Origin of the sequence: Kitasatospora sp. CM 4170 (assembly GCF_032110285.1) — a bacterium.
Classification (GTDB): domain Bacteria; phylum Actinomycetota; class Actinomycetes; order Streptomycetales; family Streptomycetaceae; genus Kitasatospora; species Kitasatospora aburaviensis.
Genome location: NZ_CP134877.1, coordinates 2,681,871 through 2,738,165, shown reverse-complemented (window position 1 = coordinate 2,738,165; position 56,295 = coordinate 2,681,871). Strand labels below are relative to the sequence as shown.

Below are 56,295 nucleotides of genomic sequence, written 5' to 3'. Positions count from 1 at the left end.
GGCGGTGTCCGCCCCGGCGGCCGGGGACGTCTTCGGGGCGGGGGCGGTGTCAGTGCTGGCCATGGCGGCGGATCTCCCCACGCAGTTCTTCGGTGATCTCGATGGACAGGTCGGCGACGCCGGCGGACTCGATCCGGCGCGGCTGCGGCAGGTCGATCCGCCACTCCTTGGCGACCCGGCCGGGGCGGGAGGAGAGCAGCACCACGCGCTGGGCGAGCCGGACGGCCTCCCGCACGTTGTGGGTGACGAACAGGACGGAGAGCTTGCGCTCGGCCCAGATCCGGGTGATCTCGTCGTGCAGGACGTCCCGGGTGATGGCGTCGAGGGCCGCGAACGGCTCGTCCATCAGCAGCACCGAGCCGCCCTGGGCGAGGGCGCGGGCCATCGCGACGCGCTGGCGCATGCCGCCGGAGAGCTCGTGCACGCGCTTGCCGTAGGAGCCGGCGAGGCGGACCAGTTCGAGCAGGCGCTCGGCCTCGGCCCGGCGCTCCGCGCGCGGGACGCCGGCGAGCTTGAGGGCGAGCTCGATGTTCTTGCCGGCCGTGAGCCACGGGAACAGCGCGTGCTCCTGGAACATCAGCGCGGGGCGCCCCGCGGGCACCTCGATCGTGCCCGCGGTGGGCCGGTCGAGGCCGGCGACCAGGTTGAGCAGGGTGGACTTGCCGCAGCCCGAGGCGCCGAGCAGCGTGACGAACTCGCCGGGCGCCACGTCCAGGGTGATGTCGTCCAGCACGTGGGTCTGCGCGCCGGCGCGCCCGAAGGACTTGTGCACGTGCGAGATCCGGACGGCGGGCGAGCCGGCCGGCACCTCGGTGCGCGGGGCGTCTTCCGTGGTGGTCAGTGCCGGGGTCATGGGCACCTCCTGAATCTGGGGGCACCTCCCAGCCGGAGGCTGGGGGGCGGTCAGGGCCCCTCCGGCCGGTCGGCGGGTCGGAGGGAGGGTGGCGAAGTCGGGTACCGGGGTCCGGCCCCCGCCCGTCCCGTAGTTGGGGCATCGATCGGGCATCGACCGGGCGGGCGGGGGTTCCGGACCGCGGGGCTTGGCCGCGGCGGCGCGGGGCCGCCGCGGGCTGGGCTACTTGCTGCCGAGTCCGGCGTCCGCCACAGGGCTCTGGCCCTTGGCCGCGAGCACCTTGTTGAGCAGGGTCAGGTCGTAGATCCCGTTCAGGTTGGGCTTCTTGAGCAGGCCGGCGGTGACGGCGTGGTCGGCCTCGGCCTGCAGCGTGCCGGCCAGCGGGTCGTCCAGGAAGTCGATGTCGGCCCAGGCCGGGTCGAGGACGGCCGGCTCCAGGGCGTTGCCGGCCTCCTTCTTGATGGCCTCGTTGGCGTCGGCCTTGGCCTTCTCCGGGTTGGCCTTGATGAAGGCGTTGGCGGCCACCGAGCCGCGCAGCACGGCCTCCACCACGTCCGGGTGCTCGCCGAGGAACTTCTGCGAGACGATCAGGTTGGTGATCACGAACTTCTTGTCCGGCCAGACGTCCTTCTCGTTGAGCAGGACCTTCGCGCCGAGGGTGACCAGCTTGGAGGCGGTCGGCTCGGGCACCCAGGCGCCGTCGATCGAGCCCTGCTTGTAGGCGTCCGGGGTGACCTTGTTGTCCGAGCGGACCACGGAGACGTCACCGGCGCCGGACTGGGCGTCGACCTTGTAGCCCTTGCCGGCCAGGTAGTTGAGCAGCGCCACGTCCTGGGTGTTGCCCAGCTGCGGGGTGGCGATCTTCTTGCCCTTGAGGTCGTCCAGGGAGGCGATCTTGTCCGGGTTGACCACCAGCTTGACCCCGCCGGAGGCCGAACCGCTGATGATCTTCAGCGACTTGCCCTCGGACTTGGTGAAGCCGTTGATCGCCGGGGAGGGGCCGATCCAGCCGATGTCGATGGAGCCGGCGTTCAGCGCCTCGATCTCGGCCGGGCCCGCGTTGAAGACCTGGGTCTTGATCTGGGTGCCGCCGAGCTCCTTCTGGAAGAGGCCCTCCTGGAGGCCGACCAGCGGGGTGCCGTGGGTCAGGTTGGCGAAGTAGCCGATCTTCACGGTGTCGGCGGAGAGCTTCGCGCCGGCCGCACCCGCGGACGAAGCCCCGGCGGCGGCGCCGGAGTCGGACGTCTTGTCCGCGCTCTTCGAGCCGTAGCCGCAGGCGGAGAGCAGCGTCACGGCGGTGAGGCCGGCCACGGCGGCCGCGGCGGTGCGTCTGATCCGGCCGGCGGCCGGGCGTGCGGGGGTATCCGGGGCGGAGGCGTGCGGGAGGGCCTGGTTCGGTGCCATGGCAGGGTCCTGTTCGCGGACGGACCGTCAGGAGACGGTCTCGGGAAGGAAGTCGGTCGAGGTGGTGCTTGCGGCATCGGGGGATGCCGGGCAAGCCGGGGCGGCGCTGCTGTTCCGGTGGTGGGGAGGACAGCGGCCGGCCCGGTGACAGGGCGTTCTCAGCCGTGTCGGCCCACACATCGGGTCAGACCGCCCTGGCCGCTGCCGAGGACGCCGCTGCCGATGCGGCCGCCTTCCTTGTCCATGCCCGAGAACGCCTCGATGGGCATCAGACCCAGTCCTCCTCGTCGGGAGCGTCGGTGGTGCGTACGGTGTCGAACGCCTCGCCCGCCATGCCGGCGGTGAGCGTGGTGCCGTCGGCCGGGTCGATCAGCAGGAACGAGCCGGTCCGGCGGTTGTCGGAGTAGCCGTCGAGCGCCAGCGGCTCGGCGGTGCGCAGCACCACGTGGCCGATGTCGTTGACGCTCAACCCCTCGGGGGCGGGGCGCTGTTCGAGGCCCCCCTCGCTGATCGGCGCAGTGATGTCGATCCGGTAGGAGATCTCCTTGACCAGTGCGCGCACGGTGCGGGTGGTGTGCTTGAGCAGCACCTTGTCGCCGGCGCGCAGCGGGCGCTCGTTGAGGTGGCTGACGGTGGCCTCGATGTCCTTGGTGGGGACGGGGGCGGGGCCGGCCGCGATCAGGTCGCCGCGGGAGATGTCGATGTCGTCGGCGAGGCGGACGGTGACGGACTGGGGGGCCCAGGCGATGTCCGTCTCCCTGCCGAGTGCGTCGATGCCGGCGACGGTGGTGGTGTGGCCGGAGGGCAGCACCGTGACGGTGTCGCCGACGCGCAGCACGCCGGAGGCCAACTGGCCGGCGTAGCCGCGGTAGTCGGGGTGCTCCTCGGTCTGCGGGCGGATCACGTACTGGACCGGGAAGCGGGCCGGCTCGATGCTCGGGTCGCTGCCGACCGGCACGGTCTCCAGGTGTTCCAGCAGGGTCGGGCCGCCGTACCAGTCCATGTGGGCGGACGGCTCGACCACGTTGTCGCCGGCGAGCGCGGAGATCGGTACGGCCACCACGTCCTTGACGCCGAGCGAGGCGGCGTAGGCGGTGAACTCGGCGGCGATGGCGGCGAAGGCGGGCTCGGCGTAGTCGACCAGGTCCATCTTGTTGACGGCCAGCACCACGTGCGGCACCCGCAGCAGTGCGGCGACGGCCGCGTGCCGGCGGGTCTGCTCGACGACGCCGTTGCGGGCGTCGACCAGCACGACGGCGAGTTCGGCGGTGGAGGCGCCGGTGACCATGTTCCGGGTGTACTGCACGTGCCCGGGGGTGTCGGCGAGGATGAACCGCCGCCGCGGGGTGGCGAAGTAGCGGTAGGCGACGTCGATGGTGATGCCCTGCTCGCGCTCGGCGCGCAGGCCGTCGGTGAGCAGCGCGAGGTCGGGCGCCTCCTGGCCGCGGCCCAGGGAGACGCGCTCGACGGCCTCCAGCTGGTCGGCGAGCACCGACTTGGAGTCGTGCAGCAGGCGGCCGACCAGGGTGGACTTGCCGTCGTCGACGGAGCCGGCGGTGGCGAAGCGCAGCAGGGACGTGGCGCTGGTCTCGGTGGCGGTGCTCATTTAGAAGTATCCCTCGCGCTTGCGGTCTTCCATCGCGGCCTCGGAGAGCTTGTCGTCGGCGCGGGTGGCGCCGCGCTCGGTGAGACGGCTGGCGGCGATCTCGGCGATGACGGCCTGGATGTCGGTGGCGTCGGAGTCGACGGCGCCGGTGCAGGACATGTCGCCGACGGTGCGGTAGCGGATCAGGCGGCGCTGGACCGGCTCGTTCTCCTTGGGGCCGCCCCACTCGCCGGCGGTCAGCCACATGCCGTTGCGGGAGAAGACGTCGCGCTCGTGCGCGTAGTAGATCTCCGGCAGCTCGATGCCCTCGCGCTCGATGTACTGCCAGACGTCCAGCTCGGTCCAGTTGGAGAGCGGGAAGACCCGGACGTGCTCGCCGACGGCGTGCCGGCCGTTGTAGAGGGACCAGAGCTCGGGGCGCTGGCGGCGCGGGTCCCAGGCGCCGAACTCGTCGCGCAGGGAGAAGACGCGCTCCTTGGCGCGGGCCTTCTCCTCGTCGCGGCGGCCGCCGCCGAAGACGGCGTCGAAGCGGTTGCTCTCGATGGCGTCGAGCAGCGGGACGGTCTGCAGCGGGTTGCGGGTGCCGTCGGGGCGCTCGCGCAGCCGGCCGTCGTCGATGAAGTCCTGGACGTGGGCGACGTGCAGGCGCAGGCCGTGCTCGGCCACGACGCGGTCGCGGTAGGCGATCACCTCGGGGAAGTTGTGGCCGGTGTCGACGTGCAGCAGGGAGAACGGGACCGGCGCGGGGGCGAACGCCTTGAGCGCCAGGTGCAGCATGACGATGGAGTCCTTGCCGCCGGAGAAGAGGATCACCGGGCGCTCGAACTCCCCCGCGACCTCGCGGAAGATGTGCACCGACTCGGCCTCCAGCGCGTCCAGGTGGGACAGCGCGAAGGGGGTGTCTTCGGTGTGGACGGGACTGTCGGTCGCGGTGGTCATGCGAGGCCCCTCTCGGTCAGGAAGGCGTGCAGCTCGGCGGCGGACTCGGCGACCGCGCGGCCCTGCGTCTGCAGGCGCAGCTCCGGGTCGGCCGGGGCCTCGTACGGGTCGTCCACGCCGGTGAGGCCGGAGATCTCGCCGGCCGCCTGCTTCGCGTACAGGCCCTTGACGTCGCGTTCGGCGCAGAGCTCGACGGGGGTGGCGACGTGGATCTCCAGGAACGCGGTGCCGTTGGCGGCGTGCCGGGTGCGGACCGCGGCGCGGGAGTCGGCGTAGGGGGCGATCACCGGGGCGAGGACCTTGACGCCGTTGGCGGCCAGCTTCTCGGCGACGAACCCGATCCGGGTGACGTTGGTGTGCCGGTCCTCGCGGGTGAAGCCGAGGCCCTTGGAGAGGAACTCGCGGATCTCGTCGCCGTCGAGGACCTCGACCTTGTGGCCCTCGGCGCGCAGCCGCTCGGCCAGCGCGAAGGCGAGCGTGGTCTTGCCGGCGCTCGGCAGCCCGGTCAGCCACACGGTGGCGCCGCGCTCGCAGGGGGCGGCCGCGGGGGCCGCCTCTGCGGCTCCGTCGGCGGCCAGGGTGTGGACTGTCGTCACGGTGGGGTCTCCAGGAGGGGTGTGGTGGGGGATCGGCGGTGGATCAGAGGTGGATGCCGCACTCGGTCTTGCCGGAGCCGGACCAGCGGCCGGCCCGGGCGTCCTCGCCCTCGGCCGGCTTGCGGGTGCAGGACAGCGGCGAGCAGCCGATCGAGGTGTAGCCCTCCCACAGCAGCGGGTTGAGCAGCACCCCGTGGGCGGCGACGTAGGCGTCGACGTCCTCCTGCGTCCACCGGGCGATCGGGGCGATCTTGACCTTGCGGCGCTTCGGGTCCCAGGACACCACCGGGGTGTTCGCCCGGGTGGGGGACTCGTCGCGGCGCAGGCCGGTGGCCCAGGCGTCGTAGCCGCCGAGTCCGCGGTTCAGCGGCTCGACCTTCCGCAGCGAGCAGCAGAGGTCCGGGTCGCGGTCGTGCAGGTTCGGCCCGTACTCGGCGTCCTGCTCGGCCACGGTCAGCCGCGGCGTGAGGGTGATGACGTTGACCGGCATGGTCGCCGCCACCGCGTCCCGGGTGCCGATGGTCTCCGCGAAGTGGTAGCCGGTGTCCAGGAACACCACGTCCACGCCGGGCAGCACCGAGGAGGCGAGGTGGGCGACGACGGCGTCCTCCATGGAGGAGGTGACGCAGAACCGCTTGCCGAAGGTGTCGGCGGCCCACTGCAGGATCTCCTGCGGGGTCGCCTCCTCCAGCTCGCGGCCGGCCTTCTCCGCCGCCGCCCGGTGGTCAGTCGTCGTGCCGGTCACGTGGCGTACCCCCGTTGGTCGGTGACAGCAGGCCGAGGAACTTCAGCTGGAAGGCGCGGCGGCAGCCGTGGCACTCCCAGGCGCCGTGCCCGGCCTCGGACGGGCGCAGGTCCTCGTCCCCGCAGTACGGGCAGAAGAACGGTGCGGCTCGCTCACTCACGACAGCTGCTCCTCGTCGGCCCGGGCCGCCCACTGGGCGAAGCGCTCGCCCTCGGTGCGGCCGGCCCGGTAGCGGGTCAGCACGCGCTCGACGTAGTCGGGCAGGCCGTCCTTGGTGACCTTGAGGCCGCGGACCTTGCGGCCGAAGCCGGCCTCCAGCCCGAGCGCGCCGCCCAGGTGGACCTGGTAGCCCTCGACCTGGTCGCCGTTCTCGTCGGTGACCAGCTGGCCCTTGAGACCGATGTCGGCGACCTGGATCCGGGCGCAGGCGTTCGGGCAGCCGTTGATGTTGATGGTGAGCGGCTCGTCGAAGTCCGGGAGGCGCTCCTCCAGCTCGTCGATGAGCGTGCGGCCGCGCTCCTTGGTCTCGACGATGGCGAGCTTGCAGTACTCGATGCCGGTGCAGGCCATGGTGCCGCGGCGGAACGGCGACGGGTTGACCCGCAGGTCCAGCGCCTCCAGACCGGCCACCAGCGACTCGACCCGGTCCTCGGCGATGTCGAGGACGAGCATCTTCTGCTCGGCGGTGGTGCGCAGGCGGTCGCTGCCGTGCTCGGCGGCGAGGTCGGCGATCTGCCCGAGCAGCTTGCCGTTGACCCGGCCCACCCGGGGCGCGAAGCCGACGTAGTACCGGCCGTCCTTCTGCCGGTGCACGCCGACGTGGTCGCGCCAGCGGCCGCCGGGCTCCTCCGGCGCGGGGCCGTCCACCAGCCGGTACTTGAGGTACTCGTCCTCCAGGACCTGGCGGAACTTCTCCGGGCCCCAGTCGGCGACCAGGAACTTCAGCCGGGCGCGGTTGCGCAGGCGGCGGTAGCCGTAGTCGCGGAAGATGCCGATCACGCCGCCGTAGACGTCCGCGACCTCGTCCAGCGGGACCCAGGCGCCCAGGCGCACCCCGAGCTTCGGGTTGGTCGAGAGACCGCCGCCGACCCAGAGGTCGAAGCCGGGGCCGTGCTCCGGGTGGTCGACGCCGACGAAGGCGACGTCGTTGATCTCGTGCGCGACGTCCAGCAGCGGGGAGCCGGAGACGGCGGACTTGAACTTGCGCGGCAGGTTGGAGAACTCGGGGTTGCCGATGAAGCGGCGGTAGATCTCCTCGATGGCGGGGGTGCCGTCGATGATCTCGTCCTCGGCGATGCCGGCCACCGGGGAGCCCAGGATGACGCGCGGGGTGTCGCCGCAGGCCTCGGTGGTGGAGAGGCCGACGGCCTCCAGCTTCTGCCAGATCGCCGGGACGTCCTCGATCCGGATCCAGTGGTACTGGACGTTCTGGCGGTCGGTCAGGTCCGCGGTGCCGCGGCCGTACAGCTCGGAGACCTCGGCGATCGCCCTGAGCTGGGCGACGGTCAGCCGGCCGCCGTCGACGCGGACGCGGAGCATGAAGTACTCGGCGTCCAGCTCGTGCGGGTCCAGGATCGCGGTCTTGCCGCCGTCGATGCCCTCCTTGCGCTGGGTGTAGAGACCCCACCAGCGCATCCGGCCGCGCAGGTCGGCCGGGTCGATCGAGTCGAAGCCGCGGTGCGCGTAGATCGTCTCAATACGTGTCCGCACATTGAGACCGTCGTCGTCCTTCTTGAACTGCTCGTTGGCGTTCAGAGGAGTGAAGTGGCCCATGCCCCACTGGCCCTCACCGCGGTGGCGGGTCGCCTTGCGGGCCGCGGCGGGGCGGCGCGCGGCGGCGCTGTCGGCCGTGGGCTCGGCAGTCTCGGGGGTGGTGGCCATGGTGAAGTCCTTCGGGGCAGGTGGCTCTGACGCCGGGTTGGTCGCGGTGCGTGCTCGGCGGTGCGGTGCTGCTGTGACCTGCTGGTTTCTCAGGGCCGGGAGAGCAGTGACCGGGGCCGGGCGGGCGCCTGCGCATTCGCTTCGGCGGCTGCGGCGAGGGGGGTGGGCGCCGGGTGCGGTGGTGTCGCGGGGTGGGCTCAGGTCACCGGACAGATGGCGCTGGACACGCGAAGGAGATCGACGTGGAGTCGACCTACCAGGGTGGTTCCGGCGCTTGGCATGGCAAGAGATTCGCACGGCGCATGACTCGCGGTCCACTAACGTCCGTATTGTGGACGCACGGGTTTCGCATCCCGAGACGGTTGAGCGTTCCCGCCGCTCGCCGCTTTCCGCCCCACTGTCGCCGCTCCGCGGTCCGGAGATCAAGGGACCGGCCCCGGCCCGATAACGTTGGGCCTGTGCAAGCAGCAGGCGAAACGACGAGACCGAACCCCGAGCGGCCCTCCCGTCGTCGGGGCAAGGGCTCCCGGCGGGCGGCCAAGCAGGTCACCTGGCGCAGTACCGCCTGGGCCCTGGTGAAGGACACCACCAACACCTGCGTCGAGTACCGGGTCACCGGGCTCGCCGCCGAGGCGGCGTTCTTCACCCTCCTCTCCATCCCGCCGCTGCTGCTCTGCCTGGCCGGAACGCTCGGCTACCTGGACGACTTCCTCGGCGCCGGCACCATCGAGTCGCTGCGGCAGGACATCCTCAAGGCCTCCGGGACGGTCCTCACCGACTCGTCGGTCAAGGCGGTGGTGGTCCCGCTGCTGGACGACGTCTTCAACCACCGGCGGCCCGACCTCGTCTCGCTCGGCTTCCTGCTCTCGCTCTGGTCGGGCTCGCGCGCGCTCTACATCTTCATCGACACCATCACCGTGATGTACGGGCTGGACGGCAAGCGCGGCATCGTCAAGACCCGGACGATGTCGCTCGGCCTCTACCTCGGCGCCCTGGTGATCGGCTCGCTGGTGCTGCCGCTGCTGCTGGCCGGCCCCGGCCTGGTCCAGAACGCGGTGGGGGTCGGCCTCGCGTCCGTGGTCAACGCCTTCTACTGGCCGGTCGCGATCCTGCTGCTGATCGTCTCCCTCACCACGCTGTACCACCTGGCCGTGCCGGTCTCCACGCCGTGGCGCGAGGACATCCCCGGTGCGCTGGTGGCCCTGGTCGTCCTGGTCTTCTGCAGCGTCGGGCTCCGGTTCTACCTGGTGAGCTCGGTCGAGGGCCGCTCCGCGTACGGCTCGCTGGCCGCGCCGGTGGCCGTACTGCTGTGGATCTTCGTGGTCGCGCTCGCGGTGCTGATCGGCGCCGCGATGAACGCCGCCATAGACCGCCGCTGGCCCACCCTGGAGACCGCCGACGCGCGCGCCGAGAACGAGCGCGCCCACGAGGAGGCGGCCGCCGCCGTGGTCCGCGAGGTGGCTGCCCGGCGCGCCGTCGAGCGGGCCCGCCGGGCGCGCGAGCTGGGTCTCGCGGAGGGCGCCGAGGAGGAGTACTGGGAGGACGAGGGCGAGGACGTCGACGTGCCCTCGGAGTACCCCGAGCGCTGGGCCGACGTGCTGGCCGCCGACAACGTGCGGGCCCGGCTCACCACGCGCGGCGGCCCGCACCACCGGCCGGCCCCGCCGCCGCCGGACAGCGACCGGCCGACCGCGCCGCCGCCGGAGCGACCGCTGCCCGGGCACCCGCCCCGGCCGCCGTGGGACCAGCAGCGCTGAGACGGGGGTCCGCGTCCGCGGGGGTGTCCGGTCCGTGGACGGCCGGTGGACGGCCGGCGGCCGGGGCCGGGGGCCGGGCCGACAGCAGTGCCGGGGCCGGGCGGCGGTGACGGCTCCGGTGGCCCCGGGGCGGGCCGCGGCCCGGCGAGAACCGCCGGTGGAGAAGCGCAGGTGAAAAACCGGTTGGCGGTGCCGGAGCGGCTCGCTACGGTGTGATCAGTCCGGTTCGAAGGGCCGCCGTTCTCGCGGCCCGTGGAGAGAAGCAGGAGGTGAGCCCGGTGACTGTCACGGTCGTCACGGCTGCCCTGGGCAGCGCTCGCACCCCCCTCTCCCTCCCGGCCGCCGGCTGACGCCGCTCCACTCGCGCGCGCAGCCGCAGCCCGGCGGGATCACATTCCTCCCGAAGGGCCCCCTGCGTTGTTCAACGCTGCTTCTGTTCCGTCTTCCTCTTTCTCTTCTTCTTCCTCCCTGCCCGGCACTCCGGGCTCCCCGCTGGCCGCCTACGGCTGGACGGACGAGCTCGCGGAGCAGTTCGCCCCGCTCGCCGGGGCCGGGCTGACGCCGGCCCGCATCGTCCGGGTGGACCGCGGCCAGTGCGACGCCGTCCTGGTCGACCCGGAGACCGGCGAGCTGTGCACCGTCCGGGCCGACACCCGCCCGGTCGGCGACGCCGACATGATCAACTGTGCGTGCACCGGCGACTGGGCGGGCGTGGACCTCGCGGCCCGGCCGATGACGGCCGTCGCCGCGCTGCTGCCGCGCTCCACCGCGATCATCCGCAAGGTGGCCGGCAAGCGGTCCGACGGCCAGGTCCTGGCCGCCAACGTCGACACCGTGCTGATCGCCGCCTCGCTCGCCGCCGAGCCGGACCTCGGCCGGATCGAGCGCTTCCTGGCCCTGGCCTGGGAGTCCGGCGCCGAGCCGGTGGTCGTCCTCACCAAGGCCGACCTGGTCCACGACGCGGAGTTCATCCGCGCCGACGTCGAGGCCGCCGCCCCCGGCGTCACCGTGCTGGTGGTCAGCGCGGAGACCGGCGAGGGGGTGGACGTGCTGCGCGCCTGCATCCCCGGCACCACCGCGTTCATCGGCCAGTCCGGCGTCGGGAAGTCCACCCTCACCAACGTCCTCGCCGGTGCCGACGTGATGGCCGTCCAGCAGGCCCGCGCAGTGGACCAGAAGGGCCGTCACACCACGACCACCCGCGAGCTGATCGCGCTGCCCGGCGGCGGCGTGCTGATCGACACGCCCGGGCTGCGCGAGGTCGGCCTCTACGGTGGCGAGGGGGTGGCCCTGGCCTTCGCCGACATCGCGGAGCTGGCCGAGTCCTGCCGCTTCCACGACTGCGGGCACGAGAGCGAGCCCGGCTGCGCGGTGCGGGAGGCGCTGGCCGACGGCACGCTGCCGGAGCGCCGGTGGGAGAGCTACCGCAAGCTCCAGCGCGAGAACGACTGGATCGCCTCCCGCTCGGACGCCCGGCTCGCTACGGCCCGGGTGAAGAAGTGGAAGGCCATCACCAAGTCGATGCGCGCCGCGGGCGGCACCGTGAAGTGGTGACGCCCGCCCGGCCGGCCTGCCGACGCCCACACCGCGCCGCCCCCGACGCCTTCCGGGGCAGCGCGGTGCGGGCAGGCCGGCCGACGGCGCGGCTCGGCTCAGCGCGGCTCGGTTCGGCGTCAGTCAGCGGGCGTCGCCGGCCGGCTCCCGGCGCAGGTCGGCGACCAGCCGGAACCGCTCCAGGACGACCGGCGTGCCGTCGTGCACCGTGAAGTCCGGGTCGCCCAGCGCGTCCCGCATCTCCGGGCCGTGCCAGAACCCCTCGTGGACCCTTCGCCACTCGGCCACCGTCGTGTAGCCCTCGCCCTCGTCTAGCGCGTGCTGCAGGTCGACCTCGGCCAGCGCGACGACCCGGACCTCCGTCGTCTCGGTCACGGCCACCACCCTGCCGTCCGAGTCGATCACCGCCGAGCGCACCCCGGCCCGGGGCAACGGCTCGTCCTCGTGCTCGTAGTCGGCGACCAGGCCGGTGGTGCTGGTCTTGGCGCCGCTCAGCACGGCCGCGACCAGCTGGTCGCGCAGCGGGCCGGGGAAGGCGAACTCCTCGATCCGCATCGCGGACACCCGGGGGTCGTCCGGACCGGTGTACGGCTGCTCGTTCGGCTGCTCGCTCATGGGGCTCCTGTCCGGACGGCGGCCGGTCTGCCGCGCAGGGGGGCGCCGCAGGCGGGTGGGGCGGCACCGGAGAGTGGGCGTCGGCCAGCGTAGCCGCCGACCGGTGCCGACGGCGCGCGGTTTTCCGCCCAGCCCCGGCGGCCGCAGGACTTCCGGGCGCCCGCTCCGGCCGCTCACGCCCACGTCCGATTTCCGCCAGTCGGCCGGCCGCGGGTGCCGCAGACTGGACAGCGTGATCGACGACGACATCCGGTACCGAGCAGTGGACAGCCGCGACGCCCGCTTCGACGGCGTCTTCTTCACGGCCGTCACCTCGACCGGCATCTACTGCCGACCGAGCTGCCCCGCCGTGACCCCCAAACGTGCCAACTGCACCTTCTACCCCAGCGCGGCCGCCGCCCAGGGCGCCGGATTCCGCGCCTGCCGCCGCTGCCGCCCCGACTCGGTGCCCGGCTCGCCGGAGTGGAACCACCGCGCCGACCTGGTCGGCCGCGCCATGCGACTGATCGGCGACGGCCTGGTCGACCGCGAGGGCGTCGCAGGCCTCGCCCAGCGCCTCGGCTACAGCGCCCGGCAGCTGCAGCGCCAGCTCACCGCCGAACTCGGCGCCGGGCCGATCGCACTGGCCCGCGCCCGCCGGGCCCAGACCGCCCGGCTGCTGCTCCAGACCACCGAGCTGCCGATCACCGAGATCGCCTTCGCGGCCGGCTTCGCCTCCGTGCGGCAGTTCAACGACACCGTCCGCGAGGTCTACGACCGCACCCCCAGCGGGCTGCGCGCCGAGGTCTCCGCCGGCCGGCGCGGCGCCACCCCGGCCGGCGGGCTCACCCTGCGCCTCGCCTACCGGGGCGCCCTGGACAGCGACCACCTGATCGACTTCCTGGCCCTGCGTGCCGTCCCCGGCGTCGAGGAGGTCGTCCCCGGAGCCCGCCCCGGCGTCCGCACCTACCGGCGGACCCTCGCCCTCCCGTACGGGCACGGCATCGCCGAGGTCGACGGACTCGCGCCCGGGGACCCGCGCACCCGCGGCTGGCTGGACTGCCGCCTGTTCCTCGCCGACCTGCGCGACCTCCCGACCGCTGTCCAGCGGCTGCGCATCCTGTTCGACCTGGACGCCGACCCGGACGCGGTGGACGAGCAACTCGGCGCCGATCCGCTCCTCGGCCCGCTGGTCGGCGGCCGGCCGGGCCTGCGCTCGCCCGGCCACGTCGACCCGCACGAGCTGGCCGTCCGCGCCGTACTCGGCCAGCAGATCAGCGTCGGCGCCGCCCGCACCCTGGCCGGCCGGCTCGCCGAGAAGTACGGCGCCGCGCTGCCCGAGCCCAACGGCGGGCTGCGCCTGCTCTTCCCGACCGCCGCCGTCCTGGCGGTGGCCGACCCCGAGGACTTCGCCATGCCGGCCGCCCGCCGGAAGGCGCTCACCGGCCTCTGCGCCGCCCTCGCCGAGGGCGTCGTCCGACTGGACGGCGGCGTCGACCGGGAGGAGGCGGCGGCCCAGCTGCTCGCCCTGCCCGGCATCGGCCCGTGGACCGTCGGCTACCTGCGGATGCGGGCCCTCGCCGACCCGGACGTCTTCCTGCCGAGCGACGTCGGCATCCGCCACGGCCTCACGGCACTCGGCGCCCCCGGCGACCCGAAGTCCGCCGCCCGCGCCGCCGAGGCCTGGGCACCCTGGCGCTCCTACGCCGTGCACCGGCTCTGGGCCGGCGCCACCAGTGACATCAGCACCGGAACGGAGAACACCCGAGCATGAGCACCACCGTCTTCACCTTCATGGAGAGCCCCTTCGGCCGGCTGCTGCTGAGCGGCGTCCGGCCGGCGGAGGGCGGACCGGCCGCCCTGGCCACGGTCACCGCCCCGGGCCAGAAGTACGCGCTGGCCGAGCCCGCGGACGACTGGGTCCACGACCCGGACGCGCTCGCCGAGCCGGTCGCGCAGCTCACCGCGTACTTCGCCGGCGAGCGCACCACCTTCGACCTCCCGCTCGCCCCGGCCGGCACCGACTTCCGGCAGAAGATCTGGGCCGCCCTGGACGACATCCCGTACGGCGAGACGGTCACCTACGGCCAGCTGGCCGCGCTCGCCGGTGCCATGCCGCAGGCCGTCCGTGCCGTGGGCGGCGCCGTGGGCGCCAACCCGCTGCTCATCGTCCGGCCCTGCCACCGCGTGGTCGGTGCCAACGGCGCGCTCACCGGCTTCGCGGCCGGGGTCGACCGCAAGCGCTGGCTGCTGGACCTGGAGAGCGGCGCGCTGTTCTGAGGCGCCGCCGCCCCGGGCCGCCGGCCGGGCACCCGAGACCGACCGGGGGCCTACTGAGCGCTCGCCGTGAGATCGACGCGCCAGTCGTGGCTGCGCATCCACCGGCCGGCGGGGAACTCGAAGTCGGTCTCGCCGACCAGGGTGAAGCCGGCCTTGCGGCAGACGGTGTTGGAGGCCGGGTTGTCCACGGACGGGAAGGCGTGCAGGTACCGGAGCCGGGCCGCCGTACGTGCCTCGGCCACCGCGGCGCGGGCGGCGGCGACGGCGATGCCGCGGCCCTGGTACGCGGGGAGGACGTTCCACCCCATCTCGTGGACGAGCTCGCCCTGCCAGGTGCGGGTGCCGTAGCCGACCGTGCCGACCGGTTCGGCCTCCCCGGCGAGGACGATGCGGAACATGCAGCCCAGGCCGGACGGCACGAAGCCCAGGTAGCGGTGGTGACGGACGAGCAGCTGCTCCTCGGTCTCCGGGCCGCCGACGTGCTTCTTCATTCCCGGGGTGTTCACCCGGCGCAGCAGTGCGAGGTCGGCGTCGGTCCAGGGCTCGATGTGGATCGGTGCGGCGGTCATGGACGGACGCTAGCCGGAGCCGGGTCCCGGCGGACACCGAATTCGCCGCCCGGTGGCGCACCGGACTGGGCAGGCCCGCCCCGGGCGGACTACTCGGGGCCGGTCGGGCGGGCCAGGGCGCGGGCCAGGCTGTCCAGCGCGGGCAGCGCCTGCATGACGGCCTCGCGGTCGGCGGGGGAGAGGGTGCCGAGCGCGGTCGCGATGCGGCGCTCGTGGGCGCGCTGCCAGTCGTCCAGCTGGCGCCGTCCGGCCGGGGTGAGGGCGATCCGGGCGGTGCGGCGGTCGCCGGGGTCGGCCTGGCGGTCGACGAAGCCGGCCTCCAGCAGCTTGCCGACCAGGCCGCTGACGGTGTTCGGGGCGAGCCGCTGGCGGTCCGCGAGCTCGCCGACCCGCAGCGGGGCGGCGGCGAGGGTCTGCAGGAGTTCGACCTGCGCCATCGGCAGGGACTCCCACGGGTAGTCGGTGCGGATGCTGCTGCGCAGGGCGCGGCGCAGCCGGGTCACCACGTCGGTCAGCCGCCGGGCCCGCTCCAGCGCCGGGGCTGCGAGGTCCGCCGGGGACTCCGCGTCCGCCAGGCCTTCGGCGGGTTCGGTGGCGGGGTCGGGTACGGACGGCGACGGCGACATGGCGGACAGCGTATCGCCTGGTGGCGGCCGCCCCCGCGAGCCGGTCGGACACCGATCAGCTCGTAGAGAGAACATCTCTGTATCCGATATATTCTCGGTATGGACACCGCCGCCCTCGCCTCCCGGCTGCTCACCGAGCATCCCCGGCCGCGCAGCGTGGCCCGGTGGCGGTACGCCCACTGGCTGGCGGTCGGCACGGTCTGCCTCGGAGCGTTCCTCGGGCAGCTGACGGCGAGCATCACGGCGCTCGTCTTCCCCGCCCTCGGACGGCACTTCGGCGCCGGCTTCGCCTCCGTCGAGTGGGTCGCGCTCGCCTACCTGCTGGTGCTGGTGGCCCTGCTCGCCCCGATCGGCCGGCTCTCCGACCTGGTCGGGCGCAAGACCGTGTACCTCGGTGGCTTCGCCGTCTTCGCGCTGGCCTCGCTCGGCGCCGGACTGGCCGGGGGCCTCTGGGTGCTGGTGGCCTGCCGCGCGGTCCAGGCCGTCGGCGGCGCGATGATGCAGGCCAACAGCGTAGCGCTGGTGGCGCGCGGCGTTCCCGAGCACGCGATGCGCAGGGCGCTGGGCGTGCAGGCGGCCGCGCAGGGCCTCGGCCTGGCGCTCGGGCCGAGCCTGGGCGGTCTGCTGGTGGAGCACGCCTCCTGGCGCTGGGTGTTCTGGATCAACGTGCCGATCGGCGTGCTGGGCATCCTGGCCGGCTGGTTCCTGCTGCCCCGCACCCGCCCCGATGACGTGCCGGGGGAGCCACCGCGGCCGCGGGGAGCGCTGCGGCCCCGGATCCGGGCGGAGGAGCGGGGCGGCGGCCGCTTCGACCTGGCCGGACTGCTGCTGCTCACCGGGGCGACAAGCGCGCTGCTGCTGGCCCTCTCCACCGCCTCCGGCCTGCCGCTGCCCGGTTGGGCGGTGGCCGTGCTGCTGCTCGCCGCGGCGGTGTGCGCGCTCGGGCTGGTCCGGCAGGAGCGGCGCGCGGCCCGGCCGATCCTGGCACCGGGTCTGGTGAACACCCCGGGGGTGCGGTCGGGCCTGGTGGTCTCGCTGATCGGCTACCTGCTGCTGTTCTGCCCGCTGGTGCTGGCCCCCGTCCTGCTCGCCGGGGCCGGTGTGCCGGCGTCCCGGGTGGGCCTGGTGGTGACGCTGCTGCCCGCCGCGTTCGCGGTCGCCGCGACCGGCGGCGGCGCCCTGCTGCCCCGCGGCTGGTCGGACCTGGCCCGCTGCCGGCTCGGCGCGGCGGTCGCGGGCGCGGGGCTGCTGCTCTTCGCGCTGCTGCCGACCGGCGGTGTGGGGGTGGGTGCCACGGGGGTGGGCGGTCCGCTGCCGGTCGCCGTCGTGCTGGCGATCGCCGGCTGGGGGCTGGGCCTGCTGCTGCCCGCCAACAACGCGCTGGTGATGCGGGCGATCCCGGCGGAGTGCTCGGCGGTCGGCGGCGGCATGGTCAACATGGCGCGGAGCCTCGGCACGGCCCTCGGCACCGCGCTGCCCGTGCTCGGCGTCCACCTGGCGGGCGCGGCGACCGGAGGGCGGGCGGTTCTGCTCGTGCTCGCCGCGGTCGCGGGCCTCGCGGTGGCGGTGGCCCGCCCGGCCCGGCGCCGCTGAGCCCGCGGGGCCCGCTCGGCCCGGTGCCGCTGAGCCCGCGCCGCTGCGGGCCCTCGGAGCGGGGACGGGCGGGACGGGGAACGGCGCCGGGGTGCGGCGGACGGTCGAGCCGTCCGCCGCACCCCGGCCGGGCGTTGCGTGCGCAGGGTGGAGCGTGTCAGGAGGCGGGGACGCCCGGGGCGGCGCCGCGCTCCTTGAGCATGTCGGTGATCAGCTGGATCTCCGCGGTCTGCCCGTTCACCATCGACTGCGCGAGCCGCTTCTCGGTCTCGTTCTTCGCCATGTCGACGTAGCCCTGGGCCATCTCGACCCCGCCCTTGTGGTGCTCCAGCATCAGCTGCAGGTAGTACACCTCGGCCTCGCGCCCGCTGAGCGTGCGCAGCTTGCCGAGCTGGGCGTTGGTGGCCATGCCGGGCATCAGCGAGCCGTCGTGCGCCTCGTAGGTGTGGTGCATGTTCATCCACGCCATCGGCTTGGCCGCGGAGTGCTGCGAGAGCCCCCACTGGTCGAGCCAGCCCATCATCATCCCGCGCTGGTTGGCCTGGGTGTTGATGATGTCGAACGCGAGGGTGCGGACCGGCTCGTCGGCCGTCCGGTCCCGCACGATGAACGACAGGTCGACGGCCTGCTGGTGGTGGGTCGCCATGTCGCGGGCGAACCCGGCCTCGGGGGAGTCGTCCGCCGGCACGCTGAGCGCCGACGAGCCCGAGGCGGACGTCCCGCTCGCCACCAGGGCGGGTATGCCGAGGGCGAGGGCGAGCGAGGCGGCCAGCACGGCCGGCCACCACAGCCGCCGGCGGGAGGACGCCCGGGGCGCCCCGTCGTCCTCCTCCGCGGGGGTCACCGCGTCCGCGGTCACATCGACCCCATGGTGCAGGACGCGCCCGGCTCCTGCGTCTGCTGGCCCTGCACGTACTTGGTGAAGAAGGCGTTCACCCGGGGGTCGCCGGCGCTGTCCACGACCAGCTGGGTGCTCCAGGCGTTGAGGGTGATGGTGCCCTTCTCGTCCGGGTACGGGCTCATCAGCGAGTACGGGGTGGCCTTCACCTTGTCGGAGAGGGTCTTGATGTCGTCGGGGGTGGCCTTGCCGTTGTAGGTCACCCAGACCGCGCCGTGCTCCAGCGAGTGGACGGCGCGCTCGTTCTCGACCGGCTGGTCGTAGACGTGGCCCATGCAGTCCAGCCAGACCGCGTTGTGGTCGCCGCCGACCGGCGGGGTCTGCGGGTAGGTGACCTTCTCCTTGACGTGGTTGCGGCTCAGGTCGCCGAAGGTCTGCACGCCGTCGATCGGCGCGCTGGCGGCGGCCTCCTTGGCCTTCTTGTCCTCGTTGGCGTCCATCACGATCCAGGTGCCGGTGGCGATCGCACCGATCACCAGGACGCCGACGACCACCGAGGCGATGATCTTGTTGCGGCGGTCACGGCGCTGCTCGGCGGCGCGGAGCTCGGCGATCCTGGCGCGGCGGTCGAGGCCGGCCTTGCCGCCGGGCTTGTTCGACTGCTTGGAGGCGGAACCCATGTGGTGTCCTTGTCCCCGCCGCGCGCTCGTGGCGCGGCGGTCTGAAGAGGGGGGCGGAGGGGCGGATCCGTCGGTGCCGCCCGTCGTGCCGGCCGCTCGGGCGGGCAGGGCGGGAGGGCCGGCGGTGGGTTCCGCTCAGGACCGGTGTACTTGGAGTTCGTGCAGGTCCGGCGCCGGGTGCGGACCGTCCAGCAGCCCGGTCGGCACCACCCGGGGCAGGGCCTCGGGCAGCTCGGTGCCGGGTGTCACGGCCGGCTGGGGCTGCGGCGGCGGGTTGGGGAGCTGGGCGTCCTGCCCGCAGTACGGGTGGCCGGAGCAACCGTTGTCGCGGTGCGGCGGCTCGCCGTCGGCGGAGCACAGCGTCCGGTGCCGCGGACCCTCGGCGGTCCGGCCGTCGGCGCGGGGTCGGTCGGTGCGCGGGGCCGCGTGGTGCGGCGGTGCGCCGTCCGGGCCTTCCGCGGCGGGACCGGCCACGGTGGTCGCGGGGGCGGCCGGGAACGGTGCGGAACGGTCGGCCGCGACGGCCGAGGCCTGGCCCGCGCACGGCAGCGCCGTCAGCAGTCCGACCAGCAGCAGGACCAACAGCGCACCCACCGGGCGGCCCGCGATTGCGGCCCTCCCCGGTCGGGGCGAGCTGGGGGCCGACGCGGTCATGCGCACATTTAATCAGCCGAACGAGTGAAGCGATGCCCCTCCTCGGACCCCATTTTCGGCACCCGACGGGGGCGAACACCCCGTAAACACCCTGGCCGGGGCAGTTCCGGCAAGCGCGGACGGAACGGAATCGGAACGCGGGGCGAATCCGGTGACCCAGATCATCCGATCAGTGCACGGTTTGTCGCCGAAAGCCGGACAGGGTCGTTTGCACTTGGAGAGAATGACGCGAGTCCGGCCCCGCCGGGGGCGGCGCGACCACGGACCGACCAGGAGCCGCCAGATGACCACGACGGGTGCACCCGCACAGCCCCACCGGCCGGACGACAGCTGGTGGGACACGGTCTACGAAGGGCCGGCGGGCACCCTCCCGGACACCCCGGGCGCGGCGGCGGGGGAAGGCAGCGTCGACGACTGGTTCGAGACCGCCGCCGGGCTGATCGGACCGCAGCGCGCCGGCGAGCCGGCGGAGGCGGCGGCGGACACGGCGGCGGAGGCGTCGGTGGCGGTGCCGCCGGAGGCGCCGGTGGTGGCGGAGGCGTCGGCGGAGGCGCCGGTGGACGTTCCGGTGGAGGCGGTGGCCTCCTCGGGTGGGGACGGGCCGGCCGGTGACGCGCTGCTGGAGCGGGACAGCATCGACGACTGGTTCGACACCGCGGTCGGCGTGATCGGACCGGAGTACACCGGCGAGCCGGCGGGGACGCACAAGTTCCCGGCGCCCGCCTGGGCCGACGCCGCCCCGGAGTCGGAGCCGGAGCCGGTGATGGTGGCGGTCGAGCCGGAGCCGGAGCCGGAGCCGGAGCCGGAACCGGAGCCGGAACCGGAGCCGGAGCCGGTTGCCGAGGCCGTACCCGAGCCCGGGGCCGTACCCGAGAGCGTGCCCGAGCCCGAGGCTGCTCCGGCGCCCGTCCTGCAGAAGGCGCCGGAGCCCGCGCCCGTCCCGGAGCAGGAACAGGACCCGGAGCCCGAGGCGCCGGCGGAGCCCGCCCCCGAGCCGGTGGCCGAGGCCGCGCCGGCACCCGAAACCGCCCCCGCCGCCCCCGCGGCGACGCCGGCGACCCGCCCCGCCGCCGCCCGCTCGTCGCTCGCCGCGGGCGGGCCCGCGATGCCGCACGTCGGCGAACGCCCGCCCACGTACGGGCCCGAGCCGACCGCCGTGCCGGAGGCGGACCCCGGCGCGCTGGGCGCCGTCGTGCCGGACACCGTGCTGGAGGGCGCCCAGTACGGCAGCGCGATCCTGCGCGCCGCCTCCGTCCGCGGCGACTCCGCCCGCTACCGGGGGGAAACCCGCCGGGACACGCTGCTGGTGACCAGGTTCGGCGAGGCTCCCGACGGACTGCTGCTGGCCGCGATCGGGGGCCTCGACCGGGCCGGCGGCGACGAGGCGGACCCCGAGGCCGTCGCCACCGCCACGGCCGAGGCCTGCCGCCAACTCGCCGGCGCGATCGGGCGCAGCCGGGCCGGGCTGGCCGCCGACCTGCGGTCCGGCGCGCGCGACCGGCTCCGGTACGGCCTGCAGCGCCTCGCCACCAGCGCCGCCGCCCCGCTGCGGGCGCTCGCGCCCCGGCCGGAGGAGGAGGGTGCGCCGTCCCCGGCCGCACTGCACTGCCTGCTGGTCTCGCTCGATCCGGAGGCCTCCTACCGGGTGGCCTTCGGGGTCGGCCCGGGCGGGCTCTACCTGCTGCGCTCCGGCCACTGGATCGACGCGTACGCGGCGCGGCTGCTGCACCACCCGGACGGCCAGCCGCCGGTCCCGGACGGCCCGGTGGCGGAGCCGCGGCCGTTCCGGTTCCGGATGGTCCCGGCGACGCCGGGCGACATCCTGCTGCTCTGCACCCCCGGCCTGGCCCGGCCGATCGCCGAGGAGCCGGCCGTCGCCCACTTCCTGTCCACCCACTGGGCGCACCCGCACCCGCCGGGCACCGTGGACTTCCTCCGCCAGGTGCAGGTCCGCGCCAAGGGCTACGCCGACGACCGCACGGCGGCCGGCGTCTGGACCGAGTGAGGGCCGGGCCGCGGGCGTGGCCGGTGCGCGGGCCGGCGGTGCGCGGCGATCGTCAGACCTCGGCGCCGAGGAGCGTGCCGCAGGCCGACTCTGCCAGGGCCAGGGCCCGGGTGCGCCGGGCGCCGGGGAGGCCGAGGGCCAGCGGGACGGCGAGGCCGTCGAGCAGGGCGCGGATCTGGGCGGCGCGCTCGTGGGCGGCGCCGGGGGTGAAGCGGCCGGAGCCGGCGCCCTCGTCGAGCAGGGCGACGAGGTCGGCCTCCCACGGGGCCTCGATCTCCAGCTGCCCCTGCCGGAGCTCCTCGCTGGCGGGGGAGCGGCCCCACACCTCGACCCAGAGGATCCAGCGCGGGTCGCCGGGGCCCTCGGGCAGGTAGAGCCGGGTGTACTCGGCGAGCCGGTCCCAGACGTCGCGGGCGCCGTCGGCCAGGGCGGCGTGCCGGCGGCTGCCGAGCTGGTCCTCGCTCCAGCGCAGTGTCTCCAGCAGCAGCTGGTCCTTGCTGCCGAAGTAGTAGAGCAGGTGCCCGGCGCTCATCTGGAGCTGCTTGCCGAGGCCGGCCATGGTGAGCTTCGCGAGCCCGTGTTCGGCGATCGCGGCACGCGCGGTGGCGAAGACCTCCTCGCGGGGGCGCGCCGGGCGGCGCGGGCGGGGGTCCGCCATCTGCTGTTCTCCTCTTGTGCCACTGGGGCCACTACCGTACTGGCCGGGCCCGGCCGGCCACCGGGGTGGTGGCCGGCCGGGCCCGGCCAGTCAGGCCGGTACGGGTCAGGCCTGCGGCTGCTGCTGGGTGATGCAGTGGATGCCGCCGCCGTTGGCGAAGATCTCGCGGGCGTCGAGCAGCTCGACGGTCCGGCCCGGGTAGGCCTTCTCCAGGATGGCCTTGGCCTCCTGGTCGCGCGGGTCGGCGAAGGCGCAGAGGATCACGGCGCCGTTGGCCACGTAGTGGTTGATGTAGGAGTAGTCGACCGGCTCACCCTCCTCGTCCAGCAGGACGGTGGGGGCGGGCAGTTCGATCACCTCCAGGGCGCGGCCCCGGGCGTCGGTGGAGGCGCGCAGGATCGCCACCAGCTCCTTGCACACCTCGTGGTCCGGGTGGGCCGGGTCCGGCTGGACGTGGGCGACCACGACGCCCGGGCGGACGAAGGAGGCGACGATGTCGATGTGGCCGCGGGTGCCGAACTCGTCGTAGTCGCGGGTGAGTCCGCGCGGCAGCCAGATCGCCTTGGTGGTGCCGAGGAAGGCGTGCAGCTCGGCCTCGACCTCCTCGCGGGTCCAGTCGGAGTTCCGGCCCTCGCCGAGCTGGACGGTGTCGGTGACGAGCACGGTGCCCTCGCCGTCGACGTGGATGCCGCCGCCCTCGTTGATCAGCCGGGACGCGAAGCGCCGGACGCCGGTCAGCTCGCTGATGTGCTCGGCGATGTGCTGGTCGTTGTCCCAGCGGGCCCAGCCCTGGGCGCCCCAGCCGTTGAAGATCCAGTCGGCGGCGGCCAGGCCGCCCTTGCCGTCGATCAGGAACGACGGGCCGATGTCACGCATCCACGCGTCGTCCAGCGGGCGCTCGACGATCTCGACCTGCTCGGCGACGTACTTGCGGGCCTCCTCGGTCTCGCCGGTGTTGACCACCAGGGTGACCGGCTCGTACCGGACGATCGTGTTGGCGACCGCGGCCCAGGCCTCGCGGCCGGCGTGCAGGTGCTCGGCGCTGTCGAAGGTCGGGTTGGTGGTGGGGAAGGCCATCCAGGTGCGGTCGTGCGGGTGCCACTCGGCGGGCATCCGGTAGCCGAGCGAGGCGGGGGCGGGGGTGGTCATCGTGGTGTCCTAGCGGGGAGGTGAGGGTGGATCAGAGGAAGTAGAGGCGGCTGAGCGAGACGCTCTCGGCCGGTTCGGAGCGCAGCGGTTCGCCGTCCAGCGAGACCAGGCCGGTCTCGGTGACCTCGACGCGGCCGATCCGGGCGTTGCGCACCAGGTCGCGCGGGCCGATGCCGCGGGTGTTGCGGACACCGACGCGGCGGCGCCGGGTCGGCATGCCGTCGGCCGGCCGGTCCAGGTAGGCGCCGTCGGCGGCGGCCTGGGCGACGAAGGCCACCGAGAGGTCGGCGGCGGTGGCACCGTGGGCGCCGAACTGGGGGCCGAGGACGAGGGGTTCGCAGCGGTCGGTGGAGGCGTTGGGGTCGCCGACGACGCCGTAGGCGGGGAAACCGGCCTTCAGCACCAGCTGCGGCTTGGCGCCGAAGTGGTCGGGGCGCCAGAGCACGATGTCGGCGAGCTTGCCGATCTCGATCGAGCCGACCTCGTGGGCCAGACCGTGGGCGATGGCGGGGTTGATGGTGAGTTTGGCGACGTAGCGCAGGACGCGTTCGTTGTCGTCGCCGCTCTCGGTGGTGCCGTAGGAGCCGGTGCCGTCCAGGGGGCCGAGCTCGGTCTTCATCTTGCCGGCCATGGCGAAGGTGCGGCGCACGGTCTCGCCGGCACGGCCCATGCCCTGGGCGTCGGAGGAGGTGATGCCGATGGCGCCGAGGTCGTGCAGGACGTCTTCGGCGCCCATGGTGCCGGCGCGGATGCGGTCGCGGGCCATGGCGGCGTCGCCGGGCAGGTCGACCTTGAGGTCGTGCGCGGAGACGATCATGCCGAAGTGCTCGCCGAGGGCGTCACGGCCGAACGGCAGGGTGGGGTTGGTGGAGGAGCCGATCACGTTGGGGACGCCGGCCATCTTGAGGACGTTGGGGACGTGCCCGCCGCCGCAGCCCTCGATGTGGAAGGCGTGGATGGTGCGGCCGTCGAGGACCGTGAGGGTGTCCTCGACGGAGAGGCACTCGTTCAGGCCGTCGGTGTGCAGGGCGACCTGGACGTCGTACTCCTCGGCGACGCGCAGGGCGGTGTCCAGGGCGCGGGTGTGGGCGCCCATGTCCTCGTGGACCTTGAAGCCGGAGGCGCCGCCCTCGGCGAGCGCCTCGACCAGCGGGGCCGGGTCGGAGGAGGAGCCGCGGCCGAGGAAGCCGATGTTGACCGGCCAGGCGTCGAAGGCGTTGAAGGCGTGCCGCAGGGCCCACGGCGAATTGACGCCGACCCCCCAGACCGGGCCGAACTCCTGGCCGATGATCGTGGTGACGCCGGAGGCGAGCGAGGCCTCCATGATCCGCGGGGAGAGCAGGTGGACGTGGGTGTCGATGGCACCCGCGGTCGCGATCAGGCCCTCACCGGAGACGATCGTGGTGCCGGTGCCGACGACCACGTCGACGCCGTCGAGGGTGTCGGGGTTGCCGGCCCGGCCGATGGCGGCGATCCGGCCGTCGACCAGGCCGATCGAGGTCTTCCGGATGCCCTGGACCGCGTCGATCACCAGCACGTTGCTGATCACCACGTCGCAGGTGTCGCGGACGGCGGCGGGCTTGAGGTGGAGGCCGTCGCGGGCGGTCTTGCCGAAGCCGGCCAGGAACTCGTCCCCGGGGGCCTGTGAGTCCGATTCCACCCGGACGATCAGCCCGGAGTCGCCCAGCCGGATCCGGTCCCCGGCCCGAGGCCCGTGCACGGAGATGTAGTCATGGGGGGTGATCGCGGTCACGACGGCACCTCCGCGTCGTCGAAGCCGGTCAGGTAGCCCGTCGCACGGGCCTTCGCCAGCGCGGCCTCCTTGGCGCCGGGTGCGTCCAGCGGGCCGTCCACCAAGCCCGCGAAGCCGATCGCGACCCGCTCGCCGCCGATCGGCACCAGACCGACCTCGACGGTGGCGCCCGGGTCGAAGCGCACCGAGGAGCCGGCCGGCACCGCGAGGTGGGTGCCGTAGGCGGCGGCGCGGTCGAAGGCCAGGCGCGGGTTGGCCTCGAAGAAGTGGAAGTGCGAGGTGACCGAGATCGGCACCCCGGAGGTGTTGTGGACGGGCAGGACGACCGTCTCCTCCACCGGGTCGTAGCCGGTGCCCTCGCCGATCAGCGCGCCGCCGGGGGCCTCGTCGCCGAGCGAGCCGGCGCCCTTGAACGGGTCGTTGACCACGGCCAGCCGGGTGCCGTCCTCGAAGACCGCCTCGACCTGGACGACGGTCACCACGTCGGGGACACCGGGCAGGACGTCGTCGGCGGTCAGGACGGAGCGGCCGGCCTCGATGGCCTCGGCGAGGCGCCGGCCGTCGCGGGCGGCCTCGCAGACGGTGTCCGCGATCAGGGCGTGTGCCTCGGGGATGTTGAGGCGGACGCCTCGGGCGCGGCGGGCGCGGGCCAGCTCGGCTGCTGTGAAGATCAGCAGCCGGTCCCGCTCGGTGGGGGTCAGTCGCACGGTTCCTCGCTCGCGGTCGCCGGGGAGGTGGCAGGTGGATGGAGTTAGAACGGCGTTCAAACGTCTCGGGTCATTGAACCCGGACCCGGCCGCCCTGTCCAGCGTTGCCCGTCCCGGAGTGTTCGGCTCGCCGGGCGCCGCCATCGGGTCCCCGGCGCCGGTTGCGGTCCGGCGCGCGCCTGGCGTGCCTGGTGGCGCGGGGTCCGCGGGGGTTGCGCGGGCGCCCGGAACGGCGGTCGGAAATCCGCGGGGGAGCGGGCCGGCCGGGCGCTTTCGGGTGGCCGGAAGGTCTCGAAAATCGGCCGGTACGCTTCGCAAACCTGTCCGGCATTGCCAGTTGGATCACGGGAGCCGTCCCGTGCCCCCTTCACCTCGGGTGATCGCACGCACACTGTTGCAAACGCCGAAAGCTGGGCATGAGGATGATGGTCAGAACGAGGGGGCCACCCGGTCGGCGGGGGGACCGGCATCGAAGGTCCCGGATTGAGGGCGGGGGCATGTGTTGATGGACGGTCAGTCGCGATTCCCGCGGCAGCGGACGGGCTCGGGGGACGTTTTCCGTCCGAGGGCCCAGGGGGGTACGCCGGGCGTCCCCGGCGCGGCCGGCACCGCCGGTCCGACCGGCGCACCCGGCCAGGCCGGCACGGCCGGCACGGCCGGCGCGGGGGGTCGGGCACAGGCCGGCGCCCCGGCACCGGGCTGCGCCCTGCACCGCCGGCTCCACCTGGCTCTCGACCCGGCCGATCTGGTCGCGGTCGGCGCGGTCCGCCACCGGCTGCGCTCCGCGCTCAGCCGCTGGGGGGTGCCGGAGCTGGCCGACACGGCCGAGCTGCTCTCCTCCGAGCTGGTCACCAACGCCCTGCTGCACACCGGCCAGGGCGCGATCTTCGAGGCGGTGCTCGGGGCCGACCTGCGACTGCGGATCGAGGTGCAGGACAACGCCGCCCGGCTGCCGGGCCGGCGCCGCGACCCGGACGCGGAGTACGCCACCTCGGGGCGCGGGCTGATGCTGGTCGAGGCGCTGGCCGACGACTGGGGCGTCCAGCTGCGCGGCGACGGCAAGGTCACCTGGTTCGAGCTGGCCACGCCGTAGGCCCGGGCCCGGGCCCAGGGCCAGGCCCCGGCCCGGGCCCCGCGTCCCGAATCCCGGCCCGGCCGCCAGCCCTCGGGTCTGAGCCCCGAGGCCCGGGTCGGAGTGCCCGGAAGGCCCGGAATTTCGGCTCGTTCGCCGACGAACCTGGCGTCGAAGGGCGGCCCGGGCGGAAGATTTCCGGCCCGTTGCCATTGCCGCTCGGCCGAACATTGGCCAGGATGGTGGGAATGTGTGCCCACGTGCGCGAAGCAGCGGGGAAAGCTCACCTCGACTGACCACCGCAGGTCGGCACCGTCCGATCCAGCACACCCATCACACCGCCACGCGGTCCGGCCGGACGATCGGCGCGGACCCGCCACGGCAGCGGCAGGAGCAGTATGCCCACAGAGCCCGAGTCCCCGGGGCCGGCGCTTCCTCCCGGCTCGTCCACGGCCGGGTCGGGGCGGGTGAGACCCCCTGCCCAGGCGGTGCGCCGGCACGCGCTGCGGTCGGCGCCGGGTCTGGCGGCCGGGCGGCTGGCGCCGATGCTCTCAGGCGGTCTGCCGGTCGCCTCCGGCGACTCCACGCCGGACTGGCTGGAGCCGGCGATGGCCGCCAACGGCATCGGCTCCTTCGACTGGGACATCCGCCGCGACGTCCTGGAGGGCGACCAGCGGGCCTGCACGATCGTCGGCCTGGACGGTGCGGACAAGACGGACTTCGACCGGACCTCGGCCTCCTTCCTGGCCCTGCTGCACCCCGAGGACGCGCCCGTGGTGCGCCGAAGGGTCGAGCGCGCGGTGGCCGAGCTCGGCCAGTGCGGCGCCTACTACCGCACGGTCGGCCCGAACGGGACGATGCGCGCGGTCCGCTTCCGCGGCCGGGTCCTCGCGGACGCCTTCGGCCGCGCCTCCCGGATGGTCGGCTTCGTCTGGGACGCCACCGTCGAGCTGCACAAGCGTGACCGCGCCGACCGGATGGCCCTGCTGCGCGAGGAGCGCTCGCGGTTCATCAAGGAGGCCGCCCGCGCCCTCTCCGAGGCGGTCACCGTGCGCGACGTCGCCCGGGTCTTCACCGAGCTGCCGCTGCCCGGACTGCCCCCGGACGGCCTGGTGCTGGCCTCCTTCGAGGCCGGCCGGGTGCAGATCCTCGGCGCCACCGGCTACCGGCCGGAGGAGCTCGCCTTCTGGGACCGCTCGGTGCTGCCCCCCGCGCACCCCGCGGCCGAGGCGCTGCGCAACCGCGCCCCCGTCTTCATCGCCAGCCGCGAGGAGTACCACGAGCGCCTCCCCGAGGTGTGGACGCCGAACAGCCGGACCGGCCGCTCCTCCTGGGCCTTCCTGCCCCTGGTGGCCAGCGGGCGGGCGATCGGCGTCTGCCTGGTCAGCTTCGACGACGACCGCGAGCTCGACGCCGACGAGCGCACGCTGCTCTCCACCCTGGGCGGTCTGGTCGCGCAGTCGCTGGCCCGGGCCCGCCTGCACGACGCCGAGCACGAGCTGGCGGCCGGTCTGCAGCGGGTGATGCTGCCGCGCACCGTACCGTCGGTGCCGGGCGTCACCACCGCCGTCCGCTACCTCGCGGCCGGCTCCGGCCTGCAGATCGGCGGCGACTGGTACGACGTGGTGCCGCTGCCCGGCGGGCACGTCGGGCTGGTGATCGGCGACGTCCAGGGGCACGACGTGCACGCCGCCGGGATCATGGGCCAGCTGCGGATCGCGCTGCGCGCCTACGCCGCCGAGGGCCACCCGCCGGCCGCCGTGATGGCCCGGGCCTCGCGCTTCCTCGCCGACCTGGACACCGACCACTTCGCCACCTGCACCTACGCCGAGGTGAACGTCGACTACGGCGTGGTCTACGCCGTCCGGGCCGGCCACCTGGACCCGGTGGTCCGCCGCGCCGACGGCTCCACCACCGTGGTGCCGGTCGCCGGCGGGCTGCCGCTGGGCATCGCCCCGGACGAGGAGTACCGCGTCACCCGGTTCAGCCTGGACCCGGGGGAGACGGTGGTGCTCTGCACCGACGGCCTGGTCGAGGCCCGCGGCATGGACCTCGACGAGGGCGTCGCCCGGCTCACCGCGGTGCTCTCCCACCCGCTCGCCGCCCGTGACGAGGGCGGCCGCGACCCGCTGGAGGACCTCGCCGACCGGATCGCCTCCCAGGCGGCCGACTCCAGCGAGCGCGAGGACGACATAGCGCTGCTGCTGCTCCGCTGGGACGGCCCGGAGGGCGGCCTGGCCGCCCAGCAGCTGCGCCGCCGGATCGGCCAGGCCGACCTCGCCCGGATCGCCGAGGTGCGGGCCGAGCTGCGCGACGCACTGCGCCGCTGGGGCGTGGCCGAGCTGATCGACACCGCCGAACTGCTCTCCTCCGAGCTGGTCACCAACGCGATCCGGCACACCGACCGGGACGCGATGTTCACCGCCCGGCTCTACCGGGAGGCCGACGGCGACGCCGGCCGCGCCCGGCTTCGGGTCGAGGTGGAGGACGAGTCCGACCTCTGGCCGACCCGCCGGACGCCGGGGGAGCAGGCCTCCTCCGGCCGCGGGCTGATGCTGGTCGAGGCGCTGGCGGACGGCTGGGGCGTGGAGCCGCGCGGCTCGGGCAAGCGGATGTGGTTCGAGCTCACGGCCACACCCGCCGCCTGACCGGCCCCGGGGCCCCGGCTCAGCCGAACTGCTGCTCCAGGTCCTTCAGCTTGCGCTCCAGCGAGTCGAGCCGGGGCAGCGCCACGGTGTCCTCCTCCAGGGTGAGGTCGATGGTGCGCCGCTCCGGACGGGCCGGCAGTCCGGGCTGCGCCACGGTGCCCCCGGCGGGCGCCGGCGGCTCGACGGCGGGCCGCTCCGCCGCCGCGCCGCCGGCTATGGCGGGCTCCTGGCCGGACTCCAGCTGCCGGGCCGCGCCGCGCTGGCGCCAGACGCTGTTCGTGCGGTTGATGGCGCGGATCTCGGCCCGCTCGCGGCGCCCGGCCAGCCTGCGGCGCTCCCGCTCCAGGGCGCGCTCCCGTTTGTCCTCGCGGACCTCGTCGACCGCCTCGTCCAGGCTGCGGACGCCCTCCAGGAGCATCAGCGACCACGCCGCGTAGGTCTCGCGCGGGGCGCGCAGCCAGCGGACGATCCGGATCTGCGGCAGCGGGCGGGGGACCAGTCCCTGCTCCCGCAGCGCGGCCCGGCGGGTCTGCTTGAGCGCGCGGTCGAACAGCACGGCCGCCGAGAGCGACATCCCCGCGAAGAACTGCGGGGCGCCGGCGTGGCCGAAGCCGCGCGGCGCGTGCACCCAGTTGAACCAGGCCGAGGCGCCGGCGAACAGCCAGACCAGCAGGCGCGAGCCGAGTGCGGCGTCGCCGTGGCTGGCCTCCCGGACGGCGAGCACGGAGCAGAACATCGCCGCGCCGTCGAGGCCGAACGGGACGAGGTACTCCCAGCCCCCGGAGAGGCTGAGGTTCTGCACCCCGAAGCCGACCAGGCCGTGGAACGAGAGCGCGGCCGCGACGGCGGCGCAGCAGAACAGCAGCGTGTACGAGGCCGCGCCGTACAGGGACTCCTTGTGGCGGCGGCGCTCCTCGGAGCGCTCCCAGGAATCCGCGCCGCCCGATCCGGCGGTGCCTCCCCGGCCCCGGGCCAGGGCGACCAGGAGGGCGGTGACCAGCAGCACCGCAACGCCGGTGACGGCCCAACCGAGCGGTATGTCGGACAATTTCATCGCCTGCACCAGCCTCGCTTTCCTGCGTCGTGATGGCGGGGACCATCATGGCGGATGCTCGGCTCTCGAATGGCTGATTCGCCGTCAATGCGCTGAGGAGGGGGATTTCTGATGTGGGAGAAGTCGCATTGTCTGACAATTTAGGGACGGGAATTCGCCGGAATTCCGGGCCCGACGGGTCCGCCCGGCAGCGGAATCCGGTCAACCTCGCGTGACGCGGGGGCAGCCGCCGCACATCGCCTCGGGTCGGACGGTGTAAACGAGGCAGCAGCTGGCCCGGGCGCGCGCGGGCACCGCGGTGTCCGGGCAGGCCGGGGCGTCCGGACGGGTGGGGGCGCCCGGATGCGCGGGTGCGTCCGGCCGCACCGGGGCGAAGCCCGCGCCGGGCGTGAACGGCGCGACCGACGGGCGCGGCGCGGACGGCGCGCCCGTCGGGCACGCCACAGGCTCCGGCGCGAGCAGCGCGGTGAGCTCGCTGCGGGCGCGCTCCTCCTCCCCGAGCAGTCCACCGACGTACCAGAGCCCCTCCACCGCCGCGTCCGTCGCCATCGCCCAGAGGGTGCGCGGGCCGCGCCGCACCTCGGGGCGGAACGCGGCCAGCACCGGGGTCAGGAAGTCGGCCAGCGCCACGCGCAGCCCGGCGGCCAGCGCGGGCTCGTCGGCCGCCGGGCGGGCGCCGGGCCGGCCGGCCGCGGGATCGTCGGGCAGGCAGTGGAAGGCGCCCGGGCGGGCCGTCAGCTCACCGGTGCGGCGGCGGACCGAGACGTCCCCGGGCGTCAGCAGCGGCACCCGCCGCTCCAGGAACCAGGGCAGGGTGAACAGCAGCGAGACCGCCCAGGTGAGCCGGTGCAGGCCGAAGCCGGCCGCCACGTCGGGGCGCAGCGGCTGCCCGTACTGGGCCAGGGCCTGGCGGGCGTCGTGGGCGATCAGCTCGCGCAGCGCCTCCGGGCGGGCGACCAGGTCGGTGCCGGTCAGCCAGCCGTTGCCGGTGCGCGGGGGCGCGCAGTGCACCCGGAGGGCGGGGAACAGTTCGCCGAGCCGGCGGTAGCTCGCGGCGCAGGGCTGGGGGAGGCCGGGCGCGGGGGCCACGACAAGTGCGGGGGGCGCGGCGGGTGCAGGTGTGGTGGCCGGTGCAGGCGCCGCGGCGGGTGCGTCGGGTGCGGGGTCCCGCGGTGTGCGGCCGGGCCGGGTGCTGCTCACGGTCATGGTGCGGGCCCCATCGGGTCGACCGGAGCCCGTACCGGTCCGTCCGGCCCGTCCCGGGCGCGGGTGGCGGGCACCCGTGGCCGGGCCCGGCCGGCCGGGGCCTGGCGGAGCCCGGGAACGGCAAGGCGAACCCGGCCGAGGCACTGCTCTCCCCGGCCAGGTTAGCCTCACCTTAGCTGATGGTTCCCCGTGCCTCCCGTCCGATGCGCCCGTCCGGGGGGGCGCCCGGCGTGCGCGCCGCGCCCAGCTGGCGCGCGAGCCAGACCGGAACGCCTCCGAGCGCCTGCACCAGCCTGGCCGCCTCGGCCCGCATCCGGGCGGCCTCGTCCGGTGCGGAGACCTCGGCCAGGGCCGCCAGCGCGGGCGCGACCCCGACCGTGAAGCCGAGCTGTTCACGCAGCCGCAGCGAGGCGTCGAACCCCTCGCGGGCCCGGTCGTGGTCCCCGGCCGCCTGCGCCAGCGCGGCCAGGTGCCGCCAGGTGTAGGAGCGCAGCAGTTCGTCCCCGCGTTCGCCGGCGCCCTCGTGGGCCCGGCGGTAGGCGATCCAGGCCGCCGTCCGGTCGCGCAGCAGGTTCTCCGCGACCAGGCCGCGGCGGAAGTCCAGCAGCGGCCGGCCGGGTGCGTCCGGCGGCAGCAGCGCGGAGGTCCGGCCGAGCGCCGCCTGGGCCTCGTCGAGCCGGTCGCGCGCGCCGAGCACGCTGGCGACGTACGCCAGGAACCCGCGGGCGCAGGCGGCCGCCGCACGCTCCTCCGGCCCGGTGGCCAGGGCCTCGGCGAGCCGCAGCGCCTGCTCCGCGGCGGTCCAGTGGGCGGCGGTGAACAGGCACTGCTCGATGAGGAGTTCGGCCCGGGCCAGGGCGGCGGTCGGATCGCGCTCGGCCGCCGGCCGTAACAGTTCGGCGGCCTCCTGCCAGCACGCCCGGGACCGCAGCCGCCACACGGTGTCCCCCGGGCCGGGCGCCGCCCGGCCGCGCCCGCCCGGTCCGAACCGGTCCTGCCCGAATCCGTCCTGCCCGCGCCCGTCCTGTCCGGTCCGGCCGTCCGGGTCCCATCCGTGCTCCGACAACGCCACCTCCTTGTGCGCGCCATCCGGCAGGACGCGGGCCCAAGGACCGCGCCGTGGCGGCAATTCAACACGGGGGTGAGCTTGTGCACCAGATCACGAGCGCGAGTTGTTGCGCTCGGCGGCGGGATGATCTATTGGGCGACGGGTGGCGGACCCGCGGGGATCAGGACGTCCAGCCGGTCTCCATCAGGGCCTCGGCGGCGCCGTTGGCGGGCTGCGGCACACCGGCCAGATCCAGGCTGAACAGGGCCACCAGCAGCTGCTCACCGCGCACGGTGGCCTGGTGGGAGTAGCCGGCCAGGGTGAACATCGCGGCCGCCATCTCCTCGGCGTGCAGGGTCTGCAGCCAGAGGCACTCCACCGACTTCACGTCGGCCGGCTCGGTCCAGGTGTCCACCTGGGCGACCATACGACTACCCAACAGGGTGACGCCGTCGCGCTCCTGGGCCTCCGTCAGTTCCAGGTCGTCGAAGCCGAGCCACTCCAGGTAGCGGGCGGCGGTGAACACCGCGTCCTGCGAGGTCCGCACCGGGTGCGGACGGAACGGCGCCCGCCGCCGCCACGGCGTGGCCGCGGCGCCGGACCCGCCGGGCGGGGCCGGGACCGGGGCGTTCAACGGGTGGGCGGGGTTCGGGCGGGAGGGCTGCGGACCGGCGGTGCCGAGCGGGGCGGTGGCGCCGAGCTGCCCGGTGGTGCCGCCGCCGAGGCGGGTGGTGCGGTCCACCGGCAGCCGGACGGTGGCGCCGCAGTTGCAGGTGAACTCGGGCTGCGGCCACTGGTCGGAACGGCCGCAGTGCGGGCAGCGCATGTTCAGCCAGGAGTCCTCCCAGGAGCGGAACCGCACCTGCACCGGCACACCGCCGCGCAGCAGCGGCACCTTGAGCGAGGCGCCGCACGGGCACGGCAGCGACGGCGGCTCGTACAGGTGCTCGCGGCGGCAGGCGGGACAGCGGATCGCCCGGGCGCCGGCGGCCGGCCCCGGCCCGTACGGTGCGGAGTCGCGGCCGGTGAAGTCGTCGGGCAGTCCGGACATCGCGAGCACCGTCCGTTCGAGTCGGGGTGGAAGGACGTGACCCATGCTCCCCGAAACCGGGGAGTAGCGGCGCGGAATGGGGCAATCCTCAGGGACAGATCAGGGGTGTGCGGCCGATTCGTCGGCGGGGAGGAGGAGACCGGGGCACATCGAACGGGGGATCGGGCGCCGGTCGGCCCGCCGTCCGGTTCAGCCCGCCGACCAGCGCGCCAGGTCGGCGGGGGTGTCGAGGTCGTCCGGGACGGCGACATCGGCGCACTCGACCAGCGTGATCCGGTCGGCGTGCGCCGTCAGGAGCGCCCGCGCGCCGGAGTCACCGGCGGCGCCCGCCGCCGCCTCGGCGAAGTGCCGGGCGCCGATCAGCACGGGGTGCCCCCGCCGCCCGCCGTACGCCGCCGCGGCCAGCTCGGCGCCCGCCCGGTGGGCGGCCAGCAGCCGGGCCACCGCGGCCGGGGTGACGCCGGGCGTGTCCACCAGCATCACCAGCACGGCCGAGGCCTCCGGCGGCAGGGCGGCCAGCCCGGCCCGCAGCGAGGAGCCCATGCCGCCGGCCCAGTCCGGATTGGCGACCAGCCGGCAGCCCGGCAGGTGCGCGGTGGAGCGGACCTGCTCGCGGGCGGCGCCCAGCACCACCGTCACGGACGCGCAGCCGCCGGCCCGGACCACCGCCACGGCGTGCTCCACCAGCGGCCGGCCGCCGTACCGCACCAGTGCCTTGGGGCGGCCGCCGAGCCGCCGACCGCCGCCGGCGGCGAGCACGAGGGCGGCCACCGGGGCGGTGCCCGCGGGGGCTTCGGGGGAGGGGGCGGGGGTGTCGGAGGCGGTGTCGGAGGCGGTGTCGGTGTCGGGGGTGGGCCGGTCGGGGGTGGGCCGGTCACTGCTCTGCATGGGCCCAGCCTGCCCGGCCGGTCCGCCCGGCGCAGCCGTACGAAGCCACAGTTGGACGAATGCACAAGGCAAAGCCGCAGGTGGCGGTGGTCCCCCGGTGGTTCGGCCGCTGGATCTCCGGGCCGACTGCCCCTGTACTGAGTCGATGAACACCGCACCGCGCCCGCTGCTGGACCGCTTCGGCAGGGTCCACACCGACCTGCGGGTCTCGCTGACCGACCGCTGCAACCTGCGTTGCACCTACTGCATGCCGGCGGAGGGCCTCGACTGGCTCCCCAAGGCCGAGGTGCTCGGCGACGACGAAGTGGTCCGGCTGGTGCGGATCGCCGTTCAGCGGCTGGGCATCGCCGCCGTCCGGCTGACCGGCGGCGAACCGCTGCTGCGGCGCGGCCTGCCGGACCTGGTCGGCCGGATCACCGCGCTCGGCCCCGAGGTCTCGCTGACCACCAACGGCATCGGGCTGGCCCGGACGGCCACGGCGCTCAAGGCGGCCGGGCTGCACCGGGTGAACGTCAGCCTCGACACCCTGCGCCCCGAGCGGTACGCGGAGATCACCCGCCGGGACCGGATCGCCGACGTCTTCGCCGGTCTGGCCGCCGCACAGGCCGCCGGCCTCGCGCCGGTGAAGGTGAACGCGGTGCCGGTGCGCGGGGTCAACGACGACGAGCTCGTCCCGCTGGTCGAGTTCGCCGCCGAGCACGGCTACCGGATGCGGTTCATCGAGTCCATGCCGCTGGACGCCCAGGGCGCCTGGGACCGGAGCCGGATGATCACCGCCGACGAGATCCTCGACGTGCTCGGCGCCCGGTGGGACCTCGTCCCGGTCGGCCGGCACGGGAACGCCCCCGCCGAGGAGTGGCGGATCGCCGGGACCGACACCGTGATCGGCGTGATCGCCTCCGTCACCCGCCCGTTCTGCGGCGGCTGCGACCGCGTCCGGCTCACCGCCGACGGCCAGCTGCGCAACTGCCTGTTCGCGACGGAGGAGTCCGACCTGCGCGCGCTGCTGCGCGGTGGTGCCGACGACGACCGGATCGAACAGGCCTGGCGCGCCACCATCGCCCGCAAGGGCCCCGGCCACGACATCAACTCGGCCGGCTTCGTCCAGCCGGACCGGCCGATGTCGGCGATCGGCGGCTAGGTCCGGTCTCGGTGGGGCGGCTCGCGACCCCGCGAGGTGGTGCGTGGCGGGGCGCCGGGTGTGAGCTTCGGCATGCTCGAACGCACCGCGCTGCGCCGCCTTGACGCGGTGTGGGGCTGCTGGTCTGCTGGTTCGCCGTCAGCCGCCCCCCACCCCGGGAGTCCTCCGTGCCCGCCCGTCGCACCGCCGTGTCCGCTGCCGCCGTCTTCCTGATATCCACCGTGGCGCTGGCCGGTTGCTCCGGCGGCGGCGCCGAGAAGTCCGCCGCGGACGCCGCGGCGCCCGCCGGGGCCGCCGGCACCAGCCCGCTGCAGAACCCGGACGGCACCAAGCCCGGTCTGGCACCACTGACGTCGCCGGACGACCGGAAGGCCGGCCGGGACCTCATCGCCAGGGTCGCCACCGCCGCCTCCGGCCCCAAGGACGGCTACGACCGCAACGAGTTCGGCCCGGCCTGGACCGACAACGTGGACGGCGTGCCGGGCGGCCACAACAACTGCGACACCCGCAACGACCTGTTGGCCCGGGACGGCCGGGCGGTCGAGCACAAGGACGGCTCGGCCTGCGTGGTGACCGCGATGACCATCAGCGACCCGTACACCGGCAAGACCGTCCGGTGGACCAAGCAGCAGGCGTCGAAGATCCAGATCGACCACGTGATGCCGCTCTCCTACGACTGGCAGATGGGCGCCTCCCGGTGGGACAAGGCCAAGCGCGTCCAGATCGCCAACGACCCGCTCAACCTCATCCCGGCCGACGGATCGCAGAACGCCGCCAAGGGCGACTCCGGGCCGGCCGCCTGGCTGCCGGCCGACCCCGCCATCCGCTGCGCCTACGCGGTCCGCTTCGCCCAGGTCTCCCTGAAGTACCAACTCCCGGTCACCGAGGCCGACAAGAAGGCGATGCTGCAGCAGTGCGGCGGTTGATGAAACGTTTCACCCTTGCCTGCCGCCTTCGCCGCCGTCGCGTCCGTCCTCGCCGCGTTCGCCCCCCGTCGTGCTCGCCCTGCCCGGCCGCCCTGCCTGGCCGGCTCGCCTGGCCGGCTCGGCGATAAGGATGTGACTGATGTGATTAACAGGTGATATTCGTGTGCGGTGCACTCGATGATCACCAGGTTCTCACGGGGAGCCCTGCCCGCCGCCGTCGCCGCCGCCTTGCTGGCCGGCTGCACCAGTTCGGCCGGAACCACCGGAGCGGCCACCGGCACCGCGTCGCCCGCCGCCACCACCGGCACGCCGAGCGCGGCGCCGACTCCGACCGCCACGCCCACCCCGACGCCCAAGCCCACCGGCGAGGCCGACCCGGCGCTCAAGCCGTTCTACGGCCAGCAGATCGCCTGGGCGCCCTGCGCGGACGACCCGGCGACCGACAAGGTGGACGAGTCGACGGTGCAGTGCGGCAGGCTCAAGGTCCCGCTGGACTACGCCCACCCGGCCGGCGACACCCTGGAGGTCGCCGTCGTCCGCAACCCCGCGGTCAAGCAGGACCAGCGGGTCGGCTCCCTGCTGCTCAACCCCGGCGGGCCCGGCGGCTCCGGCGTCGCCATGGTCAAGCGCAACCCCACGCGGTTCGAGGGTCCGCTCCACGACCGCTTCGACACCGTCGGCTTCGACCCGCGCGGCGTCGGCGAGACCACCCCGCTGAGCTGCCTCGACGACCGCACCCGGGACGAGTGGAGCACCACCGACGCTCCCGGCGCCGATCACGGCAAGGTCCTGGCCGACGCCTGCCAGGCCAAGTACGGCAAGGTGCTGCCCTTCGTCGGCACCCGCAACACCGCCCGCGACATGGACGTGCTGCGAGCCGCGCTCGGCGACAAGAAGCTCAACTACCTCGGCATGTCCTACGGCACCTACCTCGGCAGCCTCTACGCCGAGGAGTTCCCGGACCGGGTCGGCCGGGTGGTGCTCGACGGCGCGGTCGACCCGTCCGTGCCGCTGGTCCAGCACAACATCGCGCAGTACGCGGCGTTCGAGCGCTCGCTCAAGGCCTTCGCCGCCGACTGCACCGGCAAGAACCCCTGCCCGCTCGGCAAGGACCCGGACAAGGCCGCCGACAAGCTCGCCGACTTCCTCGACGGGCTCAAGGAGAAGCCGCTGACCACCGCGAGCGGGCGCAAGCTCACCGCCAATGCGGCCTGGACCGCCGTGATCGACGGCCTCTACGGCGACGAACAGGGCTGGGAGTCGCTGCGCAACGACATCGGCTGGGCCATGCTCCGGGACAAGGGCGACTACCTGCTCGCCCGCGCCGACAGCGCCAACAACCGCGACAAGGACGGCCGTTACGCCGTCTCCGCGGACGCCTACACCGCCATCCACTGCGCCGACGGCGCCACCGACGTCCCGACCGGCGAGGCGCTGCAGGCCGCCTACGCCGAGATGGCCGCCAAGGCCCCGCTGCTCACCCGGCACGAGCCCAGCCTCGCGGTGTTCGACCCCGACTGCCGGGCCTGGCCGTTCCGCTCCACCGAGAAGGCGCACCCGATCGTCTCGAAGAGCGACGCCACCATCGTCGTGGTCGGCTCGACCGGTGACGCCGCGACGCCGTACGCCTCGGCCGAGAAGCTCACCGCCCAGCTCGGCAAGGCCGTCCTGCTCACCCGCGAGGGCGAGGGCCACACCGGCTACGGCTGGAGCGCCTGCATCCGCACGGCGGTGGACACCTACCTGGTGGACGGCACCGTGCCGGCCGCCGGGACGCGCTGCGCCAGCGACCCGGCGCAGTGACGGCGCGCGCCCGGGCCCGTCTTCGAAGCACAGGCGTCCGGGCGCCATGACGCACGAGGGGCGCACCGCGGCCGGTGGCCGGGGTGCGCCCCTTCGGTGTGCGGCGGGTCAGGAGGAGGGCGGCCGGCTCAGGTCGTAGAAGGTCGAGCCGCCGATCGTCTCGGCGGTGTAGTGGCTCGTCACCCACTCCTCGATCTGGGCGGTCTGCGTCTCCTGGGCCCCGCCGTCGGCTCCGGCGCCGGCGCCGCCCGGGCGGCGCGAGCCGCCACCGATGAACCAGTGCACCTTGCCCTCCTTCACGTACTGCTGGAAGGCGCCCAGACTCAGCGACGGGTCGGTGCTGTTGAAGCCACCGAGGGCCATCACCGGTTCACCGGAGGCGAGTTGGTAGCTGGCGGCGTTCTGCGAGCCGCTGGTCGCGGCGGCCCAGGTGTAGCGGTCGGCGTCCTGCCGCAGGGCGGCTGCGGCCTCGTCGCTCACCTTGGCGCCGTTCAGCAGACCGCCGAAGCCGCCGGGGCCGCCCATCCCCTCGAAGGTCCCGCCGTTCCGGCCGGTGCCGGGTGCGCCGCCGGGTACGCCGCCGGGGGCGGCCTGGCCGTTCCGGCCGCCCTGGGGCATACCGCCGCCGCGGCCGTCCGGCCCGCCCTGGCCGTTCTGGGTCCCCTGGCCGTTCGGGGCACCGCCCTGGGCGTTCGGGAAGCCCTGGCCGGGGACGAAGGACCGCCCGTCGGCGGCGAACCCCGCACCCGGCCCGCCCGCGCCGCGCGGACCGCGGCCGCCCGGGCCGAAGGAGCCGCCCTGCACCGCCGGACCGGCCGTCACGATCGAGCCGGTGTGCGGCGTGTTCACGGTGTCCACCGCGTACGCCGCCGGGCCGCCGAGCGCCGCCGCCAGGCCCACCAGGCCGACCACGGTGGCGAGCCGGGCCGCCAGCCGCCCGGCCAGCAGCAGCGCCGCCGCCGCCGTCAGCCCGCCGACCAGCACCGCCCAGCGCAGCCAGGGCAGGAAGTCCGCGCTGCGCCCGAGCAGCACGTAGGACCAGACCGCCGTCACCGCCAGCGTGACCGCCAGCACCGCGGCGTACGGGAGCCGGTGCCGGGCCCGCCAGAGCCCGTCGACGCCCATGCCGACCAGCGCCGCGACGGCGGGAGCCAGGGCCACCGTGTAGTACTGGTGGAAGATGCCGGACATGAAGCTGAAGGTGAGCGCGGTGCAGACGAGCCAGCCGCCCCAGACCAGGAAGGCCGCACGGGCGGTGTCCGTCCGGGTGTGCCGGCGGGTGGCCCAGAGGCCGACCACCAGGAGGAGCAGCGCGGCCGGCATCAGCCAGGCGATCTGCCCGCCGATGTCCCCGTCGAACAGCCGGGTGATCCCGGTCTCGCCCCAGCCGCCCATGCCCCGGCCGGCGCCGGCCGGGGCCTCCATGCCGGCCGGCATGCGGCCGCCGCCGCCCACGCTGCCGGTCTCGTCGCCGTTGAGGCGGCCGATCCCGTTGTAGCCGAAGGTGAGCGAGAGGAAGCTGTTGTCCTGCGAGCCGCCGACGTAGGGGCGGGCCGAGGCCGGCACCAGCTCGACGACCGCCACCCACCAGCCGCCCGCGACCACCATGGCCAGTCCGGCGGCGAGCAGTTGGCGCACCCGGCGCCAGAGGCCGGTCGGTGCGGCGACCAGGTAGACCAGCGCGAAGGCGGGCAGCACCAGGAAGGCCTGGAGGGTCTTGGTGAGGAAGGCCAGCCCGAACATGACGCCGGTGAACACCAGCCAGCGGGTGCCGGCCGCCTCGATCGCCCGCACCAGCCCGTACGCGGCCAGGGTCAGCAGCAGGACGAGCAGCGCGTCCGGGTTGTTGAAGCGGAACATCAGCGCCGCCACCGGGGTCAGCGCCAGTGCGGCGCCCGCCAGCAGCCCGCCGAGCGGGGAGAAGCGGCGGCGCACCGTCGCGTACAGGGTGGCCACGGTGGCGACCGCCATCAGCGCCTGCGGGGCCAGCACCGACCAGGAGGAGAGGCCGAAGACCCGGGCGGCGAGCGCCATCGGCCAGAGCGAGAGCGGGGGCTTGTCGACGGTGATGAAGTTGCCCGCGTCGGAGGAGCCGTAGAAGAAGGCCTTCCAGCTCTGGCTGCCGGCCTGGGCGGCGGCCGAGTAGAAGGAGTTGGCCCAGCCGGAGGCGCTCAGGCCCCAGAGGTAGAGGACGGCGGTGGCGGCAAGCAGGGCCAGCAGGGCGGGCCGGACCCAACGAGGGTCGTCGGCGCGGCCGCGCCAGGTGCGGGCCGGGAGGGTGCGCAGCCGGCCGGCCCAGGAGGCCGGGCCCTCGGGGCCGGCGGGCGGCAGCGGGTACTCCGGGAAGAGCGGCCCGGTGGCCGGCTCCCGGTCCTGGGGCGCGGGCTGCGGCACCTCGGGCGGCGGGTAGGTCGACGCCTCGGGCCACGGGTCCCCGGCCGGCGGGGTGAAGCTGGTCGTGGTCATGGGCGCTACGCTCGGCCGCCCGGCTGAGAGGAGCGTGAGACGGGGGTATGAGCCGCCTGTGATCTCCCGGGGCCGGGCGGGCCCGGGGCGGCCGGGCTCAGGTCCCGGGCCCGTCGCCGGGCCCCGGACGCCGTCGCTTGCGGGTCAGGCGGCCTGGGGCATCGTCAGGTGCTTGCCCAGCCACTCCAGCGCGGGCGGGATCTCCCTGGTCCAGGTGTGGAAGTTGTGGCCGCCGGTGTCCAGGGTGATGGTGGACAGCTTGGTCGGCGCCTTGAACGCCTTCACCATGTCCTGGGTGGCCGTGTAGTTGTTCTCGTCGTACGCGGTGGCCAGCAGCAGCGAGACGGGCGCGGCCGGCTTGTTCTGCAGCCGCCACAGCAGGTCGTTCTCCTGCTTCAGCTGCGGGCTGCCGCCGAACAGGTCGCCGGTGGTCTCGTCGGTCGGCGCGGTGTAGTAGCCGGAGAGCGAGACGGCGGCCCGGTAGGCGTCCGGCTTGCGCAGGGCGAACTTGAGCGCGCAGTAGCCGCCGGTGGAGTTGCCGATCACGGCGCGCGAGCCGGCGTCGGTGCCGATGCGGTACTCGCCGGCGAGCGCCTTGGGCAGGTCGCTGGTGAAGAAGGTCTCCACCTGGGGGCCGTTGGGGACGTCGACGCACTCGGTGTCCCGGTTGCCGACGAGGGTCGGGCGCATCATCACCAGGACGGTGGGCGGCAGCTTCTTCTGCTCGATCGCCTCCAGGGTGGAGGCCGGGTACTGCATCAGCGAGATCAGCTTCTCCGGCGTGCCCGGGTAGCCGGCCAGCACCAGCGCCATCGGGAACTTCTGCTTCGCGTACTCCGGCTGGAAGTACTGCGGCGGCAGGTAGACGAACCCGTCGGTGCTCAGGCCGGTGGTGGCCCCCTTGACGTCGACCTTGTGGATCAGGCCGACGCGCTCCGGGTTGGATCCCTGCTGCGCGTAGAACTTCTGCTCGCCGGTGATGGCGACGGCGGCGTTCGGCTGGTGGTCGACCACCGTGCCCGGCCCGCCGTTGGTGCCGAGGAGGTCGGTCCAGGAGCTGTAGAAGCCGAAGTAGCCGTTGGCGATCAGGCCCATCGCGACCAGGACCGAGATCTGGGTGGCGAGGAAGGCGCCGATCCGGCCGAGCCAGGCCTTCCAGCTCCGCCCGCCGAATCTCGGCCAGAGCCACATCGTGGCGGCGAAGACGCCGATCGCGACGACGGAGGCGATGATCTGGAGGGGGAGTCCCGTAAGCCTGAGCACCAGCCGATCGTAGTTGACGGTGGATACCGGACTGTGCGCCCCCTCATACGCCCCGCCTGCGCCTCCGTACGCCGCCTGTACGCCCTGTTGACCGCGTCCCATCGGCTCGGGATCATGGCGGCGGGGAATGCACGGAGCGTGCAGGAGAGATCACCGGGGGAACTGATGAGGTCCTTCACCAAGGCCGGCCTGGCGGCCGGCGCCGCGCTGCTGTTGGCGGCGTGCTCCAGCGGCGGGTCGGGTGGCTCGGACGCCTTCGGCCTGGGCCAGGGGAAGAGCGACCCGGCGACGACGGCCGCGAGCCCGACCGCCACCCGGACGCCCACACCGACGCCCACGCCGACACCGACACCGACCAAGCCGCCGTACGGCCCGGTCCTGACCGTTCAGATCGACAAGGTGAACGCCGCCCTCGGCAAGCTCAGCCCGTCCGCCGGTCTGGACGCCTTCTCCACCTCCGTGGGGGAGGCCGCCACCGCCGTCCGGTCGGCCGCCAACGGCCTGGACTACGCCAACGAGCCCGCCACCGTCACCACCGCCCGGCGCCAGCTGGTGATCGCGCTCAACCAGCTGGCCACCGACCTGGACTCGGCCAAGAGCGGGATCAAGCGCAAGAGCTACTGCACCCCTGGTGCGGCGCTCGCGAAGATCGGCCAGTCCGCCGGCCTGAAGGGGATTCCGGCGGCCCTCCAGCAGATGGCCGCCGCCGGGTACCCGACGACGTACAACGCCCCGGAGACCGGCCAGTTGCAGACCCGATCGCTGGGCAACGGGACCATGGTCCGCGAGGGCCGGCTCAAGGGCGAGGGCGTGCTCAACGTCGACAACGGCGGCAGCTCCGACGCCGTGGTGTCGCTCGCGCAGAACGGCAAGTCGATCCACTCCGTCTACGTCGGCAAGGGCAAGAAGGCGTCCATCGAGGGCGTCGAGGACGGGACCTACGACGTCTACTTCTCCGGCGGCGTCGACTGGGACCCGTCGCTCAAGACGTTCACCCAGAGCTGCGACTTCAGCAAGTTCGACGACACCATGGCCTTCGAGACCGGCCGCACCTACACCTCGTGGTCGATCACGCTGCAGCCGACGGTCGGCGGCAACGCCAAGACCAGTGACGTGGACGAGAACACCTTCCCGGAGCCGTAGTCGGGGCCTCGCGGCCTCGCGGGTCTCGCGGGCCCCGCGGATCTCACGGCCCCGCGGGGCCGAGCGCGGGCGGGGCGCCGCCGGTCGGACCGACCGGCGGCGCCCCGTGCCGTGTGCAGGCTCAGCCGGAGGCCGGGAGGAGGGTGCGCGCCACCGCCCCGGCCGGGGGGAGGAAGCGGGCCGCGGCGTCGCCCAGGAGATGGGTGTGGAGGGCGCGCTGGTGAGCCGCGCCGACCAGGAGCAGGGCCGTGGCGGACGGGTCGAGCGCGGAGGGCAGCCGGCCGGTCGCCTGGCGGGCCCGGACCGCGTCGGCGACCGCGCCGAGGGCCAGGTGCGGCCCAATCGCGCCGTCGCGGGCGGCGAGCAGCTCGCGCAGTTGGGCGTCGGCCTGCAGGGCGCCGAGGATCGGCATGATGCGGCGGTAGAACCGCTCCAGACGGGTGAGCAGTGCGGCGAGGTCCGCCACCGGGTCGCCCTCGGCCCCGTCGGCAGCACGACCACCCGGCTCCGCGTCCGGATCCTCGCCGAGGACTGCGGTGGCGTCGGCGAAGAGTGGCAGGTGCAGCCCGATGACGGCCTGGAGCAGCCCGAGGCGGTCACCGAAGTGGTAGAAGATGCTCGACTCCGCGACGCCCGCCCGGCGTGCGATCTCCTTGGTGGAGAGGGCCGGTCCCGCTTCTCCGAGCACCTCCTCGGTGGCCCTGAGTACGGCCTCCCGCACCCCGGTCGAGGGGCGGCCGCGTCGTGGCTGCTGTGCCATCCGTGCCCATCCTTCGTTCTCCGCGCCCGGCGGTTCCTTCTTGAGTAATCGCTCAGGAAGAGGGTAACTTACTGATGAATCGCTCAGTAATTCACTCGGGAGGGACCGGTATGACCACCGTGGAGTACCGCAAGAATGCGATCCGTCGTCTCTACAAGGCACTTGAGGCCGGTGACGTGGACATCGCCGACGAGCTGTTCACCGACGACTTCGTCACCAGTGAGGGGCGGCACCAGAACGTCCGCGGCCCGCAGGGCTTCAAGGATGCGATCCGCGCGGTGCACGAGACCCACGCCGACCCGTCGTTCGAGATCCTCGACCTGATCGGTGAGGGTCAGGACGTGATGGTGCGCTGGCGCATGACGGCCACGCACTCCGGCCCGCTGATGGGTGTGCCCGCCACCGGCGAGCGAGTGAGCATGGAGGCGTTCGCCCTGTTCCGCTTCGCCGGCGACCGGATCAGCGAGCGGCACGCCGTCATCGACCGGCTCGGCCTGCTGCAGCAGCTGAAGGGCGAGTAGCCGGGGCCGTGCGGGGGCGGCCCGCCCACGGGCGGGCCGCCGCACCGCACGGGTGTCGCGGGCGGCCTACAGGTGGGCGGCCAGGGCCGCGTACACCCGGCGCCAGGCGTCGGCGCCGGCCTCCGGGTCGTAGTCGGCCGGGCGGTCGGAGCAGGCGAAGCCGTGGCGGGCGCCGGGGTAGGAGACCAGCTCGTGCGGGACCTTCGCCTCGGTGAGGCGCTGCTCGGCCTGCTGCCACTCCTCGGCCGGGATGATGTGGTCCAGCTCGCCGCAGAACCCCAGCAGGAAGGCGCCGCCCGCGGCGATCCGGTCGGCGGTCTCCAGTGGCGGCGTCGGGCCGACGAGCGGGAACCCGCTGTTGAGCAGCCAGCCCGGGTAGAACACGGCGGCCAGTTCGAAGCGCAGCGCGGTGGCCGCGCGCACCGCGACGTGTCCGCCCATGCTCAGCCCCAGGAAGGCCACCCCCCGGTCGCCGGCCTCGGCGCGGGCCGCCGCGAGGGCGGCCCCGGCGTCCGTGACCAGCTCGTCGCGGTCGAGCGCGCGCATCAGCACCAGGCCCGACTCGCGCTCCTCCGGCGAGTAACCGAGCCCGGTACGGCGGGCGTTGCGCCAGTAGTAGTCGGGTGCCAGCGCGGCGTACCCGGCCCGGGCCAGGTCGGCGCAGGTCTGTCGGACGTAGTCGTTCACCCCGTACAGCTCCGAGCAGACCACCACGGCGCCGCGCACCTCCCCCTCCGGGCGGTGCAGGTACGCCTCGATGCCGCCCGGCTCGCCGAGCGTGATCCACTGACCCGTCATCAATTCACCCGTGCGTCGTAGGTCGTTGTGCGCCGGCCGCATCCTACGCGGTCGGTGAACGGGCGCCGGGCGGTCGGTGCGGCGCGGACCCGGGAGTCGGGGGCGGTGGATCCGGCAGGTTCCTGCCAGGGGCCTCGGGTTTCGGCATCTCCCTTGTCCGGTAGGGATGTTCGTGGCGGTGGGGTGGCGGGACACCGTCGTGGTGGGGGGTGCACGGGGCGGAATCAAGGGCGCGAGTTCTGTCGGCATGGTTGACCGCATTGAAGTGGTCATGGCACTTTCATGCGGCGCGGGCGTCCGCGACCGGTCGTACGCCCCGCAATCCCCCACAAGGAGAGCCATGTTGAAGAGACTTGCCGCTCTGGCCGGCGCCGGAGCGGTCGTCGCAGGTGGCCTGACCCTGGCCGCGACCCCCGCCCAGGCGGTCCAGGCCGGCGACCTGACGTCGACCATCGCGCTGAGCAACTGCTCGGCCTCGCTGGTGCGTTACCCCTCCTCGGTCGACACCGACCGGGCGATGATGCTCACCAACGGCCACTGCCTGCCGACCATGCCGGCGTCCGGCGTGGTCATCCAGAACCAGGCCGCCAGCCGCAGCGGCACGCTGCTGAACGCCTCCGGCGGTTCGCTCGGCACCGTCCAGGCCGACAAGGTGCTGTACGCGACGATGACCGGCACCGACGTCGCCCTGTACCAGCTGACCGACACCTTCGCGTCGATCGGCTCGAAGTACGGCGCGACGGCGCTGACGATCAGTGACACCCACCCGGCCGACGGCTCGGCGATGTTCATACCCTCGTCGTACTGGAAGCAGGTGTGGAACTGCTCGATCAACGGCTTCGTCCCCACGCTGCGCGAGGACGAGTGGACCTGGCACGACTCGATCCGCTACAGCACGGGCTGCAACACCACGCACGGCACGTCCGGTTCGCCGATCGTCGACGCCGCCACCAAGAAGATCGTCGGCATCAACAACACCGGCAACGACGACGGTGCGATGTGCACCCTCAACAACCCGTGCGAGGTGGCCGCCGACGGCACCACCAAGGTCGTCAAGGGCCAGAGCTACGGTGAGCAGACGTACTGGTTCACCACCTGCCTCGGCAACGGCCGCGTCATCGACCTCAACGTCAGCGGCTGCCTGCTCACCAAGCCGGCCGGCAGCGGCACGGTCTCGGTGACCAACCCGGGCAACCAGACCACCACGGTGAACGGCTCGGCCAGCCTGCAGATCTCGGCCAGTGGCGGCACCGCGCCGCTCAGCTACTCGGCCACCGGCCTGCCCACCGGCCTGTCGATCAACGCCTCCACCGGCCTGATCACCGGCACCGCGACGGCGACGGGAACGTACAACGTCACCGTCACGGCCAAGGACGCGGCGAACAAGACCGGCAGCACCAGCTTCACCTGGACGGTCAACGGCGGTGGCGGCACGTGCACGCCGGCGCAGCTGCTCGGCAACGCGGGCTTCGAGTCGGGTGCGGCCACGCCGTGGACGGCCAGCAGCGGCGTCGTCGACAACAGCTCCTCGCAGGCCGCGCACGGCGGTTCGTGGAAGGCCTGGCTGAACGGCTACGGCTCGACCCACACGGACAGCCTCTCCCAGACGGTCGCCATCCCGTCCGGCTGCAAGGCCACCCTCAGCTTCTACCTGCACATCGACACCGGTGAGTCCGGCTCGACCGTGTACGACAAGCTGACCGTGACCGTCAACGGCACCGCGCTGAAGACCTACTCCAACGTGGACGCCGCCGCCGGCTACCAGCTGCGCACCTTCGACCTGTCGGCCTACGCCGGCCAGACCGTCACCCTGAAGTTCAACGGCACCGAGGACTCCTCGCTGCAGACGAGCTTCGTGATCGACGACACCTCGATCGCCACCAGCTGACGCACACGCGGTGACACCCGCGGCCGCCCGGTTCCCGACCGGGCGGCCGCGGCGTGCGTTCGGGGCCGGTCGGGTCGCCGCTCGGGCTGCCGTTCGGGCGCCGGCGTGAGCCCGTGAAAAGATCCCGTCCCGCCGCTGCCACATGACGGCGGGTCGACCGCGTTAGAAGGACATGGACCACTCAACGAGCGCGGAACAGCCGGCAGAGCCGGTGCCGCCCGACTTCCCGGCCTTCGCGGTCTCGCGGGGCCGACACCTGCTGCGCACCGCCTTCCTGCTCACCGGCGGCGACGCCCACCTGGCCGAGGACCTCGTCCAGGAGGCGCTCGGGCGCATCTTCGTGAAGTGGCGCCGGATATCCCGCCTGGACAACCCGAGCGGGTACGCCCAGACCGTGCTGGTGAACACCTTCCTGTCGCACCGGCGGCGGCGCAGCAGTTCGGAGCGGGTGACCGACACCCTCCCGGAGATCGCGGTGGACGGCCCGGACCCGGCGCTGCGGCTGACCCTGCTGCGCGCCCTCGGCGAGCTCCCGGCGCAGGACCGCGCGGTGCTCGTGCTGCGGTTCTGGGAGGACCGCAGCGTCGAGGAGACCGCCGCGGCGCTGAGGCTGAGCAGCACGGCCGTGCGCTCGCGCAGCAGCCGGGCGCTGGCCCGGATGCGCGCCACCCTCGGCGAGAGCCTCGGCGACGGCGGGGAGGCCGCCGGCGACACCGGCGGCCGCACGACAACGGATCCCACTGGCAGGAAGGCGGTGCTCGGCCGTGTCCTTTGAAGACGAATTCGCCCAGGCCCTGCGCGGCGCCGTGGCGCTCGCGCCCGAACCGGGGCTGCACGCCCTCGCGGCCGCCGCGGAGCGCCGCGGCCGGCGCCGGCGCAACCAGCGCCGGGCCCTGGCGGCCGGCGGGCTGGCGGCCGTGCTGGTGGCCACGGCGGGCCTCACCACCGTCATCGGCGGTGGCTCGCACGCGGCACATCCGGCCACCGAGCCGGTACGGCCGATGACCGCCGAGGAGTCGATCGACCTGTTCACCTCGCTGCTGCCGCAGGGGAAGTCCCGGGTGCTGTTCGCGGGGACGCCCGCCCAGGGCGCACCGAACGGCGACCGGTACCAGACCGGCGGCACGGTCCTGTTCGACGACGGCAAGGGGGAGAGCCTCATCTCCTACACCGTCAGTCGCACCGAGCTCACTCCGGAGGCGGGCGCCGTGTGCATGGACGGCTTCAGCATGCCGCAGGAGTCCTGTGAGCGCACCGTGGCCGCCGACGGTTCCGCGCTGGTGGTCGACAAGCTGAAGGACCGGAACAGCGACGACCACCGCGAGTGGCGCGCGACCTGGGCGGCGCCGGACGGCCGACGGGTGATGATCATCGAGCACAACGGGCAGCCGGCCACGCCCAACCGGCAGAGCCCGCCGCTCGACGCCGAGCAGCTGCGCGCCCTGGTGACCGCGCCGGCCTGGGGGCGGCTCTTCGACGCCCTGCCGGCGCGGGAGAACGCGCCCAAGCCGCCGACGCCCGAGCCCGGCCCGAAGGCGGAGGAGCTGCTGGCGGCGCTCGTCCCGCTGCTCCCGCCGGGCGCCGTGCCGTCGGGGCAGGACGGCCGGAACGGCCCGCACCTCACGGTGACGTACGAGGGGCGCACCAGCATGCTCTCGGTGAGCGTCACCCCGCCGGGCGAGCGGGGCATCGAGGACAAGAAGTACGCGGAGTCGGAGGGTTCGGCGGGCCCGCTGGCGGTCCGGGAGCGCCGCCCGGACGGCAGCACGGTCGTCACCAACAGGTTCGGGAACGGCAAGACGGCGGTCGACCCGATCCTGCACTGGTCGGCGGCGGTCCACTACGCCGACGGCCGGGCGATCGAGCTCAACGAGTGGAACGGGGAGAACGGCTTCACCTTCCGCCCGGGCACCCCGGCCCTCAGCCTCGACCAACTCAAGGCCATCGTCACCGCCCCGGCCTGGCTCCGCTGACCCGGGGCCCGCACCGCCGCACAGGGGACGGCGGTGCGGGCCCGCCGCGCGCCACCGGCCGCGGACGCCACCCTCCCCGGCCCCGCGAAGCCATCGGGGCCCGAGGCCGCGCAGGCCGGACCCGCTTGTACCCGATGCACCGTGGGGGGCTCCGATGGGCGGACCGCGCGCGGACGAACCACCGTTCCTCAAGAGTCGCTCAACTGTCGTGCGGTCGGCATGGGCCTGTGGAATGGTCGTGTACCGGCGACAGGTCACGGTCAAATCCTCGCCGGTGGCGGCGTCCTTTCGGATCCGCTCACCGGAGATTTCGCGTCCGATTCCGGGGGGAACCTCGCGCGCGATCCGTGCCGGCCTTGAATTCACGAATACGGGGGCGGGTGGATGGTCGATCTGGACTTCGAGCGGCGGATGAATCCGCACAACCTCCGGGCCGGTGCCGGTGACGGTGCCACGTTGTTCGGGCAGGCGATTCGTGGCTGAGCGTCCGCGGAGCCGCTTGCGTACTCGGGTCGTCGTGGTGGTGGTCGCGTCAGTCCTGGCCTTGGCCGGCTCCGGTCTGTGGTGGTGGAAGACGACTGCTCCTTCGCCGGTGGAACTGCCCAGCAGCGCCTGCTGGTCGGTGCTGGACCGGACCGATCTCGCGGCCTTCGGCGGAAGGGCGCACGGGAAGTTCCACGTGAGCTATCCACGCGAAGAAGGCGCCCACAGCCCCGACGGTCTGGCCGCCGCGGGAGATCCACAGCGAGGCCCCGTCCGCGACGGCCGGCGGACAGTAGCGCCCAGTGAGGTGCTGCCCGGACCGGCGCAGCACCTCACGGAGCACGACGACGGCGAGACGATCGCGGCTCACCGGGGGCTCCCGCTACGCACCCCTCCGCGGGATGCGGTGCTGCCAGTCGCGGGTGAAGACGGTGTTGCCGGCTTCGAGGGCGGTCAGGTGGGTGTGGGCGAGGAAGTGGGTGGCGGTGCAGCGGAGTTCGGTGCGGGTGTGGACGGTGACGTCCCAGCCGACGGCCGGGCGTTCGAGCCGGACGCTGTGGTCGGTGCGCGCCTGGGCGCTGAGCGGGGCGCCGCTGAGGATGCGGTAGGCGGTGACGGTGTGCTCGTCGCGGACCAGGCCGTCGGGGTGGGTGCGGGTGCCGTCGGTGGCGGGCGAGAGTTCGGTGCGCCACTCGTGCCGGCCGATGTCGTGGACGGTGAGGCGTTCCGGGCGGGCCGTGAGGGGTTCGGTGATGTGGAGCGGCGGGGGCAGCGGGAGGGTGGGGGACGCGAACGCGATGGGCTCGGCGCCGGAGTCGGCGGCCAGGTGGCGGACCGGGAGCGTGAGGGTGCTGTGCGAGGGGTCGAGCCCGAAGCCGGCGGGCTCGGGGTCGGGCCAGAGCCACGGCCAGTAGGCCGAGGAGAGCGCCAGCCGCAGCCGGTGGCCGGCCGGCACGGTGTGGCCGGCGGCGGCGAGCTCGACGGTGGCGTCCGGCGCCCGGGCCCCGGCCGGTGACGCGGCCAGCGCGCCGCGGGTGACCAGCGTGGACGTGCCGTCGGGGGCGACGTCGCAGAGCCGGGCGACGATCAGGCCGGCGCCCGGTGAGGGGCGCAGCCGCAGCTGAAGGGACGGGGTGCCGAGCAGTTCGAGCGGCTCCGGCAGCGGCAGCGAGTCGAAGCAGACCGAGCGCCCGTCCTCCTCGCGCTGGTCCGGCGGCAGGTCGGCGGGGCGGCCGAGCGGGACGTACGCGCCGGCGTTGAGGCCGGTGTGCTGGGGGGAGCGGACCGGGACGTAGCGGTCGTCGGAGGCGGTGCCGGCGGTGCGCAGCGGGCCGTCGAGGCCGTAGTGGATCTCGCGGACGTCGGGGGAGGGCCAGGCCTCCTCGCCGGTCCAGCGGCCGCTGATCCAGCTGCGCAGGACGGGGGTCTTGAGGACGCCGCTGTCGACGTCCCGGAGCCAGTGGTCCCACCAGCGCAGCGTCTCCGGCAGGACCTCGTCGGGCAGCCCGTGCGGCCAGGGGCCGAGTACCGCGCGGACCGGGACGGGGCCGGAGGAGAGCAGCTCAAGGAGGGTGGAGCAGGACGGGTCGCCCCAGCCGGCGACGGCGAAGGTGGGGACGACGGCGGTTCCGGGCGGCTCGTCGGGCGCCGGTTCCCCGGCCGCGGCGGCGAGCCGCTGCGGGAAGGACGGCTCCAGCGACTCCAGACGCTCCCGCCACATCCGCCGCCAGTCGTCGCCGACGTACTGCGGGTCCGGCGGGCGGGCCGCGTCGGCGAGCCGGGTGGTGGCGCGGACGTGCAGGTCGGCGGCCGGGGCGGCACCGCCGAGGCGGTCGCCGACCTCGGGGCAGGCGGCGACCACGGCGTGGACGGCGCCCGGGGCGCGGGCGGCCAGCCGCAGCGCGGTGCGGCCGGCGGCGCCGGTGCCGAGCAGGCCGATCCGGCCGCTGCACCAGGGCTGGGCCGCCAGCCACGCGAGGACCTCGGCGCCGTCCGCAGGCTCGCCGTCCGGTGGGTCGGCGGGCAGGCCGCCGGAGTTGCCGTGGCCGCGGGCGTCGACCCGGAGGCAGGCGTAGCCGTGGCCGGCGTACCAGGGGTGGCGGCGGGCGTCGTCGGTGGCGGTCCAGTCGGTGAGGCGGCCGGCGGAGTACTCCAGTACGGCGGGCACCGGCTCGTCGGTCACCGGGCGCCAGAGCCGGGCGCGGAGCCCGGTGCCGTCGGAGAGGGGGATGCGCAGGTCCTCGCGGGTGGTGCGGAAGGGGTACGAGGGGGTCGGGTGCGACATGGCGGCTCCCAGCGGTCCCGGTCGGCGGGCCCGTGGGGCGGGGCGGCGGGAGCGGCCCCGCGCCGCGGGCGTCAGCATTCCGACCCTAGGGGAGGAGGCCGGCGCTGTCCTGGCGAGCCGGGCCGGGCCCGCCAGGACACCCGGGCCGGGCCCGCCAGGACGGCGGGCCCCCGTCAGGCCTTGCTGAGCCAGGCCGTGGCGTTCAGCGCCAGGGCGGCGTTGGTGCCGGCCGGGTCGTTCCAGCCGTTGAACAGGTTGTTGCTCGGCTGCCCGGTGCCGTCGTCGGCGGGGGAGCTGTCGCCCCAGACCGCGACCCGGCCGGAGCCGTAGCCGCTGGTGGCGAAGAAGGCGCCGGTGGTACCGCTGTAGCCGGTCCGGTAGACGAGGCCCTTGACGTTCGGGTTGTCGGCCGGCTTGAGGGTGAAGGTGGTGCCGGCGCGCAGGATCGAGCCGGTGACGGTGCCGAACGGGCCGTGCAGCACCGGGTTGGCGGCGTCGTTGATCGCGCGCGGGTTGTCGGTGGAGATGTTCTTGACGTCGACCGCGATCCCGAACGGGTCGTTGTTGTTCACGCCGTTGTTGGTGAACAGGTCGTTGATGATCGCGGGGGAGTCCCAGCCGTCGTTGTTGCGGTCGCTCTGGGTGTGGTCCGAGATCAGGAAGAGCCCGCCGCCGTTCTGCACGAAGCGGATCAGCGCGGCCTTCTCGGCGGCGCTGAACCGGATGTTCGGCTCGGGGACCACGAAGGTGTCGAAGTTGGCGAGGTCCAGGGCGGCACCGGTGCCGTAGCCGATGGTGGAGCCGGCCGGGAGGGTCTTGAGGCTGTACTGGCCGGTCTTCTGCAGGGCGACGCCCCAGGCGGAGAGCGCGCCGGTCCAGCTCTTCTCGGTGGTGGGGTTGGCGTTCTGGGCGAGCGGGTCGGGCTGGGCGGTGGAGATGATCCAGTCGGCGTTCCCGGCGGTCTCGCCCTTGCTGTTGTCGAACAGCACCCGGTGGGGGGTGGCGCTCAGGGCGGGGGCGGTGGCCCGGGTGGGGGCGACGCCGGCGGTCGGGGCGGCGGACGCGGTGGGGGCCAGCGTGGCCAGGCCGGCCGCGAGCAGGGCCGACGAGGCCAGCGCGGCAGCCGTTCGAGTGCGGTTCATGTGCCGTTCCTCCGTGGGGAGTTGAGGGGGCGGCGCCGAGTATTCGCGCGTAGAAGTCGAGTATCCGCGCGTAGACGGGCGGCCGAAAGGCCCCGGAGGTTACGGGCGTTTGTACGGTTCATGACGAGGTACATGACAAGTGGGGCGGTGTGGGCGTGCGGTGAAGGTAACCGGCTCGTAATTGCGCATGACTTGCAAGTACTTCCATCCTGGGGGAAAGATGGCCCAGCTCGGAAGGCCCAGGAAAGGACGAAACGATGACCGGCCCCCGCTGGCGCGACCGGCTCACCCGTGAGGAATGGATCCGCCTGGCCGGCATGGGCGGCTTCATCCTCGCGCTGCACGTGATCGGCTGGTTCACGCTGCTCGCGGTCATCGCGCCCGAGCACTACGACGTGGGCGGCCAGGTCTTCGGCGCGGGCATGGGCCTCACCGCCTACACCCTCGGCATGCGGCACGCCTTCGACGCGGACCACATCGCCGCCATCGACAACACCACCCGCAAGCTGATGGGCCAGGGCAAGCGGCCGCTCTCGGTCGGCTTCTGGTTCTCGCTGGGCCACTCCTCCATCGTCTTCGGCCTCTGCGCCCTGCTCGCCTTCGGCATCAAGTCGCTCGCCGGGCAGCTGGAGACCGACGACTCCACCCTGCACGAGGCCACCGGCCTGATCGGCGTCACCGTCTCCGGGACGTTCCTGCTCGCGCTCGGCCTGATCAACCTGGGGGCCTTCAACGGCATCCTCAAGGTGTTCCGCAAGATGCGCGAGGGCGAGTTCGACGAGGCCGAGCTGGAGGAGCAGCTGGAGAAGCGCGGCCTGATGAACCGCGTCCTGGGGCGGGTGACCAGGGCCGTCACCAAGTCCTGGCACATGTACCCGGTCGGCCTGCTCTTCGGGCTCGGCTTCGACACCGCCACCGAGGTCTCGCTGCTGGTGCTGGCGGGCGGCGCGGCGGCGTTCCAACTGCCCTGGTACGCGCTGCTGGTGCTGCCGATCCTGTTCGCGGCGGGGATGAGCCTGCTGGACACCATCGACGGCTCGTTCATGAACTTCGCCTACGAGTGGGCGTTCTCCAAGCCGGTTCGCAAGATCTACTACAACCTGACCGTGACCGGGCTCTCGGTGGTGGTCGCCCTCGTCATCGGCTCGATCGAGCTGATCGGGCTGCTCGGCGAGAAGCTGGACGTCACCAGCGGCCCGGTCGCCTGGATCGGCGGGCTGGACCTCAACTTCGTCGGCTACGCCATCGTCGGCCTCTTCGTGCTCACCTGGGCGGCGGCGATCGCCTACTGGAAGCTCGGCAACGTCGAGGAGAAGTGGTCGGCCGGCCTGGCCGCGGCGGCCGAGAAGGCCGAGTAGGCCGAGTAGGGCCACTGCGCCGAGCAAGGCAGAGCAGTCGGAGCAGTCGGAGCAGAACGAGGGCGGCCGGCCCGGGGCGAACCCCGGGCCGGCCTTCCCGTCTCAGATCAGCGGGTCGTCACCGCGGCTCAGTACCGCGGGCTGACCCGGTAGATCGGACGGTCCGGCACCCACCAGTGGCTGGAGCGCCAGATCCCGAAGACGAACTTCACCCCGTGGCTGCCGCGCTTGTTGGCGGCCTTGAGGAACTGCTTGCCGATCCGCTTCATCAGGTAGGACAGCGCCCACAGGACGTAGCCGGCGGCCCGGGCGGCCCAGTGCGGGAGCTTCCGCAGGATCTTGGAGATGCCCTGGCCGATCTTGCCCGAGATGTACAGCAGGGTGCCGATGGTGTTGCCCTCGGAGCGGCTGAAGTAGGCGGTCCACTTCTTCCGCCAGGACATCCCGGTCAGGTCGTCCATGGTGATCGGGTCGACCGGGTAGCCGTAGGCGTTCGGCGAGCCCTCCAGCACCGGGTCGGTCTGCAGGAACCGGCCGGTGGTGGCGTCGTACAGGCGCACGCCCATCAGGGTGAGGCCGGAGAGGCTGTCGGACTCGCGCTGCGAGCCGCCCAGCCAGCCGTACTCGGTGGCGCCGGTGGCGTCGACGACGTTGCCGTACTCGTCGTAGTGGTAGACGGCGAGGTCCTGGGTGCCGTCGGGGGACATCTGGACCGAGACGTCGCCGTGCAGGTTGGTCAGCAGCAGGATCGCGCCGCCGTCGGTGCCGGTGGCGGCCGTGAGCCGGCCGGTCAGGTCCTGGACGTGGCGGGTCAGCCGGCCGGCCGCGTCCTGCTGCCAGGCCGGGCTGTCGTTGCCGCCGTCGAAGTGGTTGGTCGACAGGTCGGTGACGGCCCAGGTGCCGTCCGCGCCCCTGGTCTCCGTGGTGCTGACCGCGAGGCGGCCGGAGGCGTCGAGGTCCCAGGTCCTGCGGGTGTCGCCGAGGGTCTCGCCGCGCACCAGGTCGTTGACGTAGTAGCTCAGCTGGGTGCCCTTCGGCAGGGCGGTGGTGCGGCCGTAGGCGTCGTAGACGTAGCCGGCGTCGGTGAGGCGGTCGGCGGTGTCGTAGCCGTGGTTCTCGGACTTGGTGACGGCGTCGGTCGTGGCCGGGTCGCAGTCGTCGGTGACGACGGTGCGGTTGGTCCGGTTGCTGCTCCGGTCGAACGCGTAGGAGCGCGTGGCGCACGCCAGGCCGGTGCTGTCGGCGGCCTTGACCAGGCGGCCGGTGGAGTCGTAGCCGTAGCTGCTGGTGGTGCTGTTGCCGTCGGACTGGGTCCGGCCGGCCTGCTGCCCGTGGACGGTGTAGTCCGCGTTGTCGGCCAGCAGGACGGTGCCCGCCTGGTTGGTGTAGGTCTTGCCGGTCTGGATGCCCCGGCTGTCGTAGGTGTCGGTCAGGGTGTTGCCGCCCGGCAGGGTCTGGGAGACCAGCCGGCCCTCGACGTCGTAGGCGGCGGTGAAGGTGCCCGCCACCGAGTCGGTCAGCGAGGTCGGCAGACCGCGCGGGTCCTTGGCGGTGTCGTAGCCGTAGGTGGTGGTGGACGGCACGGAGTCCGACTTCTTCACCACCCGGTCCAGCCGGTCGTACTCGGTGGTGGTGGTGCCGCCGGCGCCGTCGTCGTAGGAGACCAGTCGGCCGAGCTTGTCGTAGCCCTGGGTGATGGTCGCCCTGCCGTTGGCGACGGTGGCCAGCTCGCCGTTGGCGGGGTCGTAGCCGAGGACGGTGTCCGGCACGGCGGTGCCGGTGCCGCCGCTGACCGAGACCTTCACCGGCCGGCCGGCCGCGTCGTAGCTGCGGGTGGTGGTGCGGGTGACGCCGTTGGCGACCTCGGTGACGACCGAGACGTTGCCCCAGCGGTCGTACTGGAAGGTCTTGGTCGGCACCTGCAGCGGGTTGCCGCCG

General features: G+C 74.0%; 48 protein-coding genes and 2 pseudogenes (2 of these 50 running past the window's edge). 18 read left to right on the top strand and 32 right to left on the bottom strand.

Features of this window, described 5'->3' with window-relative positions:
• The 10 genes from RMN57_RS11070 to RMN57_RS11025 form a co-directional block, all read right to left on the bottom strand.
• Positions 1-63: the 5' end (the start) of an ABC transporter permease gene (locus tag RMN57_RS11070; protein WP_313763221.1), read on the bottom strand. Its footprint begins 846 nt before the window's first position; 63 of the gene's 909 nt are visible here — the first part of the coding sequence; its start codon is at positions 61-63; its stop codon lies beyond the left edge, outside the window.
• On the bottom strand, positions 50-853 hold the full coding sequence (locus tag RMN57_RS11065) for an ABC transporter ATP-binding protein (protein WP_313763220.1): 804 nt from the start codon (positions 851-853) through the stop codon (positions 50-52). The genes RMN57_RS11070 and RMN57_RS11065 overlap by 14 nt, the downstream gene beginning before the upstream one ends.
• Positions 854-1,075: 222 nt before the next feature.
• The gene (locus RMN57_RS11060) at positions 1,076-2,257 is read right to left on the bottom strand and encodes an aliphatic sulfonate ABC transporter substrate-binding protein (protein WP_313763219.1); all 1,182 of its coding nucleotides are present in this window, start codon (positions 2,255-2,257) and stop codon (positions 1,076-1,078) included.
• A 268-nt stretch (positions 2,258-2,525) separates the two neighbouring features.
• Entirely contained in the window at positions 2,526-3,863 is a 1,338-nt protein-coding gene (locus RMN57_RS11055) for a GTP-binding protein (protein WP_313763218.1), read from the bottom strand.
• Complete coding sequence (gene cysD, locus RMN57_RS11050; RefSeq protein ID WP_313763217.1) at positions 3,864-4,802, bottom strand: sulfate adenylyltransferase subunit CysD; 939 nt, start codon at positions 4,800-4,802, stop codon at positions 3,864-3,866. It lies immediately after the preceding gene.
• Entirely contained in the window at positions 4,799-5,380 is a 582-nt protein-coding gene (cysC, locus tag RMN57_RS11045; protein ID WP_313767782.1) for an adenylyl-sulfate kinase, read from the bottom strand. Before cysC ends, cysD begins: the two co-directional genes overlap by 4 nt.
• Positions 5,381-5,441: 61 nt before the next feature.
• Complete coding sequence (locus RMN57_RS11040; RefSeq protein ID WP_313763216.1) at positions 5,442-6,143, bottom strand: phosphoadenylyl-sulfate reductase; 702 nt, start codon at positions 6,141-6,143, stop codon at positions 5,442-5,444.
• Entirely contained in the window at positions 6,124-6,303 is a 180-nt protein-coding gene (locus tag RMN57_RS11035) for a hypothetical protein (RefSeq protein ID WP_238740113.1), read from the bottom strand. Before RMN57_RS11035 ends, RMN57_RS11040 begins: the two co-directional genes overlap by 20 nt.
• On the bottom strand, positions 6,300-8,024 hold the full coding sequence (locus RMN57_RS11030; protein WP_313763215.1) for a nitrite/sulfite reductase: 1,725 nt from the start codon (positions 8,022-8,024) through the stop codon (positions 6,300-6,302). The genes RMN57_RS11035 and RMN57_RS11030 overlap by 4 nt, the downstream gene beginning before the upstream one ends.
• 197 nt (positions 8,025-8,221) lie before the next feature.
• Positions 8,222-8,305, bottom strand: a complete 84-nt coding sequence (locus RMN57_RS11025) for a putative leader peptide (RefSeq protein ID WP_310593185.1) — start codon at positions 8,303-8,305, stop codon at positions 8,222-8,224.
• Between the two features lie 177 nt (positions 8,306-8,482).
• On the opposite strand from RMN57_RS11025, the gene RMN57_RS11020 reads away from it, so the two are divergent.
• Positions 8,483-9,781: a YihY/virulence factor BrkB family protein gene (locus tag RMN57_RS11020; RefSeq protein ID WP_313763214.1), complete on the top strand. Its 1,299-nt coding sequence runs from the start codon at positions 8,483-8,485 to the stop codon at positions 9,779-9,781.
• A gap of 417 nt (positions 9,782-10,198) precedes the next feature.
• Complete coding sequence (gene rsgA, locus RMN57_RS11015) at positions 10,199-11,335, top strand: ribosome small subunit-dependent GTPase A (protein ID WP_313763213.1); 1,137 nt, start codon at positions 10,199-10,201, stop codon at positions 11,333-11,335.
• A 123-nt stretch (positions 11,336-11,458) separates the two neighbouring features.
• On the opposite strand, the gene RMN57_RS11010 is transcribed toward rsgA, so the two are convergent.
• Positions 11,459-11,890 carry an ASCH domain-containing protein gene (locus RMN57_RS11010; RefSeq protein ID WP_313767781.1) on the bottom strand — a complete coding sequence of 144 codons (432 nt, stop codon included), beginning with the start codon at positions 11,888-11,890 and terminating at the stop codon, positions 11,459-11,461.
• Positions 11,891-12,182: 292 nt separating this feature from the next.
• On the opposite strand from RMN57_RS11010, the gene RMN57_RS11005 reads away from it, so the two are divergent.
• A complete protein-coding gene (locus RMN57_RS11005; protein ID WP_313763212.1) occupies positions 12,183-13,703 on the top strand; it encodes an AlkA N-terminal domain-containing protein in 1,521 nt (506 codons plus the stop codon).
• Complete coding sequence (locus tag RMN57_RS11000) at positions 13,700-14,209, top strand: methylated-DNA--[protein]-cysteine S-methyltransferase (protein ID WP_313763211.1); 510 nt, start codon at positions 13,700-13,702, stop codon at positions 14,207-14,209. The genes RMN57_RS11005 and RMN57_RS11000 overlap by 4 nt, the downstream gene beginning before the upstream one ends.
• 50 nt (positions 14,210-14,259) lie before the next feature.
• Here RMN57_RS11000 and RMN57_RS10995 read toward each other — a convergent pair whose 3' ends face one another.
• Positions 14,260-14,778 (bottom strand): GNAT family N-acetyltransferase, encoded by a 519-nt coding sequence (locus RMN57_RS10995; RefSeq protein WP_313763210.1) that lies wholly within the window; start codon positions 14,776-14,778, stop codon positions 14,260-14,262.
• A gap of 89 nt (positions 14,779-14,867) precedes the next feature.
• Positions 14,868-15,404, bottom strand: a complete 537-nt coding sequence (locus tag RMN57_RS10990) for a MarR family transcriptional regulator (RefSeq protein ID WP_313763209.1) — start codon at positions 15,402-15,404, stop codon at positions 14,868-14,870.
• Between the two features lie 99 nt (positions 15,405-15,503).
• Between RMN57_RS10990 and RMN57_RS10985 the strand changes: the two genes are divergently transcribed.
• Complete coding sequence (locus RMN57_RS10985) at positions 15,504-16,997, top strand: MFS transporter (protein WP_313763208.1); 1,494 nt, start codon at positions 15,504-15,506, stop codon at positions 16,995-16,997.
• Positions 16,998-17,154: 157 nt separating this feature from the next.
• Here RMN57_RS10985 and RMN57_RS10980 read toward each other — a convergent pair whose 3' ends face one another.
• The 3 genes from RMN57_RS10980 to RMN57_RS10970 all read right to left on the bottom strand — a co-directional run bounded on the left by RMN57_RS10980 (position 17,155) and on the right by RMN57_RS10970 (position 19,169).
• Positions 17,155-17,856, bottom strand: coding sequence for a DUF305 domain-containing protein (locus tag RMN57_RS10980; RefSeq protein ID WP_380233535.1), 702 nt, complete (start codon positions 17,854-17,856; stop codon positions 17,155-17,157).
• The gene (locus RMN57_RS10975; RefSeq protein ID WP_313763207.1) at positions 17,853-18,515 is read right to left on the bottom strand and encodes a DUF3105 domain-containing protein; all 663 of its coding nucleotides are present in this window, start codon (positions 18,513-18,515) and stop codon (positions 17,853-17,855) included. The genes RMN57_RS10980 and RMN57_RS10975 overlap by 4 nt, the downstream gene beginning before the upstream one ends.
• 135 nt (positions 18,516-18,650) lie before the next feature.
• Entirely contained in the window at positions 18,651-19,169 is a 519-nt protein-coding gene (locus RMN57_RS10970; protein ID WP_313763206.1) for a hypothetical protein, read from the bottom strand.
• 283 nt (positions 19,170-19,452) lie between these two features.
• Here RMN57_RS10970 and RMN57_RS10965 point away from each other — a divergent pair, with 283 nt between their 5' ends.
• The gene (locus RMN57_RS10965; protein ID WP_313763205.1) at positions 19,453-21,174 is read left to right on the top strand and encodes a protein phosphatase 2C domain-containing protein; all 1,722 of its coding nucleotides are present in this window, start codon (positions 19,453-19,455) and stop codon (positions 21,172-21,174) included.
• 52 nt (positions 21,175-21,226) lie between these two features.
• Here the strand turns inward: RMN57_RS10965 and RMN57_RS10960 are convergent, their stop codons facing one another.
• From RMN57_RS10960 to RMN57_RS10945, 4 genes are all read right to left on the bottom strand, one after another.
• On the bottom strand, positions 21,227-21,832 hold the full coding sequence (locus RMN57_RS10960; protein ID WP_313763204.1) for a TetR/AcrR family transcriptional regulator: 606 nt from the start codon (positions 21,830-21,832) through the stop codon (positions 21,227-21,229).
• A gap of 105 nt (positions 21,833-21,937) precedes the next feature.
• On the bottom strand, positions 21,938-22,981 hold the full coding sequence (locus RMN57_RS10955) for an agmatine deiminase family protein (RefSeq protein ID WP_313763203.1): 1,044 nt from the start codon (positions 22,979-22,981) through the stop codon (positions 21,938-21,940).
• Between the two features lie 31 nt (positions 22,982-23,012).
• The gene (locus RMN57_RS10950; protein ID WP_380233534.1) at positions 23,013-24,734 is read right to left on the bottom strand and encodes an urease subunit alpha; all 1,722 of its coding nucleotides are present in this window, start codon (positions 24,732-24,734) and stop codon (positions 23,013-23,015) included.
• The gene (locus tag RMN57_RS10945) at positions 24,731-25,441 is read right to left on the bottom strand and encodes an urease subunit gamma (RefSeq protein ID WP_313763202.1); all 711 of its coding nucleotides are present in this window, start codon (positions 25,439-25,441) and stop codon (positions 24,731-24,733) included. The genes RMN57_RS10950 and RMN57_RS10945 overlap by 4 nt, the downstream gene beginning before the upstream one ends.
• A 505-nt stretch (positions 25,442-25,946) precedes the next feature.
• Here RMN57_RS10945 and RMN57_RS10940 point away from each other — a divergent pair.
• Together RMN57_RS10940 and RMN57_RS10935 are read left to right on the top strand one after the other, a co-directional pair.
• Positions 25,947-26,534 (top strand): ATP-binding protein, encoded by a 588-nt coding sequence (locus tag RMN57_RS10940; RefSeq protein WP_313763201.1) that lies wholly within the window; start codon positions 25,947-25,949, stop codon positions 26,532-26,534.
• Between the two features lie 446 nt (positions 26,535-26,980).
• Positions 26,981-29,161: a SpoIIE family protein phosphatase gene (locus RMN57_RS10935; protein ID WP_313763200.1), complete on the top strand. Its 2,181-nt coding sequence runs from the start codon at positions 26,981-26,983 to the stop codon at positions 29,159-29,161.
• Positions 29,162-29,180: 19 nt separating this feature from the next.
• Here the strand turns inward: RMN57_RS10935 and RMN57_RS10930 are convergent, their stop codons facing one another.
• The 5 genes from RMN57_RS10930 to RMN57_RS10910 form a co-directional block, all read right to left on the bottom strand.
• Positions 29,181-30,215, bottom strand: coding sequence for a DUF2637 domain-containing protein (locus RMN57_RS10930; protein WP_313763199.1), 1,035 nt, complete (start codon positions 30,213-30,215; stop codon positions 29,181-29,183).
• A 201-nt stretch (positions 30,216-30,416) separates the two neighbouring features.
• Entirely contained in the window at positions 30,417-31,421 is a 1,005-nt protein-coding gene (locus RMN57_RS10925) for a (2Fe-2S)-binding protein (RefSeq protein ID WP_313763198.1), read from the bottom strand.
• A gap of 172 nt (positions 31,422-31,593) precedes the next feature.
• On the bottom strand, positions 31,594-32,361 hold the full coding sequence (locus RMN57_RS10920; RefSeq protein ID WP_313767778.1) for a hypothetical protein: 768 nt from the start codon (positions 32,359-32,361) through the stop codon (positions 31,594-31,596).
• Positions 32,362-32,650: 289 nt separating this feature from the next.
• Positions 32,651-33,520 (bottom strand): hypothetical protein, encoded by an 870-nt coding sequence (locus RMN57_RS10915; RefSeq protein ID WP_313763197.1) that lies wholly within the window; start codon positions 33,518-33,520, stop codon positions 32,651-32,653.
• Positions 33,521-33,709: 189 nt separating this feature from the next.
• Positions 33,710-34,291, bottom strand: a complete 582-nt coding sequence (locus RMN57_RS10910; RefSeq protein ID WP_313767777.1) for a nucleotidyltransferase family protein — start codon at positions 34,289-34,291, stop codon at positions 33,710-33,712.
• A gap of 262 nt (positions 34,292-34,553) precedes the next feature.
• Here RMN57_RS10910 and moaA point away from each other — a divergent pair, with 262 nt between their 5' ends.
• The 3 genes from moaA (at position 34,554) to RMN57_RS10895 (ending at position 38,278) form a co-directional block, all read left to right on the top strand.
• Positions 34,554-35,549: a GTP 3',8-cyclase MoaA gene (gene moaA / locus RMN57_RS10905; RefSeq protein ID WP_313763196.1), complete on the top strand. Its 996-nt coding sequence runs from the start codon at positions 34,554-34,556 to the stop codon at positions 35,547-35,549.
• Positions 35,550-35,716: 167 nt separating this feature from the next.
• Complete coding sequence (locus tag RMN57_RS10900; RefSeq protein WP_313763195.1) at positions 35,717-36,475, top strand: HNH endonuclease family protein; 759 nt, start codon at positions 35,717-35,719, stop codon at positions 36,473-36,475.
• Between the two features lie 177 nt (positions 36,476-36,652).
• The gene (locus RMN57_RS10895; RefSeq protein WP_313763194.1) at positions 36,653-38,278 is read left to right on the top strand and encodes an alpha/beta hydrolase; all 1,626 of its coding nucleotides are present in this window, start codon (positions 36,653-36,655) and stop codon (positions 38,276-38,278) included.
• Between the two features lie 108 nt (positions 38,279-38,386).
• Here the strand turns inward: RMN57_RS10895 and RMN57_RS10890 are convergent, their stop codons facing one another.
• Complete coding sequence (locus tag RMN57_RS10890; RefSeq protein WP_313763193.1) at positions 38,387-40,744, bottom strand: glycosyltransferase family 39 protein; 2,358 nt, start codon at positions 40,742-40,744, stop codon at positions 38,387-38,389.
• A gap of 144 nt (positions 40,745-40,888) precedes the next feature.
• The gene (locus tag RMN57_RS10885) at positions 40,889-42,007 is read right to left on the bottom strand and encodes an alpha/beta hydrolase-fold protein (RefSeq protein WP_313763192.1); all 1,119 of its coding nucleotides are present in this window, start codon (positions 42,005-42,007) and stop codon (positions 40,889-40,891) included.
• Between the two features lie 165 nt (positions 42,008-42,172).
• On the opposite strand from RMN57_RS10885, the gene RMN57_RS10880 reads away from it, so the two are divergent.
• Positions 42,173-43,150, top strand: coding sequence for a hypothetical protein (locus tag RMN57_RS10880; protein WP_313763191.1), 978 nt, complete (start codon positions 42,173-42,175; stop codon positions 43,148-43,150).
• 121 nt (positions 43,151-43,271) lie between these two features.
• On the opposite strand, the gene RMN57_RS10875 is transcribed toward RMN57_RS10880, so the two are convergent.
• Positions 43,272-43,910, bottom strand: a complete 639-nt coding sequence (locus RMN57_RS10875; protein ID WP_313763190.1) for a helix-turn-helix domain-containing protein — start codon at positions 43,908-43,910, stop codon at positions 43,272-43,274.
• A gap of 110 nt (positions 43,911-44,020) precedes the next feature.
• Between RMN57_RS10875 and RMN57_RS10870 the strand changes: the two genes are divergently transcribed.
• Positions 44,021-44,431, top strand: coding sequence for an ester cyclase (locus RMN57_RS10870; protein WP_313763189.1), 411 nt, complete (start codon positions 44,021-44,023; stop codon positions 44,429-44,431).
• Between the two features lie 66 nt (positions 44,432-44,497).
• Here the strand turns inward: RMN57_RS10870 and RMN57_RS10865 are convergent, their stop codons facing one another.
• Positions 44,498-45,229, bottom strand: coding sequence for a dienelactone hydrolase family protein (locus tag RMN57_RS10865; RefSeq protein ID WP_313763188.1), 732 nt, complete (start codon positions 45,227-45,229; stop codon positions 44,498-44,500).
• Between the two features lie 166 nt (positions 45,230-45,395).
• Between RMN57_RS10865 and RMN57_RS37040 the strand changes: the two are divergent.
• The 4 genes and pseudogenes from RMN57_RS37040 to RMN57_RS10850 all read left to right on the top strand — a co-directional run.
• Positions 45,396-46,187: pseudogene (locus RMN57_RS37040) on the top strand (trypsin-like peptidase domain-containing protein); the annotation flags it as partial.
• A 210-nt stretch (positions 46,188-46,397) separates the two neighbouring features.
• A pseudogene (locus tag RMN57_RS37035) lies at positions 46,398-47,117 on the top strand (putative Ig domain-containing protein); the annotation flags it as partial.
• 172 nt (positions 47,118-47,289) lie between these two features.
• Positions 47,290-47,892, top strand: coding sequence for a SigE family RNA polymerase sigma factor (locus RMN57_RS10855; RefSeq protein ID WP_313763186.1), 603 nt, complete (start codon positions 47,290-47,292; stop codon positions 47,890-47,892).
• Positions 47,882-49,090: a hypothetical protein gene (locus tag RMN57_RS10850; protein ID WP_313763185.1), complete on the top strand. Its 1,209-nt coding sequence runs from the start codon at positions 47,882-47,884 to the stop codon at positions 49,088-49,090. Before RMN57_RS10855 ends, RMN57_RS10850 begins: the two co-directional genes overlap by 11 nt.
• A gap of 865 nt (positions 49,091-49,955) precedes the next feature.
• Here the strand turns inward: RMN57_RS10850 and RMN57_RS10845 are convergent.
• Entirely contained in the window at positions 49,956-51,857 is a 1,902-nt protein-coding gene (locus RMN57_RS10845; RefSeq protein WP_313763184.1) for a CocE/NonD family hydrolase, read from the bottom strand.
• A gap of 173 nt (positions 51,858-52,030) precedes the next feature.
• Complete coding sequence (locus RMN57_RS10840; RefSeq protein WP_313763183.1) at positions 52,031-52,999, bottom strand: hydrolase; 969 nt, start codon at positions 52,997-52,999, stop codon at positions 52,031-52,033.
• A gap of 257 nt (positions 53,000-53,256) precedes the next feature.
• On the opposite strand from RMN57_RS10840, the gene RMN57_RS10835 reads away from it, so the two are divergent.
• Entirely contained in the window at positions 53,257-54,357 is a 1,101-nt protein-coding gene (locus RMN57_RS10835) for a HoxN/HupN/NixA family nickel/cobalt transporter (RefSeq protein ID WP_313763182.1), read from the top strand.
• Positions 54,358-54,485: 128 nt separating this feature from the next.
• Here RMN57_RS10835 and RMN57_RS10830 read toward each other — a convergent pair whose 3' ends face one another.
• On the bottom strand, positions 54,486-56,295 hold the final stretch of the coding sequence (locus RMN57_RS10830) for a DNRLRE domain-containing protein (RefSeq protein ID WP_313763181.1). It continues 4,403 nt past the right edge of the window; the window shows 1,810 of its 6,213 coding nt (coding positions 4,404-6,213); its start codon lies off the right edge, out of view — the gene reads right to left on this strand; it ends in the stop codon at positions 54,486-54,488.

Coding starts and splice junctions, on each gene's coding strand:
- RMN57_RS11065 (WP_313763220.1), bottom strand. CDS start 853: ATGACCCCGGCACTGACCACCACGGAAGACGCCCCGCGCACCGAGGTG.
- RMN57_RS11060 (WP_313763219.1), bottom strand. CDS start 2,257: ATGGCACCGAACCAGGCCCTCCCGCACGCCTCCGCCCCGGATACCCCC.
- RMN57_RS11055 (WP_313763218.1), bottom strand. CDS start 3,863: ATGAGCACCGCCACCGAGACCAGCGCCACGTCCCTGCTGCGCTTCGCC.
- cysD (WP_313763217.1), bottom strand. CDS start 4,802: ATGACCACCGCGACCGACAGTCCCGTCCACACCGAAGACACCCCCTTC.
- RMN57_RS11030 (WP_313763215.1), bottom strand. CDS start 8,024: ATGGCCACCACCCCCGAGACTGCCGAGCCCACGGCCGACAGCGCCGCC.
- RMN57_RS11025 (WP_310593185.1), bottom strand. CDS start 8,305: ATGCCAAGCGCCGGAACCACCCTGGTAGGTCGACTCCACGTCGATCTC.
- RMN57_RS11010 (WP_313767781.1), bottom strand. CDS start 11,890: ATGCGGATCGAGGAGTTCGCCTTCCCCGGCCCGCTGCGCGACCAGCTG.
- RMN57_RS11000 (WP_313763211.1), top strand. CDS start 13,700: ATGAGCACCACCGTCTTCACCTTCATGGAGAGCCCCTTCGGCCGGCTG.
- RMN57_RS10995 (WP_313763210.1), bottom strand. CDS start 14,778: ATGACCGCCGCACCGATCCACATCGAGCCCTGGACCGACGCCGACCTC.
- RMN57_RS10990 (WP_313763209.1), bottom strand. CDS start 15,404: ATGTCGCCGTCGCCGTCCGTACCCGACCCCGCCACCGAACCCGCCGAA.
- RMN57_RS10985 (WP_313763208.1), top strand. CDS start 15,504: ATGGACACCGCCGCCCTCGCCTCCCGGCTGCTCACCGAGCATCCCCGG.
- RMN57_RS10975 (WP_313763207.1), bottom strand. CDS start 18,515: ATGGGTTCCGCCTCCAAGCAGTCGAACAAGCCCGGCGGCAAGGCCGGC.
- RMN57_RS10970 (WP_313763206.1), bottom strand. CDS start 19,169: ATGACCGCGTCGGCCCCCAGCTCGCCCCGACCGGGGAGGGCCGCAATC.
- RMN57_RS10965 (WP_313763205.1), top strand. CDS start 19,453: ATGACCACGACGGGTGCACCCGCACAGCCCCACCGGCCGGACGACAGC.
- RMN57_RS10960 (WP_313763204.1), bottom strand. CDS start 21,832: ATGGCGGACCCCCGCCCGCGCCGCCCGGCGCGCCCCCGCGAGGAGGTC.
- RMN57_RS10955 (WP_313763203.1), bottom strand. CDS start 22,981: ATGACCACCCCCGCCCCCGCCTCGCTCGGCTACCGGATGCCCGCCGAG.
- RMN57_RS10940 (WP_313763201.1), top strand. CDS start 25,947: ATGGACGGTCAGTCGCGATTCCCGCGGCAGCGGACGGGCTCGGGGGAC.
- RMN57_RS10930 (WP_313763199.1), bottom strand. CDS start 30,215: ATGAAATTGTCCGACATACCGCTCGGTTGGGCCGTCACCGGCGTTGCG.
- RMN57_RS10925 (WP_313763198.1), bottom strand. CDS start 31,421: ATGACCGTGAGCAGCACCCGGCCCGGCCGCACACCGCGGGACCCCGCA.
- RMN57_RS10915 (WP_313763197.1), bottom strand. CDS start 33,520: ATGTCCGGACTGCCCGACGACTTCACCGGCCGCGACTCCGCACCGTAC.
- moaA (WP_313763196.1), top strand. CDS start 34,554: ATGAACACCGCACCGCGCCCGCTGCTGGACCGCTTCGGCAGGGTCCAC.
- RMN57_RS10895 (WP_313763194.1), top strand. CDS start 36,653: ATGATCACCAGGTTCTCACGGGGAGCCCTGCCCGCCGCCGTCGCCGCC.
- RMN57_RS10890 (WP_313763193.1), bottom strand. CDS start 40,744: ATGACCACGACCAGCTTCACCCCGCCGGCCGGGGACCCGTGGCCCGAG.
- RMN57_RS10880 (WP_313763191.1), top strand. CDS start 42,173: ATGAGGTCCTTCACCAAGGCCGGCCTGGCGGCCGGCGCCGCGCTGCTG.
- RMN57_RS10875 (WP_313763190.1), bottom strand. CDS start 43,910: ATGGCACAGCAGCCACGACGCGGCCGCCCCTCGACCGGGGTGCGGGAG.
- RMN57_RS10870 (WP_313763189.1), top strand. CDS start 44,021: ATGACCACCGTGGAGTACCGCAAGAATGCGATCCGTCGTCTCTACAAG.
- RMN57_RS10865 (WP_313763188.1), bottom strand. CDS start 45,229: ATGACGGGTCAGTGGATCACGCTCGGCGAGCCGGGCGGCATCGAGGCG.
- RMN57_RS10855 (WP_313763186.1), top strand. CDS start 47,290: ATGGACCACTCAACGAGCGCGGAACAGCCGGCAGAGCCGGTGCCGCCC.
- RMN57_RS10845 (WP_313763184.1), bottom strand. CDS start 51,857: ATGTCGCACCCGACCCCCTCGTACCCCTTCCGCACCACCCGCGAGGAC.
- RMN57_RS10840 (WP_313763183.1), bottom strand. CDS start 52,999: ATGAACCGCACTCGAACGGCTGCCGCGCTGGCCTCGTCGGCCCTGCTC.
- RMN57_RS10835 (WP_313763182.1), top strand. CDS start 53,257: ATGACCGGCCCCCGCTGGCGCGACCGGCTCACCCGTGAGGAATGGATC.